The sequence below is a fragment of the Altererythrobacter sp. Root672 genome, assembly GCF_001427865.1.
Taxonomy (GTDB): Bacteria; Pseudomonadota; Alphaproteobacteria; order Sphingomonadales; family Sphingomonadaceae; genus Croceibacterium_A.
This window is the reverse complement of record NZ_LMHH01000002.1, coordinates 322,943-377,080: the sequence shown is the minus strand read 5'-3', so window position 1 is coordinate 377,080 and position 54,138 is coordinate 322,943. Positions and strand designations below refer to the sequence as shown.

The window sequence follows — 54,138 nt, the reverse complement described above, 5'->3', positions numbered from 1 at the left end:
CGGTTTCCCGTCCCTCCTGCGCCATGACCTCTCGGCCAAGTATGTTGACGCAGGAGCCCGCCCGAAAGCGGTCGGCTACTCCCCAGATGACCCGGGCCGCATAGAGGGCTGCCGCGGCGAAGGCAATAAGGTGATGTCGGGCGTTGCGAACGGACGCGACTTGCCTACAATCGCCGCGTGGGAGCGCATTTCTCGTTGGATCGCCGGGCTTTGCTGGGCGGGTTGGCCGCAACCGGCGGGCTAGGCCTTGCCGGATGCACGACGGCTGGCGCAAATAGCGCGGCGCTCACTAGTCGGCCGACAGGGCCCACCATCAGGCTTGCGCCCCTGCGCGCCGAGATGGGACGGGTGTTCGACATTTCAGTCTGTCTCCGCCCGTTCCGTCCTGCCGGTCCGCGCCTCGATACCGAGCAGGTCGGCGATACGCTGGTGGTCCATAATTACGGTCACGGCGGCAGTGGCTGGTCGCTGTCCTGGGGGTCGAGCGCGATCGCGGCACGCAAGGCGCTGGCGGGTTCACCGTCGTCGGTTGCGGTCTTGGGTTGCGGTCCGCTCGGGATGACCTCGGCGATTTTAGCCCAGTCAGCGGGGGCGAAGGTCACGATCTATGCAAGGGAGACCATGCCTGACGTGCCCTCGATCCGGGCCACGGGCTCCTTCACCCCGGATTCGCGCATTGCGCTTGCCGATCACGTCGACGCCGGCTTCCCCGACCTGTGGGAGCAGATGGCCCGCACTTCGCTCAAGCGGTTCGGCTCGCTGCTAGGTCTCGCAGGCGACCCGGTACGCTGGACCGACCGCTATCTTGTGTCCGACGGACCGCCTGCAGGTCCGCGTCAGCGAGGGCCGGAAGAACTGCAATTCGCGTCCTATTTCTCCAGGTTGCGCGATGTCTTCCCGCGCGCCGAGACCCTTCCGCCGGGCGCAACGCCATTCGGTGATGCGGTGGTGCGCCGCGAATCCAACATCATGTTCAACCTGGCGAGCTACACCCACACCCTTCTCACCGGTTTCCGGGGCGCAGGCGGCCGTATCGAGCAACGCGAATTCCACACGCCCGCAGACCTCGCCGCACTCCCCGAAAAGGTCGTGATCAACTGTACCGGGCTCGGATCGAAAGCTCTGTTCGGCGATCAGACCATGGTCCCGGTGCGCGGTCAGATCGCCTGGCTGATCCCTCAGCGAGAGTTCGACTACGGCCTGTACTATCGCGGCGTGAACGTGAATCCTCGGACGGACGGCATCTGCGTCCAGGCGATCTCTGGCGGGGACATGCGCGGCTATGGCGACGACAGCCTGGCGCCCAACCGACAGGAGGCGGAGGAATCGATCGCCTCGCTGGCGGCGCTCTACGCGAAATTCGGGCAGGTCTGACGAAAAAGGGGCCCGCCAACGCGGACCCCTTCCTCGGCATGCTGGATGCGAGGTTAGCTCCTGATTGTTTCAGAGCTGTTATTGCGGTCCCAGGCGCTCGCCTCTTCAACGCGCAGGTTGTTCTGCACGTGGCGCACGCCTGAAAGGTCTTCCACGCAATCTTCCGCGCGGCGCTTCTGCGCACGGGTCGGCACTGTGCCGTCCAGCGTGACCTCTCCGGCGTTGACGGTGACCTGGACCTTGCTGGCCTCGACGCGCCAGTCTTCGGTCAGTTCATCGTTGACGTCCTCAAGGATGCGCTCGTCGGAGCGAGTGTATCCCGCAGGGCCACGGCCCCGGTGATCGTAGAGTTCGCGACGATGGTGCGCTGCCTCGTCGCCAAACCAACTGGCGACCTCGTCGCTCGCCCGGTCGAACCAGCCCCGCTCGTTTTGTTCATTCCAGTCCGGTCGCTCGCGCCACTCTCCACGGCCGGCTGCCAGTTGGCTCCCGGCGCCGTAGCGGCTCTGGCCAAAGTGCGACCCGCCCAAGCCGCGGCTACCAAAGTCATCCGCGGGGAAAGTGTCGAAGCTGTCGACGGTGTCGCGATACCCGCCCCGGCCGTACCGGGGGGATTCGCCGCCGCGGCGATTGTCCTGCCGGCTCCAGTCGCGGCCAAAGCGCTGGTCAGGTTGCCCGGACCTGCCATAGTCCTCGTCGTGCGAGGAATCGCCGAACTGGCTGTAATTGCGCTCTTCATTGAGCCACGAGCGGTCAGTGCTATCAAACTGTTCGGCCTGGCGGTTGTAGTTGCGGTCGCGGTCGTGTCGGTCTCGTGAGCCGCGTCGGTAGGACTGGTCTGCCATGGGAATGCATCCTCTAGAACTGCCGAAGGTACTGGGTGGCGCGCGGCTCGGCAGGACTCCGCGTCACGCCGCTTCGCCAATAGGGAAGGGGCGGGGGCTCAACGGGCGAGGTGGGCCGGACGTTTCGCTGCTCGGCGCATGCGCACGGCGCTCTGGCGCAAGGTCTATCGCCGAAGCGAGGCGCTCTTCAGGCAAGCCGGGGAACCGGCCAAACGAGGGGTCGGGAATCTCCGAATGAGCGCCTCGCAAGTCCCTCCAGAACTCACTCAGTGGTTTACAGGCCGCGGTTGGCGAGTACGCCGGCACCAGGCGGAAATGCTCGCGGCGAGCGATGCGGGGAGCCATGCGCTGCTCGTCGCCGATACAGGCGCCGGCAAGACCCTGGCCGGTTTTCTGCCGACCCTGGCCGCGTTTTGCCCCAGCCGGGGGGCCATTCCGCCTGATGGCTTGCACACGCTCTACGTCTCGCCGCTGAAGGCGCTGGCGCATGACGTGCAGCGGAACCTCCTCGCCCCGGTCGAGGAGATCGGCTTGCCGATCCGGATCGAGACTCGCAGTGGCGACACCCCCTCTGACCGCAAGAAGCGTCAGCGCAGCCGGCCACCGCACGTCCTCCTGACGACACCAGAATCGCTGTCGCTCTTGCTCAGTTATCCGGACAGCTTCGAACTCTTCGCTGGCCTCAAGCGCGTGGTCATCGACGAGGTCCATGCTTTCGCCACAGGCAAGCGCGGCGACTTGCTCGCCCTCGCGCTAAGCCGGCTGCAGGCGATCGCGCCCGACCTGCGCCGCACCGCGCTGTCGGCGACGGTTGCAGACCCCGAAGGTTTCCGCGCCTGGCTGGCGCCGTGGGGCGAGATCGATTCGGTCGAGTTGGTCGAGGGAGAGCGAGGCGCGCCGCCCGAGGTCGAAATTCTCCTGCCGGAAGGAGCGAGCGTTCCCTGGGGTGGGCATGCGGCGATTTGGGCGATTCCGCAGCTCTACGACGCGATCCGGCGCAACCGCACCACGCTGGTCTTCACCAACACCCGCTTCCTGGCGGAGTACATCTTCCAGGAGCTGTGGAACGCGAACGAGGACAACTTGCCAATCGCGATCCACCATGGCTCGCTGTCGAAGGAGGCCCGGCGCAAAGTCGAAGGGGCGATGGCGCGGGGAGAACTGCGCGCGCTGGTGGCGACCGCCAGCCTCGACCTGGGGGTCGACTGGGGCGATATCGACTGTGTGGTGCAGATGGGGGCGCCCAAGGGGTCCTCGCGCCTGTTGCAGCGGATTGGGCGGGCCAACCACCGGCTCGATCAACCGAGCCGTGCGCTGCTGGTGCCTGGCAACCGTTTCGAGTTTCTCGAGGCCCAGGCCGCCAAGGACGCCGTTGACCAGGGCCAGCGCGATGGTGAGGATTTTCGGCCTGGCGGGCTCGACGTGCTCGCGCAGCATGTCATGGCCTGCGCCTGCGCGGCACCGTTCGAGGAGCGCGCGCTGCGCGCCGAAGTGCGTTCAAGCCTGGCCTACGCGTGGATCGACGAAATGGTGTGGGAGCGGGTGCTGACGTTCGTCTCCACCGGGGGATACGCGCTTAGAGCTTACGACAAGTTCAAGCGCATCACCCGCGACGAAGACGGAACCTGGCGGCTAACCCATCACGAACATGCCCAGAGGCATCGGATGAACGCGGGGATCATCGTCGATTCGGAGATGATCGAGATCCGTTTCCGCAACGGGCGCGCGCTCGGCAAGGTCGAGGAGGCGTTTGCCGCCTCGCTTCGGTCCGGCGACACATTTCGCTTCGCCGGATTGGACTTGGAGGTCGAAAGCCTGCGCGATCTCGACCTGATCGTGCGCGCCGCCCGGAAGTCGGCGACGATCCCGAGCTACATGGGGCTCCGCCTGCCGCTGACTACGCACCTGGCCGATCGGGTCCGCGCGATTCTGATCGACCGGGCGGGTTGGGCGCGTTTCCCGGACGATGTGCGCGAGTGGCTGGAAGTGCAGGACTGGCGTTCGCAACTGCCGGGTCCCGAAACGCTGCTGGTCGAGAGCTTCCCGCACGCCCGCCGGCACTACACGGTCTACTACACATTCACCGGTTGGAACGCGAACCAGTCACTCGGGATGCTGATCACCAAGCGGATGGAGGAGATGGGGCTGCTGCCTGGCGGGTTCGTGGCGAATGACTATTCGCTGGCGGTCTGGGGGCTGAAGCCGGTTGCCGATCCGGCGCGGCTCTTGTCGCCCGATATCCTGACCCATGAATTCATGGACTGGGTGCAGAATTCGCACCTCCTGCGCCGGGCCTTTCGTGAGGTGGCGGTCATCTCGGGCCTAGTAGAGCGGCAGCATCCTGGAAAGCGCAAGAGCGGCAAACAGGTCACCTTCTCGACCGACCTGATCTACGACGTGCTGCGCAAGTACGAACCCGACCATCTGCTGATCGAGGCTGCTTGGGCCGATGCTCGAGCGCGGATGACCGATATCGGGCGGCTCGGCGATCTTCTCGACACTGCTGCGGAGCGGCTGGTGCACGTCGAACTCGAACGGGTCAGCCCGCTCGCTGTCCCGGTCATGGTGATGATTGGCTGGGAGAGCGTGCCGCAGGGGGCGGTCGACGAGGAACTGTTGCTCGAGGCCGAGTCGCTTGCCGGCATGGCTATGGGAGCCGGCCGGCAAGCGGATGAGATGGACGAGGCTTGATGAGTCAGTTGCCGCGGGAGAAGGTGCCGTACTTTTCGTTGCCGACAAACCCGAACTTGGTGACCCCAGAGGCTTTCACGATTTGGAGGACACGGGCCGAGGCACGGTAGCTGGCGTTGGCGTCGGGTCGGAACTGAACTTCAGGCTCAGGCTTCATCGCCCGCACTTGGCCCAACAACGTGACGAGGCCGGGCTCGTCGGTTGGGCGGCCATTCCAGACCAGGGTTCCTTCTGGTGTGATCTCCAGAACGTTTGTGATCGGATTGGGCTGGGCGCCCGTCACCTCCCCACTGGGTAGGTTGTACTCCAGCGAATGGGTTGCGACCGGAATGGTCAGCACGATCATCACCAGCAGCACGAGCAAGACGTCAATGAGTGGCGTCGTGTTGATCTCGCGGAGCGGTTCCCCGGCGCTTGAGGTTGCGAAAGACATGCCATGCTCCCCTTCTGTTGTGCGTGACAGTATAACATCACGAAAGGGCAGGGTTTGCAAGATTATCTCTTGGGCTGGGCGCCTTGAGTCGCCCGCCGAGGAAGTCAGTGGTGTCGTTGGGAAGGAGTAGGATTGTGGGAATGTCGCGGTAAGCTTGGCGGAGCTGGCGCTCTCACACCGTCAAAGGTTCGCGCGACTTAGGATTGCACTCAGACCAGGGCAGACGAGAGGGCCAGAAACGAAAAAGGGGCGGATCGCTCCGCCCCTTCTCCCGTCCAGTGTGGCTGGTTGCGTCTGGTGACGCTACTTGCCGAACACTCGATATTTGTCGTTCCCGACGAAGCCGAACTTGGTCACGCCCGAAGCCTTGATGATGTTCAGCACTTTGGCCGACAGATCGTAGCTCGCGAGGGCTTCCGGTTCAAACTGCAGTTCCGGCTCGACCGCGAAGGTCCGCGAGGTCTGCAGATTGGCCACCAACGTACCCTGGTCGATCGGCGCACCGTTCCACAGGATCTCGTTGGCCGGCGTCAGAACGATCTTGTTCTTAACCGGATCCACCATGTCTGGCGGAGGGTTCGGGTTGGGCACCGGAAGGTCGATATCGACCGAGTGGGTGGCCACAGGGATAGACATGATGAAACAGATGAGGAGCACGAGCAGGACGTCGATCAACGGCGTCATGTTCATTTCCATCATCGGGGCGCCGTCGTCTTTGCCGCCGGACATCGCCATGGGGACTTACTCCTTGAATTCCACTCACCCGTCGGTCCGGCGCCTTAGGCGTTCGGATCGACCGGGTTGGAGATGAAGCCGACGGTCGGGTAACCGGCCGCCTGGATGTTGTAGATCGCACCCGCGACGCAGCGCCACGGGGTGTTCACGTCGGCGCGAATGTGAACCTGCGGAATCGTCTCGGGATTGGCGACGAGCGCCTCGATCCCGCCCGCACGCTGCACAATTGCATCGAGACGCTTGAAAGCCTCGTCGTACAGCTCGGTCGAATCCACCGGGGTGGTGTTGTTGAAGAACACCCGGCATTCACCGCCGCGATAGGCGCCGGTGTAATCCGTGCGGATCGTGCCTGGAGTCCGGCCTGATTCGTCGGTCGTCGTAACCGTGAGGAGAAGGTTCTCGACCTTGTCCTTCGATTCCTGCGACGCGATGATCGGGATTTCAAGCTTCTCGACCGTCTGCATGGCGACCGGAACCGCAATAAGGAAGATGATCAGCATAACCAGCATCACGTCCACGAGGGGCGTGGTGTTGATGTCTGACATCGGCGTTTCTTGACCGCCGCCTACCGCCATTGCCATCGTTGTTGTCCTATCTCAGTATCGGTTAGAAGGGCGGGCGGCCCGCATGCCAGGTCCCGCCCCTCCAATTACTTACGTCAGGCTCAGGCCTTGGTGGTCGCAGCCGGAGCGGCCGGACGGGCAGCAGCCGGAGCGGCAGCCTTCGCCGGAGCGGCAGCGGCCAGGGCCGGCTTCACCACACCACGCGAGGTGATGTTGGCGAGCAAGTCGGTCGAGAAGCCCGCGAGGAGCTCGGCGATCCGCTTGTTGCGGCTCTGCAGCCAGTTGTAGGCGAGCACCGCCGGCACCGCGACGAGCAGGCCGATGGCGGTCATGATCAGCGCTTCGCCGACCGGACCCGCGACCTTGTCGATCGAGGCCGAACCGGCGATGCCGATGTTGATGAGCGCGCGGTAGATGCCGATAACGGTACCGAGCAGACCAACGAACGGTGCAGTCGCACCGACGGTGGCGAGGAACGGCAGGCCGCTGGCGAGACGCGCGTTGATCGAGTTCTCCGAGCGATCGAGCGAGCCGTGCAGCCAGTCGTGCGCTTCGAGCGAGTCGGTCATCTTGGAGTGCTGGCTTTCGGCGGCGAGGCCGTCGTCAACGAGCTGGCGCCATGCGCTGTTCTTGTCGAGCTTCGACGCGCCCTCGGCGAGGGTGTTCGCGCGCCAGAAGCCGCCGCGGATATGCTTGTACTGGCTCAGGATGCGGTTCTGCTCCAGCAGCTTGGTGATCAGGATGTAGAACGATCCAACCGACATGATCACGAGGACCGTCAGAATGGACCAGGCGATCGCGCCGCCCTGTTCCATGGCTTCCATGAAGCCGAACTTGGTCTGCGGAGCCGCTTCGCCGGCGGCCGCGGCCAGGATGTCAATAAGCATGCGGGTATTCCTCTCTTAAAAAGATCTGAAAAGCCGAATTTATCTGCTCAGCTGATAGACGATGGTCGTGCTGGCCGAACCCGTGGTCGGGTTGCCGTCATTATCCAAAGCAGGGTTGTAGCGGGCGAAGCGGGTCATGCCTTCGCAGGCCGCATCGTCGAGCACGCTCGACCCGCTGGAGTTGGTGACGCTGCAGCCGGTCACACGGCCGTTCGCGCCGATTGTGACCCTGACGCCGACACGTCCTTCTGTTTCGTCGCGGATGGCGCGGGCAGGATAGTTTTCCTGAATACGCGCTGCCCAACGACCCTGACCGTCCGGCGTCGCCCCACGAGCCTGTGAAGGCGCGGGCGGCGGTGGCGGCGGTGCCGGCGGAGCCGCACGAGGGACCACGGGCGCCGGAGGCGGCGGCGTGGTTACCGTTTGGATCGGCGGCGGCGAAACCGAAATGTTGATTGGCGGCGGCGGCGCAACCGGGGGCGGCGGCCGTACCTCATCTGGCGGCGGCGGCGGCGGTTCTTCCTCCGGCGGCGGCGGTTCCTCGATATCCACGGTGGTCACACGTTCGACCAGCTTCTTAGCCGCAGAGTATGCAAGGCCCGTAATGAGCACATAGCCAAGAGCAACGTGGATAAGGGCAACGACGATGATTGCGATAATCTTGCTACCGCTCATCTGTTGGTCAGCGTAAGCCATCCAGTCCCTTCACTCCGTTCATTATTACACCGGACCGAGATCCGGCACCGACGAGGACCACCGGATAAGTAATCCGGGGGCTACCCCATAAATTTTCCACCGAAGGCCCCGTCGGCTGCGAAACCGATCCGGAAGGACATCCGGTAGAGCCAGCGAGACCTGTTGATTATCGTTCTCAGGTCCCGATTAGGCCGAGCCTTAACCGCGAAGACTGGCTTGGGCAAACGCTTTGTCGGTTCACCTACGATTCACGCGTTTACGGGTGGAACGCAGCTTGTGTCGAGAGCCATACGGGCCAATCATAGGCCGGGCGCGCTTGGGGAAGTTAGCGGCGCGATTGGAGAATAGACGATGTATTGTTTGAATCGAGGGGGCGGATACTTGCGGTCCAAAGCACTGGCGGCGACGCTGATATTTGGCGCAACCTGCGGGATTCCGGGCGTTACTCATGCCCAAAACGCCTCCCCAATCCCCCCCGTCGTCGAGGCCACCTACGCCGATGTTGCCGACCTCGTGCAGGCTTCCGGACTGGTTGCTCTGGTCAACGTGAAAGACCAGGCCGTTGTCGAGCCGACCCGCGCGCAAGGGCTCGCCCCAGGGCACGCGCGACTCTACCTCGAAGCCCAGACTGAGGCGTTACTTTCGGGCCGCGCCGCGGTTGGCGAATCGCTCGTTTACCTTGTCGATGTTCCGCTCCTGCCGAACGGCAAGGCGCCCAAGCTGAAGAAACAACGATTCATCGTATTCGCCCAACCCGTGCCCGGGCGCCCTGGCGAACTGCAGCTAACGGACTCGTCAGCGCAACTCCCCGCCAATCCCGCCACGGAGCAGAAGGTTCGCGCGGTAATCGCCGAGTTCGCCTCACCCGACACCCCGCCCAAGGTAACGGGGATTCGCGAAGCCATGTCGGTCGCAGGAAACCTCGCCGGCGAATCGGAGACTCAGCTGTTTCTCGATACCGCTACCGGCACCCCGGTTTCGCTAAGCGTGGTGCGACGACCGGGCATGCAACCGCAATGGGGCGTGTCCTGGAGCGAGATCGTCGACCAGTCCGCCCGCGCGCCCCAGGCCGACACGGTCGAATGGTATCGGCTGGCTTGTTTCCTGCCCTACCGCCTGCCTGCCAATGCGCTCGTGCAGAACGACGGCCCCTCGCGCAATCGGGCCGATGCCGACTATCGCTTCATCATGGACCAGCTCGGCGCCTGCCCACGCAACCGCGGTTGAGTTCGTTCCGCCACTAGCCAAGCGGGTCGCGGCGAATTAACGCCGCGCCCGCAACACTAGGGACCTGAGGGAACGAATGACCGCATCGCATGACACATCGCCGCTGAGGATCGCCCTGGCCGGTCTCGGGACGGTGGGCGGCGGCGTCATTCGCCTGCTGGAGACCAACGCCGACCTGATCGCGCGTCGCGGCGGTCGGCCGATCGAGATCGTCGCCGTCTGCGCTCGCGACCGCACCAAGGACCGCGGGGTCGACCTGTCGCTCTATCCCTGGGAAGACGACATGGCGCTGCTGGCAGAGCGCGAAGACGTAGACGTCGTAGTCGAGCTCGTGGGCGGATCCGACGGCCCGGCCCTGGCATTGGCCCGTCGCGCGCTGGCAGCGGGCAAGGGACTGGTCACGGCCAACAAGGCCATGATCGCCCACCACGGGATGGAGCTTGCAGCCGCCGCCGAGTCGGCCGGCGTTTCCCTCAAGTTCGAAGCCGCGGTTGCAGGCGGCATTCCGGTGATCAAGGGCCTGCGCGAAGGGGCCGCGGCCAACGCCGTGTCGCGGGTCTACGGAATCCTCAACGGCACCTGTAACTACATCCTCTCGACGATGGAAAAATCAGGCCGCGACTTTGGCGAGGTGCTCGGCGAAGCGCAGGCGCTCGGTTATGCCGAAGCCGACCCGAGCTTCGACATCGAAGGCGTCGATGCCGCGCACAAGCTGGCGATTCTCTCCGCGATTGCTTTCGGCAGCCGTGTCGATCTCGAAGCGATGGAGATCGACGGCATCACCCGCATCCGCAGCGCCGACATCGCCCAGGCGGCGGCGCTGGGCTACGTCATCCGCCTGATCGGGATCGCCGATCGCGATGGGGCGGGGGACGGCCTGTTCCAGCGCGTCCAGCCGTGCCTGGTGCCGCGCAGCCATCCGCTCGCTGCGGTTGATGGACCGACCAATGCGGTCGTGGTCGAAGGGAATTTCTCCGGGCGCCTGCTTTTCCAAGGTGCAGGCGCTGGCGATGGTCCGACGGCGAGCGCCGTGGTGGCCGACCTGATCGACATCGCCCGGGGCGTCGCGACGCCGCCGTTCTCGGTGCCGGTCGCTGCGCTGGAAACACTCGATCCAGCCGATCCCGGCCACCGCCTGAGCAGCACTTACTTGCGCTTCACCGTCACCGACCGCCCAGGCGTGCTGGCCGAGATTACCGCCGCCATGCGTGACGCCGGGGTCTCGATCGAAAGCCTGATCCAGCATGGCCGCCACGAGGAGGGCGGCGAGGTGCTGGTGGCGATGGTCACGCACGAAGGTCCGGAAAGCGGCGTTGCCCGTGCGCTGGCCCTGCTCGAAGGTTCGGCCAGCCTTACGGAACCGCCGCTGGTGATGCGCCTGTTGGGCTAAGGCGCCGCGAGACTTTGGGGTTCGGGCGGGGGCCCGTCCTCTGCCCGGAAAACCATCGCGGCCTCCTCTTCGGTCAGCGGCACCGGGATCGCGCTCAAGTCGATCAGGTGAACCTGGGGCGGCACCCAGCCGCCCTTGATGCAGACCGTTTGGCTCTTGCAGGGTGGAATACCGAAGACGTCGGGAGCGCGGGGCACGCGGTCGGCGACGGGCTCGCCGGTGCGGATCGCTTGGTCAGTGGAAGACTCCACCCTGTAGGCATCGGGGTCGGTAGCACAGACGACGATTTCGCCCGGCTCGCCGACCGGGCACCGGCGCATGAGGCCCGGCGGCCGATAGGCCTCACGGGCGGCCTCGATCATCTCTTCGGCAGTAGGCTCGCTGTCGGTTTCCTGGGCCGATGCCGGTTGGACGAAAATGCTGGCTGTCAGCGCTGCGGCGAAGGCACTTGCAGACTTCCGCATTCGAGCCCCCCTCGGCCGGGTGTGCCACAGACACGGCACTGCCGCTGAATCGCTCATGAACCGGCAACGGCCCGCTCGACAGCGGCCTTCTGTCGGCATAACTTCGCAAATATCGCCAAGAGACGCGGAGCCGCCATGCCCTCCAGCAAGACCGCCGCCACCGGCAGTGTCCTCGACAGGGTGCTAGTGCTTGAAATGGTCCGCGTGACTGAAGCTGCCGCGATCGCTGCGTCGGGCCTGATCGGCCGGGGTGACGAGAAAGCCGCCGATGCCGCCGCGGTGGAGGCGATGCGCCGGGCTTTCGACGATCTCTACATCGATGGCACCGTCGTCATCGGCGAGGGCGAGCGCGACGAGGCGCCGATGCTGTATATCGGCGAGCGCGTCGGCGGCGCCCCGGACAAGGGGCCGAAGATCGACATTGCGCTCGACCCTCTCGAAGGTACGACGATCACCGCCAAGGCCGGGGCCAATGCGTTGGCCGTGCTCGCCGCCGCTGAAAAGGGCTGCCTGCTCAACGCGCCTGACGTCTACATGGAAAAGCTTGCCGTCGGGCCGGGCTATCCCCCTGGGGTGATCGACCTGACCAAGCCTGCCCGCGAAAACATAGCGGCCGTGGCCCAGGCCAAGGGCGTCGCACCCAACGAACTGATCGCCTGCGTGCTCGATCGTCCCAGGCACGCCGCCCTCATTGCCGAGCTGCGCGAGATCGGTTGCGGCATTCAGTTGATTCCTGACGGCGACGTCGCGGGGGTCATCGCCACAACCGATCCCGACACGACGATCGATATCTACATGGGTTCAGGTGGTGCTCCAGAGGGGGTGCTGGCGGCTGCGGCCCTGCGTTGCGTTGGCGGCCAGTTCAACGGGCGCCTGCTATTTCGCAATGACGATGAAAGAGGCCGCGCCCGCAAACTGGGCATCGAGAACCTCGACCGGATCTACTTGCTGGAAGACCTGGCGAAGGGCGATTGCATCTTCGCCGCCACGGGCGTCACCGACGGTTCACTGCTCGAAGGCGTCAAGCGCCGCCGTGGCCTGATGACTACCGAAAGCGTGGTGATGAGGGCCAGCACCGGGACCGTGCGCTGGGTGAAGACCGAACACCGAACCGATTGAGGCTCAGGGTATGCGCGCCATCTGCGCGTAATCGCTTGCCGGAGGCACTGCCAGCTCGGCCCGGTTGAGTTGGCGCCAGTTGGGATCACGCCCCAGAGAGGCGTTGTAAGTCGGGGTGAAGCTGTAGGCGTCCTTTGTCGCCGACATCAGCGTCGGACCGTAGAATGCCAGGGTTTGCTCCGGGGCGTAGCCCATCAACGCCAGCAGCGTGGGGAACAAACGGAAGTGGCTCATGCCATCGAAGTTGGCTGAGGCAGAGGCGCACCAGTCCACTTTCGAACCCGAGCCTGCGATCACCACCATCGGCACGGCGCCTTCCTCCGGCCGCGGATCCGGAACGCAATGCGTCGAGCCGCCCGCCCCACCGCGCTCGTGCAGGTCCTGTCCGTGATCCGAAGTGTAGAGGATCACCGCCCCGGTCCCAGCCACCCGCGGCAGCAGCCGGTCGAAGAAGCCGCCAGTGCTCCAGGCGACGGTGTTGCGATAGGCATTTCGGTAGAGCCGCCAATCCTCCTCGCTCGCGGCGGTGACGCCAGGAAGCGAGGCGATATCGGTGATGCCTTCAGTGCGGCCGCGGACCGGTAGTGGGCGGAACGTCGCCGCGGCGTCGGGAAACTTGTCCGCCACAGGGAAGTGCGCGCCGACCTTGTTGACCAGGATCAGCTCGGCAATTCCATTGTGGAGCCGTTCGCCAAGGATCTGCGCCAGGCGATGGTCTCGTTCCGGCACCGGCGTGTCGCCGATCTGGACGAAGTCGTCGATCTCGGCTCGTTCGGCCGGGGTCATGAGGTTCTGCAGCTCTCCGCCTGAGCGCTGACCGTCGAGGTAGACGGTGCGGCGGCCGGAGCGGTGGGCATAGGCCCAGATCGAGGGCATTTCTGCGGCAGCCCGGCGGTAGTTAGCGCGCGTGCCACCAAAACGCAGCGTTCGGTTGCTGCCGGCGCTGCAGTTGGCGACCGACGCGGCCACCCCGAAGTTGGCGATCGATATCCCCGGCCGGCCTTCGGCGAGACCCGAATAGACGCCCGCGCGCTGGTTGATGTCGAGATAGTTGGCGGCCACGCTCTCGTCGATCACCAGCACCACGTCGCCTGCTGCGAGCGCCGGGCCCGGGGCCAGGCCTACGGCCTGGCGCGGGTGGTCTTCTTCGGTCAGCCGTAGCGTGGCCATGATCGCGCCTTGAGCCAGTGGCGAGAACGGCGCCGGAAGCGCCCGCGCTCCTTCGCCGCCGCGCAAATAGAGCATTCCCGCGAGCGCGATCACGGCTCCGGCGGGAACAATCCAGCCCAATCCATATCGAAGCGCAAAGCGGCCGGGCGGCAGGGCGACGGCTAGGAACAGGACCAAGGCTGCGCCGATCGCCTGCAACAGGACACTGCCATGCTGGCTTAGCGCATCACCGGCGTCGCCACGCGAGGCGACCATCATCTCGAAAGCCTCGTAGACCAGCGGCGAGCCGGTGGCCCATTCGTAGCTGTGCAGCATCACCGAGCCGACGGCGAGAACCGCAGCAGTGGCAATTCGTAGAGGCGTGGAGCGGATGAGCGCCGCCGCGCAGAGCGCGAGCACGAGCGCACAATAGAGCATCAGGAACGCGAACAACCCGGTCGAGAGTCCTAGCGAAGTCACCCTCTCCCCGACGACTGCGTGGTCGAAGCCGAGATAAAGCGCGAGCAGCAGCAGCTTCGCCCACAGGGTCGCGCTGATCGATGTTTGGCGGAATCGCGGTTCGCTCATCTGTACGGCGACCCCTTGCCCTCGTGCCTCACCCAGCGGTTAAGAGCCCGGCAAATAGGCGTATTGTCTTAACGTCCTGCAAAGCGATCTGCGCACAGATCGGGGAAAGACCGCGACTCAGGTTGCAATCATGTGACGCTTGGCTAGAGCCGGCGCATCCGAATCCAGCGCGTAAACGCCAGAACGTAAACGGGGACCCATCCGCGATGAAACTCATGGCCGGCAATTCGAACCTGCCGCTCGCCCGCGCTATCGCGGCCTATCTCGAGGCCGAGCTGACCGATGCCAGCGTGCGGCGCTTCGCCGACGAAGAAATCTTCGTCGAGATTCACGAGAACGTGCGCGGCGAAGACGTCTTCATCATCCAGTCGACCAGCTACCCGGCCAACGACAACCTGATGGAGCTGCTGATCGCGATCGACGCCTGCCGTCGCGCCTCGGCCAAGCGAATCACCGCGGTGCTTCCGTACTTCGGCTATGCCCGGCAGGACCGGAAGCCTGGCCCGCGTACCCCGATCTCGGCCAAGCTGGTCGCCAACCTGATCACCGAAGCGGGCGCCAATCGTGTGCTGTCGGTCGATCTGCACGCGGGACAGATCCAGGGCTTCTTCGATATCCCGACCGACAACCTCTATGCGGCGCCGACGATGGCGGCCGACATCAAGGAGCGATACGAAGGCAAGGACCTGATGGTCGTTTCGCCGGACGTGGGTGGCGTGGTTCGGGCCCGCGCGCTCGCCAAGCGGCTCGATAACGCCCCGCTGGCCATCGTCGACAAGCGCCGTGAACGCCCGGGCGAATCGGAAGTCATGAACATCATCGGCGACGTGCGCGGCCGCTGCTGCATCCTGGCGGACGACATCGTCGATTCGGGCGGGACCCTGTGCAACGCGGCGCAGGCGCTGATGGATGCCGGCGCCAAGAGCGTGGCCGCCTACATCACTCACGGAGTGCTCTCGGGCAGCGCCGTGGCTCGCGTGGATAAATCGGCGCTGACCGAGCTGGTGATCACCGATTCGATCCTGCCGACAGACGCGACGACTGACTCCAGCCGCATCCGCGTGCTGTCGGTGGCTCCGTTGATCGGCGAGGCCGTGCGGCGAATTGCCGACGAAAGCAGCGTCAGCTCGCTGTTCGATTGAGCCCCCGAGCGGGGTTCTGGGGAGTATCGCCATGCGCCTCAGTTGGATCATCGCCGCCACGGTCTATGCCGCCTCGCTGCCCTTCGCCTATGCTCAGGCGCAGCAAGAATCGTCCGCGACCAGACCGCCTCGGGGCTCCAACGAGGTCCTGCGCTCGCCGATCTCCGGCATCCCAGGGGTGGAGGTGATCGTCTCCGACGTGGTGATCCCGCCCAACGCCCAAGTGGCGCGGCACTATCATCCCGGCGAGGAGTTCCTCTACCTGATCGAGGGAACCGCTACTCACGTTGAGGAAGGCAAGCCTGACTTGCCACTCAAGGTCGGCGACACTTACGTGATCCCGCCCCGCGCAATCCACGCCCCCAAGGGCGGACCGGAAGGAGCGCGAGCGATCGTGTTTCGTGTCCACACCGCCGGTCAGCCCGAACGAATAGAAGCTCCGGGACCCCAATGAACCTGACTGCCGAAATCGCTCTCGCTCACCGTCTCGCCGATGCCGCCCGCGAGGCGATCAGGCCGCACTTCCGCACGCCCATCGATGCCGAGCGCAAGGGCGACGCGACACCGGTGACCATCGCCGACCGGTCTGCCGAAGAAGCGATGCGGCGCATTCTCACCGCCGAGGTCCCGCAGGATGGGATTCACGGCGAGGAGTTCGGGGTGAGCGAAGGGCGTTCGGGACGCCAGTGGGTGCTCGACCCTGTCGACGGGACTTGCGCCTTCCTGGCCGGACGAGCGACCTTCGGAACGTTGATCGCCCTGCTGATCGACGGCTTTCCGGTGCTGGGCGTGATTGACCAGCCGATCCTCAGCGAGCGCTGGCTGGGCGTCGCAGGGCAGCCCACCACGCTCAATGGCCAGCCGGTCTTGGCGCGAGCCTGCCGCCAGCTCTCCGACGCCACCATCGCTACGACTGGGCCACAGTACTTCACCCACGAAGAGGGCGACCGGTTCATGGCGCTCGCCCAGAAGACCGACCACAAGCGCATGGTCATGGGTGGCGACTGCTACAACTACGCCCTGCTGGCGACGGGCTTCGTCGACGTGGTCTGCGAGAGCGGCCTCAAGCTCCACGATTTTGCCGCGCTGGTGCCGGTGGTCGAAGGAGCGGGCGGCCTGATGTGCGACTGGAACGGCGAACCCCTGCACGCGGGCTCCGACGGCCATGTCCTGGCGATCGGCGATCCCGCGCGGCTGGAAGACGTGCTGGAGGCGTTGGGGGGCTAGCCCCTAGCACTATCCCTTCTTCGGCCCCCCGATCGACCAGGTGAAGCCGAACGGGTCCTCGACCTGGCCATAGCGGTCGCCCCAGAACTGGTCTTCGAGCGGGAACACGACTTTGGCTCCGGCGGCCAGCGCCCTGTCCCACGCCGCGTCGGCATCGGGAACCTGCAGGTGCAGCGTCACCCCGCCCGGAGCCTGGGACTGCACGCCGTCACGATATTCCGGGAAGTCGTCATTGAGCATCAGCGAGCCGCCGTTGAGCGACAGGTGCGAATGCATCAGCCGCTTTCCGTCGTCGGCCAGGTGATGCATCTGTTCCTTCGCGCCGAAAGCCTGCTCGTAGAACTTCACCGCTTCGACCCCGCGGCCATCGCGAATCGTGAGGTGTGCGGCTACACCGCTAGCCGGGCCCTGGTTCTCATTTTCCATCTTCGCTCTCCCCGAGTCGGACAGACCTGTCATTTAGCATCCCTCGGCGGCGAGCGGGGAAACGCTTCGAGGGGGTAGCTCGGCCTTGCCATCGCCACCGCTTGCGCCTAAGGGCCCCCGCTTCACAGACACGTAATCATCGGCCGGCCTGGCTCACATGGGCTGCCAGGGCTGGTTTGGACGTGTCCCTGAACAAGGAGACGAAAATGCCCAAGCTGAAGACCAAAAGCGGTGTGAAGAAGCGCTTCAAGATCACCGCAACCGGCAAGGTCAAGCATGGTGTCGCTGGTAAGCGCCACCGCCTGATCAGCCACAACGCGAAGTACATCCGCCAGAACCGTGGCACCACCGTGATCGCCGACGCTGATGCGAGGACGATCAAGAAGTGGGCCCCCTACGGCCTCGATTGAGCCGGGTTAGAGACAGGAGTATTTCGAAATGTCCCGTATCAAGCGTGGCGTAACCACTCGCCAGAAGCACAAGCGGATTCTCGACCAGGCCAAGGGCTATCGCGGTCGCCGCAAGAACACCATTCGCGTCGCCCGTCAGGCGGTCGAGAAGGCCGGGCAGTATGCCTACCGCGACCGCAAGGTGAAGAAGCGGACTTTCCGCGCTCTGTGGATCCAGCGCATCAACGCTGCGGTTCGCGCGGAAGGCCTTACCTACTCGCAGTTCATCCACGGCACCAAGCTCGCCGGGATCGAACTGGACCGTAAGGTCATGGCCGACCTGGCGATGAACGAAGGCGGCGCGTTCGCCTCGATCATCCAGCAGGCGAAGGCCGCTCTGCCGGCCTAACGGTCGACTGAACGCTAAAGAAGCAAGGGCGTGGACGGGATGCCGTCCGCGCCCTTCTTTTTTGCGTGCCGTGGGAAACCCGGATGGTTCGTCTAGGGGTTATTACTGAGTTGCGCGGGGGGAATATCGAGGCTTGTCAGTAGCGAGCTTATGTTCCCATAAGCATGAACGAATTCTCTCGTTCGTCCGGCTAAAAGGCCGTGCAATTCTTGGGGTCCGGGTCGCAAGGGGCAATGAAGGCCGATTTCCCTATTGCCGTGCAGTTCTATCGCCTGTCCAAGGCGATCGAACCCTATTTCACGGCGCTCTACGCCACGACTGTCGAATGTTCGTCAGGCGATTTGATCGAAGATTGCCTCCACCCCGAATGGGCCGCGCTGCGGTTCACCGAAGGCCCGGCGCCGATCGCTTGTATCGGTGAAGGGGAGTTGCTTCCGCAGTGGCCATTCGTCGCCAATGGCCCGACCAGCAAGGCGATCAACTTTGGCGTGACGCGGTCCCGCGTCTGGGGGCTAGGGCTGCAGCCCGCTGGCTGGGCGAAATTCATTGATGAACCCGCGAACCATCTGAGTGACCGCACGGTCGACGGCATGAGCCACCCCGCGTTTTTCCTGTTCCGGCCAATCCATGACATCGTTCAGGGAGCGGGGGGTGACGCAGAGCTGATCGCGAGCAGCATGAACGACTATCTCATGCGGCTCGCGAGCCGCCCGGTGCCGCAGGAAAAGCAGATTATTGCCTGCCAGGCCGCGCTACGCGATCCAGACATGGCCAACGTGGTGGAACTCGGCGAGCGGCTCGGCATGAACCCTCGTTCGCTCGAGCGGTTTTGCAGCCGCTACTTTGGTTTCCCGCCGAAGGTGCTGCTCCGGCGGCAGCGCTTTCTGCGCAGTCTCGCGCAGTACATGCTGGACCCCACTCACAACTGGAGCAGCGCGCTCGACGGCCAATATTTCGACCAGGCCCAGTTCGTGCGCGACTTCCGCTCGTTCATGGGCATGACCCCAACAGAGTACGCCGAGACGCCGCACCCGATCCTCGAGAAGATCATGGCTCAGCGCATGGCAGACCAGGGCGCGGCACCGGAAACGGATCTTCCGACAGTGCTGCGCTATACTTCTGAGCCGGGCGCGATTGGCGAATAGGGGTTGGGGCCGCGCGCTCCGCCCGCTACAGGCGCGCGCGATGACTGATTATACCGCTCTCGAAAATGACGCCCGGACGCGGATCGACAACGCGGCAGACCTGACCGCGTTGGAGGCCTTGCGCGTCGAATTTCTCGGCAAGCAGGGCAGCGTCTCTGCACTGCTCAAGACGCTAGGGGCCATGAGCCCGGACGAGCGGCAGGAGAAGGGCCCGCAAATCCAGGGCCTGCGCCAGTCGGTCACCGACGCTCTGACCGCGCGCAAGGATGCGATGGAGGCGGCCGAGCTCGAAACCCGGCTGGCCGCTGAGACGCTCGACCTCTCGCTCCCGGCGCCGGAAGGGCCGCGAGGATCGGTTCACCCGGTGAGCCAGGTGATGGACGAACTGGCGGAGATTTTCGCCGATCTCGGCTTCAGTGTCGCGACCGGTCCGGAAATCGAGAACGACTGGTACAACTTCACCGCGCTCAACATGCCCGAAAGCCACCCTGCGCGGGCAATGCACGACACGTTCTATTTCCCCGATGCCGCCGAGAACGGCGGACGGATGCTGCTGCGGACGCACACGTCGCCGGTCCAGGTGCGGACGATGATGGCCGAGGGCGCGCCGGTGCGGATCATCGCTCCGGGCCGGGTCTATCGTTCCGATTCCGACGCCACGCACACGCCGATGTTCCACCAGGTCGAAGGTCTGGTGATCGATCGCGACATTCACCTCGGGCACCTCAAGTGGACGCTCGAGACCTTCCTCAAGGCCTTCTTCGAGCGCGACGACATCGTTCTGCGCCTGCGGCCGAGTTATTTTCCGTTCACCGAACCTTCGGTGGAAGTGGACGTTGGTTTTGCGATCGAGAACGGACGGCGCGTCCTGGGCGGCAGCGGCGACGAGCCGGGCCATCGCTGGATGGAATTGCTCGGTTCGGGCATGGTCAACCGCCGGGTCATCGAGATGTGCGGGCTCGACCCCAACGAATGGCAGGGTTTCGCATTCGGCGTGGGCGTCGATCGCCTCGCCATGCTCAAGTACGGGATGGATGACTTGCGGGCGTTCTTCGACGGCGATGTGCGGTGGCTGTCGCACTACGGCTTCTCATTCCTCGACCAGCCGACGCTTTCGGGCGGCGTAGGAGCGCGGGCATGAAGTTCTCGCTCGCTTGGCTCAAGCAGTACCTCGAAACCGATGCTACCGCCGCCGAGATATCGGCCAGCCTCAATTCGCTCGGCATCGAGGTAGAGGGATTGGAAGATCCAGCTGAGAGGCTGGCGGGTTTCCGCATTGCCAAGGTGCTGACCGCTGCGCCGCATCCGGACGCCGACAAGCTCCAGGTCCTGACGGTCGACACGGGCGACGGCAATCCGCTGCAGGTCGTCTGCGGTGCGCCCAATGCCCATGCTGGAATGAAGGGTGTGCTCGGACTGCCCGGCGCCGTGGTGCCGGCAAACGGCATGCAGCTGCGGAAGAGCGCGATCCGCGGTGTCGAGAGCAACGGGATGATGTGCTCGACGCGCGAGCTCGAGCTGGGCGACGATCACGATGGGATCATCGAACTGCCGGAAGACGCGCCGGTCGGCACCTCCTTCGCCGAGTATCACGGCACCAGCCCGGTGTTCGACGTGGCGATCACGCCGAACCGGCCCGACTGCATGGGGGTCTACGGCGTTGCGCGCGACCTCGCCGCAGCCGGCCTAGGCACTCTCAAGCCGCTGCAGATCGAGGCTGTGCCAGGCACGTTTCCGTGCCCCGTGGAGATCCGCACTGACGATCCGGAAGGCTGCCCGGCGTTTTACGGCCGAGTGGTCCGCGGAGTGAAGAATGGTGTTTCGCCGGAGTGGATGCAGTCGGCCCTGCGCGATGCGGGTCAGCGGCCGATCTCGGCGCTGGTCGACATTACCAACTACCTGATGCTCGGTGTCGGGCGCCCTGCGCATGCCTATGACCTCGCCAAGCTGAACGGTGCTGTCGTCGCCCGCCGCGCCAAGGATGGCGAACAAGTTCTCGCTCTCAACGAGAAGACCTACGAGCTCGATAGCTCGATGACCGTGATTGCCGATGACAGCGGCGTGCACGACATTGCCGGGATCATGGGCGGCGAGCATTCGGGCGTATCGGAGGATACCACCGACGTACTGCTCGAAATCGCCTACTTCGACCCCGAGCGGATCGGCACGAGCGGGCGCACGCTTGGCCTCGCCAGCGATGCCCGCACCCGGTTCGAGCGCGGCGTCGACCCGGCGTTCCTCGATGACGGCCTGGAGCTGCTGACTGCGCTCATCGTCGAGATCTGCGGCGGCGAGGCGTCGGAAGTGGTTCGCGCTGGCTCGCCACCGATGGACGTGGCGGTTGTGGCATACGATCCGGCGCTGGCCGAACGGCTCGGCGGTGTTGCGATCCCTGAAGCGGATCAGCGCGCGATCCTTGAGCGGCTGGGTTTCAAGGTCACCGCGGACTGGACCGTTACTGCGCCGACCTGGCGCCCCGATGTCGATGGCGCACCAGACATCGTCGAGGAAGTCGTTCGAGTTCACGGCCTCGATCACGTCGCGAGTGTGGCCTTGCCTCGCACCGATGGTGTGGCGCGGCCCACGGCGACCCCGCAACAGCAGCTTGAACGGCGTCTGCGCCGCGCGGCGGCTGGGCGTGGTTTGAACGAAGCGGTGACCTGGTCCTTCCTGCCCCAGGCAGAGGCCGAACATTTCGCCGAGGGCAACGGCGACCTCTGGGTGCTCGAGAACCCGATCAGCGAGGACATGAAGGCGATGCGCCCGTCGCTGCTGCCGGGCCTGCTCTCGGCGGCCAAGCGCAACATCGATCGCGGTGCGTCCGGCGTGCGGCTGTTCGAGATCGGCCGCCGCTATCTGCGCGGCGACGCCGGGACGAGCGACGAACGCGCCAGCATTGCGGTTCTGCTCGCCGGTGAAAAGCAATCGCGCGGCTGGGCAGCCGGCAAGGCAGTGGTGTTTGACGCGTTCGATGCAAAGGCCGAGGCGCTTGCCCTGCTGACCGAAGCCGGTGCGCCCATCGAGAAGCTCCAGGTGATGGGCGAGGCGGGGCCGCAGTTCCATCCGGGCCAGTCGGCAACGCTTCGACTGGGGCCCAAGACGGTCCTCGCTCGCTTTGGCACGCTCCATCCAAGCACGCTCGCTGCCTTCGACATCGAAGGTCCGGTTGTTGCCGCGGAGGTGTTCCTCGAAGCCATCCCGGCAAAGAAGAACGGCGGCGCCTTCGCTCGCACGCCCTATGCTCCACCGGCTCTCCAGGCGGTGACGCGTGACTTCGCGTTCCTCGTTCCTGTCGGACTGGCCGCGGGCGACCTGCTGCGCACGATTAAGGGTGCTGACAAGGCGAACATCGTCGATGCCCGACTGTTCGACGACTTCCGTGGGACTGGCGTTCCGGAAGGGCAGAAGTCGCTGGCGATCGAGGTCACACTGCAGCCAGGCGAGAAGAGCTATACCGACGCGGATCTGAAGGCGATTGCCGACAGCGTGGTGGCGGCGGCCGGGAAGCTCGGAGCCAGTTTACGGGGATGAGCGGGTTCGTTGCGATAGCCTCGGAAGAGCTGTCCGCACGGATCAACCCTCATGGTGCCGAGCTCTGGTCGCTGACCGACGGGCAGGGGCGCGAGTACATGACCGACGCTGATCCAGCGTTCTGGTCCGGACACGCACCCTTGCTGTTCCCGATTGTCGGCGCGCTCAACGGCGGGCGTTACAGGCTGGATGGCGTGGAGCATCCCATGCCCAAGCACGGCTTCGCTCGCGTAAGCCCATTTGACCTGGTGGAGCACACCGAAACTCGCGCCCTGTTCAGGCTCTCTGACAACGAGGTGACACGCGCGGCCTTTCCGTTCGCGTTCGTGCTGGAGATGGAGTTCGCGCTTAGCGGGTGGGCGCTGTCCATGACCGCTACCGTTCGTAATCCCGGGTCCGGCCCGCTGCCGTTCAGTTTCGGCTTCCATCCCGCTTTCGCCTGGCCCTTGCCGGGCGGTGGGGAGAAGGAAAGTCACGAGATCGTGTTCGCCGACTACGAACCGCAGGATATCTGCCGGATCGACGCCGACGGGCTCGTGGCGCGGCGGGAAGCGACGCCGGTGGATGGCAGGCGCCTGGCCCTGAGGCCGGAGCTGTTCGAGGACGACGCGCTGATCTGGGATGAGCTTGCCAGTCGGACCCTGACCTATGGCGCCCCGGGTGGAGCGGCGCTCGACATTGCTTTTCCGGATACGCCGATGCTCGGGATCTGGCAGAAGCCCGGGGCGCGCTACATCTGCATCGAGCCATGGGCGGGGATCGCCGATCCTGCCGATTTCGAGGGCGACTTCTGCCAAAAGCCCGGCGTGGTGGAGCTGGAGCCGGGCGCCGATCGAAGCTTGCGCATGGACGTAACCGTGCGTCCCCGGTAGGGGCGCCCCCCATGACTTCCAACCGCCGTACCTTCGCGATCATCTCTCACCCTGACGCGGGTAAGACCACGCTGACCGAGAAGCTGCTGCTGCAGGGCGGCGCCATCCATCTCGCCGGCGAAGTAAAAGCGCGGGGCGCCGCTCGCCGTGCGCGTTCGGACTGGATGAAGATTGAACAGCAGCGCGGGATTTCCGTCACCAGCTCGGTGATGACGTTTGAGCGCGACGGTATCACCTTCAACCTGCTCGACACTCCGGGCCACGAAGACTTCTCGGAAGACACTTACCGCACGCTGACGGCGGTCGATTCCGCAATCATGGTGATCGACGCCGCCAAGGGCATCGAGCCCCAGACGCGCAAGCTGTTCGAAGTGTGCCGCCTGCGCTCGGTCCCGATCATCACCTTCGTCAACAAGGTCGACCGCGAAGGCAAGCCGGTGTTCGACCTGCTCGACGAAGTGGCCGACACCCTGGCGCTCGACGTCAGCCCGCAATCCTGGCCGATCGGGATGGGCGGCGTGTTCGAAGGCGTGATGGACTTCGGCACGGGAACGGTCAGCCGCCCGGAAGGGCCGAGCAAGGAATTCCTCGGCAAGCGTGACTCCAACGTCGAATTGACCGGCCATATGGCCGAGGAACTCGAGCTGGCGCAGCACGGCTATCCGGAATTCAATCTCGAGGCCTATCGCCATGGCGATCTGACTCCGGTCTACTTCGGTTCGGCCTTGAAGAACTTCGGCGTGACCGAGTTGATCGACGCCATCGCCCGCCTTGCCCCGCCGCCGCGGCCGCAGCCTTCCGATGCCGGCCCGATCGAACCGAGCTTCGATGAAGTCACCGGCTTCGTGTTCAAGGTCCAGGCCAACATGGACCCGCAGCACCGTGACCGTATCGCGTTCATGCGCATGGTCTCCGGCACCTTCAAGCGCGGGATGAAGCTGATCCCGTCAGGGCTAGGCAAGCCGATCGCAGTCCATTCGCCGATCCTGTTCTTTGCCCAGGACCGCGAACTGGCCGACACTGCCGAGGCGGGTGACATTATCGGCATTCCCAATCACGGCACGCTTCGCGTGGGCGACACCTTGTCGGAAAAGAACCAGGTCCGCTTCACGGGCCTGCCTAACTTCGCCCCGGAAATCCTGCGCCGCGTCCAGCTCAAGGATCCGACCAAGACCAAGCAACTGCGCAAGGCGCTCGATGATCTCAGTGAAGAGGGCGTGATCCAGGTCTTCTATCCTGAATTCGGCAGCCAGTGGATTGTCGGTGTGGTCGGCCAGCTGCAGCTCGACGTGCTCATCTCGCGCCTGTCGGCCGAATACAAGGTTGAGGCTTCGCTGGAGGCGTCGCCCTTCGCTACCGCGCGCTGGCTCAAGGGCTCGCCCGAAGCGCTCAAGAACTTCGAGAACTTCAACCGCGCCAACCTCGCGCGCGACCGTGATGGCGATCCGGTGTTCCTGGCCAAGTCGCCGTGGGACGTCGGCTACCAGCAGGAAAAGAATCCCGACCTCAACTTTGGCGCGACCAAGGAGCGCTAACTTGCGCTCCCGCGCCGGGTGACTTAGCCCGGCGCCATGGCTGAGTTCTTCGAAGCGCTGAACGAAAAGCACGCGGCGATGATTACCGCGCAGCCGGTGTTCTTCGTCGCCACGGCTGCCGAAGATGCTCGCATCAACCTGAGCCCCAAGGGCTACGACTGCTTCCGCATCCTCTCGCCGACGCGCGTGGCTTATCTCGACCTCGGCGGCTCGGGAAACGAGACCAACGCCCACCTGCTGGCTGATGGGCGCATCACGCTCATGTTCTGCAATTTCCAGCAGCCGGCGCTGATCCTGCGGATTTATGGGCGAGGCGAGCCGGTCGTGCCATGGGATCGCGGTTGGGATGAGTTAGCGGCTCACTTCACCATGCTGCCCGGCACGCGGCAGATCTTCGATATCCAGGTCGAGAGCGTGCAAACCAGCTGCGGTTACGGCGTGCCCATCATGGAGCTTCAGCGCGAACGCCCAACGCTGCTCAAGCATCACGCCCAGGCCGATCCGCGCGAGTGGGCCGGGAAATACCGCACCAGGCGCGAGAGCATCGACGGATTGCCCGCCCGCGCCACCGATCGTTATATTGCCGGCGATCCGGGCACCATTCCCGACTAGCGAGCGTTGAACCGCGCAGTGCAGCTCACCTTCGCCAGCTATAACATCCACAAGGGCGTGGGGGTCGATGGCCGCCGCGATCCCGACAGGATCATTTCGGTCCTGCGTGAACTGCACGCCGATGTGATCGCGCTGCAGGAGGCCGACCGGCGATTTGGCGAACGGGAGAGCATCCTGCCCAAGGCGCTGCTCGACGAAACGCCCTGGCGGGCAGCTCCAGTCAACAAACGAGCCCGTAGCCTTGGCTGGCACGGCAATGCCCTGCTGGTGCGCAGGGACATCGAGGTCGTCGATGCCGAGGCGTTGCACCTTCCGACGCTCGAGCCGCGCGGAGCGGTGCGGGCCGATCTGCTGTTTGAAGGCCAACGCATCCGCGTACTCGGCGCGCATCTCGACTTGTCGGGACTGCTCAGGCGCGATCAGATCAAGGCAATGCTGCATCACTGCGGCCACTGCGAAACCTCGTGCCCGACCGTGCTGATGGGCGACTTCAACCAGTGGGGCCGCACCAAGGGTGTCATGCGCGAGTTCGGCTCTGGCTGGCAGACCCCCATGATCGGCAACAGCTTCCCCAGCCGCCGGCCGATCGCTCCGCTGGATCGGATCGTGCATTCTTCGGAGTGGGCGTGCGACAACACCCACGTCCATCACAGCGCGCTGGCGGCCGTCGCATCCGATCACCTGCCGGTTCGCGCAACGCTCAGGCTCTCTGCCTAAAAAATAGGCAAATGCACATTATTAGGGCGCCGGGAAGTTCCCGGCGTCAGGCAGATCGCGGCGAGCTTGCGCGAAACGCGCCAATCTGACGGTTTGGCACACAGCTTGCATTGCTGACCTACGGCCGGGGATCGTCCGGTAAACAAGAGGGGTCAGTGATGAAATTCATCATCGCCATCATCAAACCATTCAAGCTCGACGAGGTGCGCGAAGCCCTCAGTGCGATCGGCGTGGCTGGTATGACGGTCTCCGAGGTCAAGGGCTTCGGCAGGCAAAAGGGTCAAACCGAAATCTATCGTGGGGCCGAATACTCCACGAACATGCTGCCCAAGGTGAAGCTCGAGATCGCTGCCAGCGACGCATTGGCGGCGCAAGTGGTCGAGACCATCCAGCAAACTGCCAGCACGGACAGCATCGGCGACGGGAAGATCTTCGTGCTCGACCTCGCGTCGACCACGCGCATCCGCACCGGCGAAACCGGCGACAACGCGCTGTGAGCCGCACCTTGGACATGAGGGGTAACACTATGATCCGAAAACTTCTTTGGGGCGCGGGCGCGATTGCTACGTCGATGGTCGCTGCCACTGCCGCCTGGGCCGCGGAAACGGCTGAGGCCGTAACCGACGCGGCTGTCACTGCCGTCACCGCCGTTCCGGCCGAAGTCGCCGCGCCTGTGGCCGAAGCGGCTGCGGCCGTTCCCAACCCCGGCAACAACGCCTGGATGATGACCTCCACGATCCTCGTGCTGTTGATGATCCTCCCGGGCCTGGCGCTGTTCTACGGCGGCCTGACCCGTTCGAAGAACATGCTTTCGACCATGACCCAGATCGGCGCCACTGCCGCTCTCGCCATGCTCGTCTGGGTGATGTGGGGCTACGGTCTCGCGTTCGGCCCTGAAGGCAACCAGTTCATCAGCTGGGGCAAGTTCTTCCTCGCCGGCGTCACGCCTGACTCGACTGCCGCGACCTTCACCGACGAAGTCATCTCGGAATACATCTTCATCTGCTTCCAGATGACCTTCGCGGCAATCACCGCGGCGCTCGTCCTGGGCTCGGTTGTCGAGCGCATGAAGTTCTCGGCGGTAATGGTGTTCGTCGCCATCTGGCTGACGATCGTCTACTTCCCGATCGCGCACATGGTCTGGGAAGCCCGTGGCGTGTTCTTCGTGATGGGCGCTCTCGACTTCGCCGGCGGCACCGTGGTGCACATCAACGCCGGTGTCTCGGCGCTGGTTGCCGCGCTGATCCTCGGCAAGCGTCGTGGCTACCCGACCGAACCGATGCCGCCGCACAGCCTGACGCTGACCATGGTCGGCACCGGCCTGCTGTGGGTGGGCTGGTTCGGCTTCAACGCCGGTTCGGCGCTCGAAGCCAATGGCTCGGCCGCGCTCGCCATGATCAACACGTTCGTTGCTACCGCTTCGGCTGGCCTCTTCTGGATGCTGACCGAGCGCGTCATGGGCCACAAGGGTTCGGCGCTGGGCTTCTGCTCGGGTATCGTCGCCGGTCTGGTCGCGGTCACCCCGGCAGCCGGTAACTCGGGCCCGTTCGGTGCGATCGTGCTCGGCGCGGTGGCTTCGGTGGTCTGCTACTTCGCAGTCGCCAAGCTCAAGCCGGCTCTCGGTTATGACGACTCGCTCGACGCCTTCGGCATCCACGGCATCGGCGGCATCATCGGCGCCATCGGCACCGGCATCGTGTTCTCGCCGGCTCTCGGCGGACCGGGTGGCGACGACTTCGTGATCGGTGCGCAGCTGGTCACCCAGGTGAAGACCGTCCTCGCGACGATCGTCATCTCCTCGGTTGGCACGGCCATCGCGATCTACATTGCCAAGGCAGTCACCGGCCTGCGGGTGTCGGAACAGACCGAAATCGAAGGTCTCGACATCGGCGAGCACGGAGAGCGCGCCTACAACTAACGAGCTTGGCGGGCCGGGTACTCCTTCCCCGGTCCGCCTACCGACGTTCCTCCTGCGAACGTAGCCTATGAGGGCCGGAGCCAAGCTCCGGCCCCCTTTTTTTGTGCAGCATCGCCACAGGGCGAGGCCGTGGCCTTACCAGTAGAACGTGGAGCCGGGCTCAGCCCTGACGGCGAGCGATGAGCGTGTCGATGAGTGGTCGAATGGGACCAACGTCGTAGCCCGCCCCGGCCGCGGCAGCCGTGATATCCTCCGGAGCCATACCGCGCGCAGCTTGCGCGAGCGACCACAGTAAGGTCGAGCGGGTACCGGAGCGGCAGTAGGCGAGCACCGGTCCGCGGGCGCCATCGATGGCCGTGACCATGGCATCGACCTGGCTTTCGCTGAAGCCGCCGGGGGTCACGGGAATGGCGCAATAGTCCATCCCGGCCGCATGAGTGGCCTCCGCAATCTCTCGCCCAGAGGTCTGGTCATCGACTTCGCCTTCGGGGCGATTGTTGATGATCAGGGTGAACCCGAGCATGCGGGCCTCGGCGACATCGGAAAGGCCGATCTGCGGGCTGGCCCAGAACGAATCGGTGACTTTCCTGAAATCGCTCATGCCGCGTTTCCTTCGCTGGCCTTGGCCTTCCGGAGGCGCCGGTTGCGCTTGACCATGTTAAGGCACTCGACCCCGACGGAGAAGCCCATCGCTGCGTAGATGTAGCCCTTGGGCACGTGGACGCCGAAGGCATCGGCGATCAGCACCAGGCCAATCATGACCAGGAAGGCCAGGGCCAACATGACGAGCGTCGGGTTCTTGTCGATGAAGCGCGCGAGCGGATCGGCAGCGAATAGCATGATGGTGACGGTGATCATCACGGCGGCGATCATGATCGGAACCTCGTCCGTCATGCCGACGGCGGTAAGGATCGAATCGACCGAGAAGACCATGTCGAGCAGGATGATCTGCACGATCGCGCTGCCGAAGGTGAGCGCCACTGGGCCCTTGGTCTTGTCGAGCAATTCGCCCGAATCCTCTTCGGGCACCATGTTGTGATGGATTTCCTTGGTCGCCTTCCACAACAGGAACAGGCCGCCTGCCAAGAGAATCAGGTCACGACCAGACATTGCCGTTTCGAATGTCGGCTCGCCGTGAGGCCCCGTGCTCCCTGAAATACCCAAGTCGAACAGCGGCGCCTTCAAGGTAACCAGCCAGCCAATTACCAAAAGCAGGCCAATTCTCATCCCTAATGCAAGTAGAAGGCCGATCCGCCTTGCTTTTTGCTGTTGGTGTGGTGGAAGTTTATTTGAAAGGATCGCGATAAAGATCAGGTTGTCGATGCCGAGAATTACCTCGAGCACGACAAGGGTGAACAGTGCGAGCCATGCGGCCGGATCGGACAATAGTGCCAGGGAAATCATCGAAGGCCTTGATACTCATGCTCTGCGGCCTGGCAAGGCCTCCTGAATCGATACTTTGTCAGGCATCTTAAAATGTTCGCACAATGGCTTTCAGTAAGCTATAGGGTGTCCTCTCCAGAGGCGAGCCAAGGCCCCGCCGGATGATGTATGGTCCGGCACGGTGTTGGTCGTTCTCCGGGGGGGACATGGAAGCGAGTGAAGGTTAATACAGTTCATGGGTTATGATAAAGGCCGTCGCGGCCGGGGGCGCGACAAGCGGGACGGTTTCGGCGAAGAGGGTTTCGATCCATTCTCGGATGGTGGAGCTCCCCGTTTCGGTGGTGACGACTGGCGTTCCGGTGGTGACCGATTCGGTGGTGGCGGCGATCGCTTTGGCGGAAATCGCGAAGGTGGATTTGGCGGCGGCGGACCGCGTGGCGGCTTCGGCGGCGACCGTGGCGGCGGCGGTGGTGCACCGCGCGGCGGCGGCATGCCGGCGCAGGTGGTTGGCACCGGCCAGGGCAAGGTCAAATTCTTCAACAGCCAAAAGGGCTTCGGCTTCATCCAGCGTGATGAAGGCGGTGAGGACGTGTTCGTCCACATCAGCCAGGTCGAACGCGCTGGTCTCGAAGGCCTGGCCGAAGGTCAGGAACTGCAGTTCAACCTCGTCGATCGTGGTGGCAAGGTCTCTGCGGCCGACCTCCAGGTTGTCGGCGATGTGATCAAGACCGAGCCGAAGACCACCAGCCCTCAGCGCGAGCTGACCGGCGAAAAGGCCACCGGCACGGTGAAGTTCTTCAATTCGATGAAGGGCTTCGGATTCATCACGCGCGACGACGGCAAGGAAGATGCCTTCGTCCACATCAGCGCGGTGGAGCGTTCCGGTCTGCCTGGCATCAACGAAGGCGATCGCTTTCAGTTCGACCTCGAGGTCGACCGACGAGGTAAGTTCTCGGCGGTCAACCTTGCGCCCGTTCAAGAGTGACACGCTGGGGGAGCTTGCTCCCCCGCATCGTCCGGTTGTTTGACCGGACCCTGCCAAGACCATAAACGGACAAAACCGGCGGCTGCCCCGATACTCTCGGGGAGCCGCCATTCGTCGTTTGCGCCATTGCGCGTCGGTAGGAATTCAGTTGCCATGTCGATCACGCCGCTCATGCCCGTTTACCCCCGGTGCGACGTACGGCCCGTACGCGGTGAGCACTGCCACCTCATCTCGGAAGACGGCACTCGTTATCTCGACTTTGCTGCCGGCATCGCGGTCAACCTGCTGGGCCATTCCCACCAGGGCTTGATCGGAGCGATCCAGCATCAAGCTGCCACGCTGATGCACGTGTCGAACCTCTACGGCAGTCCTCAAGGCGAACGCCTGGCGCAGCGCCTGGTCGACCTGACTTTCGCCGATACCGTGTTCTTCACCAATTCGGGCGCCGAAGCGGTCGAGGCCGCGATCAAGACGGCGCGCGCCTACCACCAGTACCAAGGTAGCGAAGAGCGGTTCGAGCTCATCACCTTCAACAACGCCTTCCATGGCCGGACGATGGCGACCATCAGCGCCTCGAGCCAGGAGAAGATGCACAAGGGCTTCGCCCCGCTCCTGCCCGGCTTCCGCTACGTCGAGTTCGACGACCTGGAAGGCGCCAAGGCTGCCATCGGTCCGCACACCGCGGGCTTCCTGGTCGAGCCGATCCAGGGCGAAGGCGGCATTCGCGTTGCCTCGCAGGAATTCATGAGCGGCCTGCGCGAGCTGGCCGACCAGCACGACCTGATGTTGGTTCTCGACGAAGTGCAGACCGGCGTCGCGCGTACCGGGACGTTCTACGCTTACGAGCAGTACGGCATAACTCCGGACATCCTGGCCACGGCAAAGGGCATCGGCGGCGGCTTCCCGCTCGGCGCTTGCCTCGCGACCGAGAAGGCGGCCCGGGGGATGACCTTCGGCACCCACGGTTCGACTTACGGCGGCAATCCGCTCGCCATAGCTGCAGGCAACGCGGTGCTCGACGCCGTCGCCAACGACGAGTTCCTTGCCGAGGTCATCGCCAAGGGCGAACGGATCAGGACCCGGCTCGAGCAGTTCATCGGCAACTATCCGGAACTGTTCGAAGGCGTGCGGGGCAAGGGCCTGATGCTTGGCATCAAGCTCAAGGTCGAACCGCGCGCGCTGATGCAGCATCTGCGGGATCGCCATCAGTTGCTCACCGCCGCTGCGGGAGACGGTACGCTGCGGTTGTTGCCGCCGCTGGTCATCGGCGACGCCGAGATCGACGAGTTCTTCGACAAGCTGTCGGCCGGTGCGGCGGACTTCCCGGCGCAGGACGCCAGCTGATGCCCGTGCGGCACTTCCTCGACCTGTCCGATGCCGGGGGTCACGCGATTGCCGCGATGATCAACGATGCGCAGGACCGCAAGGCTGCCCGTAAGGACTGGCCGAAGGCGAGGGTGGATAGCGACCGTCCGCTGGAAGGCCGTGTCCTGGCGATGGTGTTCGAAAAGAGCTCGACCCGTACGCGCGTCAGCTTTGACATCGCCATCCGGCAACTCGGCGGAACGCCGCTGATTCTCGATGCGGGGACTACCCAGCTGGGCCGCGGGGAATCGATCGCGGATACCGCCCGCGTTCTCAGCCGCATGGCCGATGCGATCATGGTTCGGACCAACGACCACGCCAAGATCGAGGAAATGGCGCGCTACGCTTCGGTGCCGGTGATCAACGGCCTGACAGATCAGTCGCACCCGTGCCAGATCGTGGCCGACCTGCTGACCGTGGTCGAGCAGGGCAAGGCTCTGCCCGGCCTCGAAGTCGCCTGGCTCGGCGACGGCAACAACGTGCTGCATTCGATCATCGAGGCGGCTGGACTGATGAAGTTCAACGTCCGCGTCGGAACGCCGCAAGGCTACGATCCCGACGGTAGCTACATCGACCAGGCCCGAGCTGGCGGCGCGAAAGTGACGCTGGGGCGCGATCCGGTCGAGGCGGTTTCGGGGGCCGATATCGTGGTGACCGACACCTGGATCTCGATGGGCCAGGAGCATGCGGAAGCCAAGCTTGCCGCCATGGCTCCCTATCAGGTCAACGAAGCCTTGATGGCCCGCGCCAAGCCTGATGCCCGCTTCCTGCACTGCCTGCCCGCGCACGTCGGAGAGGAAGTGAGCGACGGCGTGTTCGAAGGGCCGCAATCGGTCGTCTTCGATGAAGCGGAGAACCGCATTCACGCCCAGAAGTCGATCCTGCTCTGGTGCTTTGGCCTGCTGGGATAGGTCGGGGTTAACTTCCCGGCTCGCGATCCCAATATTCGCGCGATGACGAATCTGACCGACAACATGCAAACTCCCGGACTCGACCGACTGCTGGCGTTCACGCTCAAGGACCGCAACGCGCACGGCCGCATGGTGCGGATCGGACCGGTGCTCGACAAGATCCTGTCGGCGCACGACTACGAACCCGCGATCAGGACCCTGCTTGCCGAGGCCCTGACGCTGACCGCGCTGATGGGCGGGCTGCTCAAGAGCGAAGGCAGTCAGCTGACGATGCAGGCGCAGACCGAGGACGGCATCGTCGAACTGCTCGTGTGCGATTATCGCGACGGCGAGCTGCGCGGCTATGTGAAGCATGACCGCGAGCAAGCGGTGGACATTGGTGCCAATCCATCTTTGCCACGTCTGTTCGGGAAGGGATCGCTGGCGATCACCTTCGAAGTGGCCTCGAGCGGGCTGCGCTACCAAGGGATCGTTCCTCTGGAGGGCCGCTCGCTTAGCGAGGCGGTCGAGGCCTACTTCGCCCAGAGCGAGCAGGTCCCAACGCTGATTCGCGCGGCCGTGCGGACCGGGCCCAACGGGTCGACCGCGGGCGGTCTGCTGCTGCAGCACCTGGCGCAAGGCGAGGAAGGCCGCGAACGGTTGCACGTCGTACCCTCGCACCACGAGTGGGAGCACGTCTCGATCCTGGGCCGGTCGATCCAGGACGACGAATTGCTCGATACCTCGCTGTCACCGGAAGGGCTGGTGTGGCGGCTGTTCCATGAAGAGCCCGAAGTCCGTGTTCAGCCCACTACACCGCTGACACGCGGCTGCCGCTGTTCGGTAGTGCATTTCGAGGAGGTACTTTCGCGTTTCCCGAAAGAGGACCGTCGGGATATGCGTGACGAGAACGGTATTATCCTGGTCGACTGTGCCTTCTGCTCCAGAGAATTCCCGATACAGGATTAGATCGGTTCAACGTATGCAAAGGGCATCTGGCCGCTGCTGCTGACCTGTGTTAGGGGCGCCCCGGACGGAGTTTTTCGATGCAGAACAATTACCTGATGGGACTGTCGCGCACAGGAATGGCCGCTTGCATGGCGGCGGCGATCGCGGCTTTGCCGTTGATGGCGGCGGCGGCCGATCTCGACATGCTCGGCTCTTTGACCAAGGGTGTCTGGAACATGCGGATCCGCGACGACGGCACGGAGCAGCGTATTTGCGTGCGCACCGGCCGCGAGTTCATCCAGCTCCGTCACCGGCAGCCGGGGTGCAGCCAGGTTGTGGTGCGGGACAATCCCAACGAGGTGGTCATCCAATATACGTGCCGCGGTAACGGCTACGGTCGGACGTCGATCCGGCGCGAAGGCAATGGCCTGGTGCAGATTGAAAGTCAGGGTATCGCCGACGGCACGCCTTTCTCGATCAGTGGAGAAGCCCGCCACACCGGGAAGTGCTGAACGCCAGGGGGTGTTGCTAAGGCACTCCCCCGTGCTAGCCGGTGAGCATGTCAGGTTCCAAACAGGAAGCCGTGGTCCTGCTTTCGGGCGGTCTCGATTCGATGGTTTCGGCGGCCATAGCGATAGAGCAGGGGTTCAGCCTCAACGCTCTCACGATCGACTATAACCAGCGCCACCACTGCGAAATCGATTCCGCCAAAGCCATCGCGAGCAAGCTAGGCGCCAAGCGTCACGTCATTCTACCGCTCGATCTCCGTCAGTTCGGCGGCTCGGCGCTGACCAGCGATATCGAGGTGCCCAAGGAGGGGCTGGGGGCGGACATACCGGTCACCTACGTACCGGCGCGCAACCTCGTGTTCCTGTCCCTGACGCTTGCCTGGGCCGAAGCAATCGGGGCGCATGACATCTTCATCGGCGTCAACGCGCTCGACTATTCGGGCTATCCTGACTGCCGTCCGGAATTCATCGCCAGCTTTACCGAGACCGCTCGGTTGGCGACCAAGGAAGGGGCCGAGGGTAGGCCGTTCCAGATCCACGCTCCCCTGCAACATTGGGGCAAGGCCAGGATCGCGCAGGAAACCGCGCGCCTCGGCCTCGATCCGGGAATGAGCTGGTCGTGTTACGACCCCACGGAGGACGGCAAGGCCTGCGGTTTGTGTGACAGCTGCCGCTTGCGCCGCGCCGGGTTTGCCGAGGCCGGGGTCATTGATCCAACGCCCTACGCGGCCACGCCGCCAGGGGATTGAGCTAATGGACGGGGAGGGTCCTATTCACAAACACGACAGGCCGGTGCCGGCCTACAGCTGGTATGCGCTTGGCGTGTTGTTCGTGGTCTACATGGTCAACTTCATCGACCGGCAGATCCTCTCGATCCTGGCCAATGACATCAAGGCCGATCTCAACCTGACCGACGCGCAGTTGGGCTTTCTCTACGGCACGGCGTTCGCGATCTTCTATGCGCTGTTCGGAATCCCTTTGGGCCGGCTGGCCGACGGGTGGAACCGCACGCGGCTGCTCGCGCTAGGCCTGACCTTGTGGTCGTTCATGACTGCGCTCTCGGGCCTCGCCCGCAACGGCGCAATGCTGGCGGCGGCGCGTGTAGGCGTAGGCGTGGGCGAAGCGACGGCGAGCCCCAGCGCCTACTCGCTGATCGCCGACTGGTTTCCGCAACGCCTTCGCGCGACGGCGATCGGGATCTATTCGGCAGGCCTGTTCGTGGGGAGCGGCCTGTCGTTGTTGATCGGGGGCACGATCGTCGAGGCCTGGAACCGCACATGGCCCGATGGCGGCCCCTGCGGGCTGGTGGGTTGGCAGGCGGCGTTCCTGGCTGTCGGATTGCCCGGCCTGCTGCTCGCCTTTTGGGTCTACTCGCTGCGCGAACCGGTGCGCGGGGCAAGCGAGGGAATGCCAAGCCGTGGCGATCCGCGCGCCTGGCCCAACTTCGTCGGCGAAGTGATGGAGATCGTGCCGCCGTTCACTTTCTACGGCGCTGCCCGGCGCGGACCTCGGGCGCGCACGGTCAACCTTGTAGCGGCGGCAGTCCTCGCGCTCGCGGCCACATTGCTTTCGGCCACTCTCGGCAATCCGGAGCAGATGTGGTTCGTCGCGATCGGCAGCTACGCCGTGTTCAGCTGGGCCTGTTCGCTGCGGGTCAAGGACGAGCCTACGTTCCAGCTCACCTGGCGGACGCCGGCTTTCGTGGGCGTGGTGCTCGCCTACGCGGTGGTTTCCTACACCGGCTACACCGTGTCCTACTGGGCCGCCCCCTATGCGGAGCGAACCTTCGGCCTGAGCAAGATCGAGCTCGGCTGGATGATCGGGGCGCCCGCGGCACTCGGCGGGTTCCTCGGCGTGATCGGCGGCGGTTGGCTGGCCGACCGTTGCCACCGCTTGCACGAGTCGGGACGCCTGTGGGTCGTGTTCGGCGGACTGCTCGGGCCGATTCCGCTGGTGTTGATCGGCTATCGGACGGCGGACGCGAACACTTTCTTCGCCTGCAGCTTCCTGCTCCAGTTCGCCACGTCCTCCGCCATGGGGGCTTCGGCGGCGGCGACCCAGGCGCTGGTACTGCCGCACATGCGCGGCACGGCTACGGCGATCTTCTTCCTCGGCGCGACCCTGATCGGGCTGGCCTTTGGTCCCTTCACCGCGGGCCTGGTCTCGGAAATGACCGGCAACCTCGGGAGCGGCGTGATCGCCAACCTTGCGGTGGTGCCTTTCGGCGTTGCCGCGTTGGTGGTGGCGATCCGCACTTATCCCGCGGCCGAAGCTTCACGCATCGACCGCGCCGCGGCGAGCGGCGGCGAGCTTAGCTTCGCGTAAGCACGCCGCAGGCGATGCGCCCGCCCGAGTTGCCCGAAGGATCGGTCTTGTAATCGTCGGCACTGGCGTGGACGACGATCGCGGTGCCATCGGCATCGAACAACTGGGCGAGCACCTGGTCGCGCGTGCCATTGAGCGTCACGCTGGCCGAACCGGTGCCGTCGCTGCCGATCGTGATGTTGGGCAGGTCGCCGAGGTGCGAGCCGGCGGGGTTCTCTGTCCCGTGCTGGCGATGGTCTGGATTGAGGTGCCCGCCGGCCGAGGTGAACTCGGGCGCGTCGCAAGAGCCGGTCGTGTGCAGGTGCATGCCGTGCACGCCGGGCGAAATGCCGATCAGAGCCACCGTGACATTGACCTGCGATCCGCTTGCCAGGACTTGCGCGGCGCCCGCGGGCTGGCCGTTGGCGAGGCGCAAGGTCGCCTGGGCCAGGCGGTCCGAAGGCTGCTCGTCGGGGACCGACTGGCACGCTGCCAGGACAGTTAGGAGCGGGAGGGCGGAGACGAGGGCGAACTTCATGGACAGCGACCTTCCTGTGAACACACGGGAGCATAACGGCAAAATGCGCCAAAGGCTCCAACTCAGCTTTCGGCGAGAATGCCGCCGGCGACAAGGGCGGTCACGAGTTGCGCGATGGCGGCTCTCGCCTCGCCGTCGATCGTCGCGCCGCCAATCGGCGTTGCCGGTTTGACTGGGCGCATCCATCCGCCGCGAAAGCGGATCTCCTGACCCGTGGCGCGGTCGAGCACCCGCAGGCCATCGCGCGGCTCGACGAACATCCAGGCGCCCGCCTGAAAACAGGCGAGGCTGCCGGAGTGCCCGGCCCATGTGCTGGAGGGCGACGCGCCGACCAGCCAGCATTCGCCTTCTCGTGGCTTGGCCGGGGGGCTGTCGGCCTGTCCTTCGATGGCCGGGTGGAGCAGGGCATCTGTTAGGGCGTGGGCCTCGTTCACGAAGAACTCCTTCTGGGCCTGCCCGGCCACGCGCTTGGTGGCGTAGAAGTGCACGAACGGCTTGTTGGTGAAGGGATCGCGCAGGATGTTCGTCGCGCTGCGTTCGGTGATCAGGTAGCCGGCCTTGAAGTTGCCGAACGCGATCGGGAACTCGCGCGCGGCGACGTCGGGCATGTCCTCGGCCTCGATCACCGGATAGCCGAGCAGCCGGTCCGGCTGGCCTTCGACCAGGCCCGGCTGCCACAGGAAGTTCCCTTCGGCGGTCTTGAGCTTGCGCACCAGGCTGAGCGTGGCCGAGTTCATCACCCAGCTCGCCCCCTGGCGATGCCCGGCCTTGAGCGAGTGGACGAGGTCGATCAGGCGGCTTTCGGGGTTGGTGCCAAAGCCGCCGTCGTCGCCCGAGCCGAGATACTGCAACGTGCCGAAAGCCCGGTTCGCATCACCCAGCGGCGAGAAAGACGCGGCAAGGAACCCGAGCGGCTGGTTGTCGCCGGTCCCGTTGACGAACGCCGCCCCTTCCGCCCGGCCGAACTCCATGGCGATCTCGCTCGCCAGCCAGGCTTCGAGGTCGAAGGCGGCGTCGTCGAGCATGGTCTGGCTCGCGGCCGGGTTGGCGTAGAGTTCGCCGGTGGGCGGGGCGATCTCGGCGAACTCGGGCGTGCCGGTTTCCGTACGACCCGCGGTCTCTGCCACCCAGCCGCTGGCCGTGCCGCCTCGCGAAACGAGCTTGCGATAGCCCGAGGTGCCGACTTGCACGACTTGGGCGATCTGCCGGATCGGGCTGATTTCGACCAGCTGGCTGGCGATCATCGCGTCGATCTCGCGCGGGACGGCATAGCCGCCGTCTTGCGGGGTGGCGCCACTGATCGACTTGATCTCGGTCACCCGGCCCTTGCGCAAGTAGCCGTCGACGAAGCTCTTCACTTCGGGGTCGGCTGGGGCGCCGTCGAGCACTGGGCGCGAGGCGGCGCGGCTGACGCGGTCGAGGCGGGCCTTCACCTCGTCCACGTCGCTGCGCAGGACTTCGACCGCTTGTTCGGTGGCGTCCTGACGGGCGACGAGGTCGAAGCTGGCGGCGAGGACTTCGGTTTCGGGTTCGATACTCATGGGGCAGTTGACCTTTCGTTGGGCAAGAAAAAAGCCGCCCTGGGGCGGCTTGGGGGTCCTCCCCCATCGGGGGAGGGGGACCATGCGAAGCATGGTGGAGGGGCAGGTGCAGGTTCCAGTGAGGAGCCGGGTGAGTCTCGATCTACTCCCTCTCCCCGTTCGTCCTGAGCTTGTCGAAGGACGGGAGCGCGGCGCTAGCGTGGTTCGACAGGCTCACCACGAACGGAAGAGGGGCAAAGGGCAAGTGTTGCCAATTCTCAGGCCACCAGATGCACGCGCGCGCCGAACTGCAGCGGGTGCGTGACCAGGCTAACCTCAAGCAGCTCGATGTCCTCCAGCAAACGCCCCTCGGGCAGTCGCCGGAATCCTCGCGCCCGGTAGCCGAAACTCAGGCCGCTCACCGCGCCCTGGCTGAGCAACACGGCGGCGCGGCTCTCGGGGCGGTCGATGCGGGCAATCACTCGCAAGCCGTGCTCATCCTCGGCTACCGTTTCGACCGAGCCAATGCGCTGGCCAGGCCGATGCTGCCATAGCAGCGGCAACGGCTCGGCCCTCTCCGCCAAGGTTCGCGCAAAGGCGCCCTTGCGGATCGTATCCCGCGCCCCATCCGGCACGCCGAACAGCGCCGCATAACCGGCAAGGCGGCTCATCGCAGCATCTCCGGCACGCCGATGCGCACCGCGATCCCGATCAACAGCAGCGCCAGCGCGCCGCGCACGATCCAGGCGATCGCCGCCTTCCACGCACTCGCCTTGGCCGCGCGCCAGGCGCCGAGCAGTTCGCGCAGTTCGTCGATGTCGTCCTGCGCGCGGTCGTCGTCGAGGCCGAGGCGGTCGAGCACCCGCGCGGCGCCGAGTTCGCTCGCTTCCTCCACGATCGCGCGCAGGGTGACGAGGTCGCTGCCCTCGCTATTGGCCTGCGCCATCAGGCGGGCGAGCATGTCTTTGCGTCTCATCGGGCCTCTCCCGCTTTGTCTATGCCGAGCAGGCTGCGCTTCTCGGCGGAGGTCAGGAAATCGGCGGCAGTGAGCTGCGCCCAGAGCCGTTCGCGGTCTTCGGAAAGGGCCGGGACGCGGTCGAGGTCGATCGCCAATTCCAGCTTGGGGAACCACGGCCGCAAGCCTTCCTCCAGGCCGGAGAGGATCTTCCCCGCCAGCGGCAACAAGGTCAGCCGCCACAGCGCGCGGTTGGCCTCGCGATAGTTGGCGTAAGTGTTGTCGCCGGGCAGGCCGAGCAGCATCGGCGGCACCCCGAACGCGAGCGCGATGTCGCGCGCGGCCGCGGCCTTGAGCTCGGCGAAGTCCATGTCCGCCGGGGTCAGCGACAGCGGCTGCCAGCGCAGCCCGCCTTCGAGCAGCATCGGCCGCCCTGCGTTGTTGGCGCCGGCATAAGCGGCGAGCAGCTCGGCCTGGAGGCGGTCGAATTGCTGGCCGGTCAGCGTGGCGCCTTCGCCCGCCTCCATCACCAGCGCCCCGCTCGGCCGGGCGGCGTTTTCGAGGAGGGCGCGGTTCCAGCCGCTGGCGGCGTTGTGGATCGCCACCGCTTGGCTCGCGGCGGCGAGACACCCGGCGCCATAGTGATCGTCCGAGGGGTGGAGGGCCTTGAGGTGGATGACCTGGGGCCAGCCGTCGTCGTCCTCGACCGGCAGGGTCAGCGTGGTCTCGCCGGCCTTGTAGCGATAGGCGGCGGGCCAGCCGTCGGCGCCAGGGACCACAGAGACGCGGTCGGGGCGCAGGGCGAACAGCTCGACCGGCTGGCCTGAGCCGTCGCGCGTGACCTGGACGTAGCCGTTGCCGTGGAGCAGCAAGTGCGCGGCGAGCGTTTCGAGCAGGGATTGTCCCGCGCTGGTTGCGGAGACCAATCGCCGCGCCGCCTCGTCTGCGGGGAGGAGAGGCGCGCTACCGACGCCCTCGGCCACGATGCGCACGGCTCTCTGCGCCACCGGGTTCTCGAGGAACGCCTGGCGCACGCCGCTGGTGTATTCGAACGGACGGCTGCCGCTGCCGGGCTCGATCGGCCAGGACCACGGCGAGGTGAAAGAGCGCGCCAACGGCACGCGCGCTCCGCCGCCCGCCTTGAAGGCGGTGCGGAGCGTGTCGATGAAGGACATGGGTTGGCCTTTCTGTTGGGAATTTGATTCGTCACGCAAAGGCGCAAAGGCGCGAAGAGGTGGCTCACCACCTCAAACCTTCGTCATTCCCGCGAACGCGGGAACCTAGGGCGGAGCAGCACAAAGGGCTGACTGGGTCCCCGCGTTCGCGGGGATGACGAAGGGTGGAGTTTAGGTTCTTCGCGCCTTTGCGTGAGATTTCTTCTTCTTCTTCTGAGCGGGCTCAGGCCATCCCCTGCAGCACCGCGATCCACGCGGCAGCAATCAGCAGACACGCCACGCCGACAATCACCCCGGCGCGGAAGAATTCCATGAACGAGATCTTCACGCCCTGCCGAGCCGCGCCTTCGACCACGATGATCCCGGCGAGACTGCCGAAGTTGACAATGTTGCTCGAAAACCCCGCCCCCAGCGCCAGCGCCGCGGTGGTCACGAGCGGCTGGCTGGTGTCGGCGTAAGGCGTCAGCAGCAGCACGGCGGAATTGTTGTCGGCGAGATCGGACAGCAGCGAGATCACCACCAGCATCACATGCGGATCGTGCAAGTCGAACCCGTGCCCGGCGAGCCAGTGCAGGACCATCTCCGGGTAGTCGGTCATCGAAAACGCCCCGTTGATCACGTAGAGCGAGAACACCAGCAGCAGCAGGCTGCCATCGACGCGACTGAGCAGGTCGCTCGAACTCACCCCGATGGCCCGCCGGTTGAGCAGCAGCACCCCCGCCGCGGTCAGCGCCACGACTGGGTAGGGCCACGGTGCGAACAGGAAGCTCGCCAGAACGGCTGCCAGCACTACCGACGCCTTGACGATCTCAAGGCGGTTGATGACGACCTCTTCCTCTTCCTCTTCCTCTTCCTCTTCGTCAGGCTCATCTTGCGATGCGACACCGGTGGTCCAGCGCCCGCGATAGAGCAGCACGATCGCGCCCCAGATCACCGGCATCGACAGCAGCGCGGGCACCAACCCCGCGACCAGGAACTGGGTGAAGCTCACCTTCATCTGACCGGCGATGATGATGTTCTGCGGACTGCCGATCATGCTCCCCGCCGACCCGGCGTTGGAGGCGAACGCGAAGGCCAGCAGGAACGGGATCGGATTGAGCCGCCGCCCGAGCGCGATCTCGATCAGCAGCGGCGTCATCGCCACCACCACGACATCGTTGGTCAGCAGCGAGGAGAGCGCGGTAGAAACCCCGATCATCGCCGCGAGCAGGATCTCGGGCCGCACATCCATCCGGCCGATCTTTACCGCCACCCAGTGGTAGAACCCGGCAACATAGAACGCGCCCGACACCACCATCAGCCCGAACAGCAACGCCAGGGTGCCGAAGTCGGCAGAGTCCCAGGCCTGGTCCGGGCTCATCCCGCCGATCACGATCATCGCGATTGCGCCGAGCAGCGCCGCGCCGGTGCGGTCGATACGGAAGCCCGGGAGGTAGCCGATGGCGATGACCGTGTAGGTCAGCAGGAAGATCACCAGCACCACGGTCATGGAGGCGCATCCTCCACATTAGCGCGGGGCTGTATCTCGGGATTTATCCTGATGTCTCGCCAAGATCCTCCCCGAGCTTGTCTCGGGGAGGTGGCAGACGCCGCAGGCGGCTGACGGAGGGGTAGGCGGCCAAGCGCTTTACCCCACCACCACCGACTTCGTCGGCGGTCCCCCTCCCCGAGCAAGCTCGGGGAGGCTTGGTTTTGGTCCGACACCTCGAAAATGGATCAGATAGCTCAGCCTTCAGATCCTCCCCGAGCTTGCTCGGGGAGGGGGACCATGCGAAGCATGGTGGAGGGGGGATTCACTGCATGTTCAAAGGCATAGCACCGAAACCGAAAGCTGGCGGCGTTCGCACAGCCCGGGGCCTGCGCAAGGCCATATCGCTGCCGGAAGTTCTCCTGTGGCAACGGCTTCGCCAGCGTCCCTACGGGCTCAAGTTCCGTTGCCAGCACCCAACCGGGCCTTTCGTGCTCGACTTCTTTTGCAGCGACGCCCGGCTTGCGATTGAGGTGGATGGGTATGCCCGCGACAATGCCGAGCGCGCGACGCTCGATCGCGGGCGTGACTTGTGGCTCGATCGGATGGGCGTTGAAACGGTCCGAATTCCAGCGCGCGATGTGTTGAGTGACAGCGATGCGGCGGTGGAGGCGCTCGTTGAGTTTGCGCGTGCTCGCCTGCCCCTCCACCACCCGGCTGCGCCGGGCGGTCCCCCTCCCCGCGCAAGCTCGGGGAGGATCTAAAGCAACCGCACCCTAGGTTCCGCCCGCCGCCGCAACATCAGCTCGCTCAAGGCCCATACCAGCGCATCCGCACGGTCCGGGCTCCGCCCCGGCCCCTGGTAAGTCCCGCCGGCCATCAGCCCGCAGAGTTCATCCTCCAGCAGCGGCATCTGCCCGACATGCCGCACCCGCCCGCTCTCGTAGAGCGCGGCCACCGGTTCGGCTCGCGCGCTCTTCCCCCGGCTAGCGTGGACCAGCCGCACCGGCAGCGCCAGGTCGGCCGCGTGGAGTACCGAGCGGACCATCTCGCCGCCGTTGTTGGCCTCGGCGACCACCCGGTCAGCCTGCCATTCACGCGAGGCCTCGGCCACGGCGCGGGCCCAGCGTTCGGGGGTCGGGCGGCGGACCGAGCGGTCGGCGAGCACGCGGGCTATGCCGTCCTCGCCCAGGGCGCAGGCGACGATGCCGCAGGCGTCGCCCTCGGCAGAAGCTGGAGGGTCGACGCCGATCACCACCCGCTGAGGTGGTGACGAGACCTCGTCCTCGCGGCAGTCCTCCAGCAGCGCGCGGCTCCACAAGGCGCCCTCGATCTCCTCGATCAGTTCGCCGTCAAGCTCCTGCCGGCCGAGCAGCGAACGGCCGAACTGCGCCCGCACCGATCGGACGAAGCCCGGCGGCAGGTTGTCGCGGTTGTCGGCGGTCGTGCCGCGAGTCACGATCAACTCAGGCTGGCGGAGCAGCCGTTTCAGTAGCGGCACCGCGCGCGGGGTGGTGGTTGCGACAGCGCGAGGTGCCTTGCCGAGCCGCAGGCCCAGCAGCAGGTTGTCCCACGTGCTTTCGGCTCGGCCGCCCGCCTGGTCCCACTTGGCGATCTCGTCGCACCACGCGTGGCTGTGTTGCGGGCCGCGCAGGCTTTCGGGCTCGGCCGCTGAATAGAGCGTGGCGGTCGCGCCGCCCGGCCACGTCAGTTGACGCTTGGAGGGTTCGAAGACTGGGCGTTTGCGCCAAGACGCGATCGCCAGCAATCCGCTCGGTCCTTCGACCATGACTCGCCGTGCCTCACCGAGCGTCGAGGCTACCAGCGCGATCCGGGCTGTGCGATCGGCTTCGGCGATGGCCCTGACCCATTCGGCGCCGGCGCGGGTTTTGCCGAAGCCGCGCCCGGCCATGATCAGCCAGGTATGCCACCTCTGAGCTGCCGGCAGCTGGCCAGCGTGAGCCCAGAGCCTCCAGTGCCTGGCCAGCGAGCGTCGCTGGCGGTGCGACAGGCGCTTGAGCTCTTGCTTCCGCTCGTCGGGCTCGAGCTTAAGCAAATCCTCGGCGAGATCAGTCCTCGACATCGTTCGCGTCCGCTTCGATCAGGATCGCCGTATTGGCCGCGCGGCGCTGGCGCATGTCCTCGATGAAGGCGTCGATCGAATCGAACACCGCCTGCTCGTCGTCGTCTTCGCTCAACCGGCGTTCGCGGGCGACCGTTTCGCGGTGCGCAGCCAGCAGGCGCAGAGCCGAGGCCACATCCATCTTTCTTCCGGGCTGGGGGTCACGCAGATAGGCCAGCAGTTCCATCTCCAGGCTGTCGTAACCTGCGTGCAGCGCGACCAACCACTTGGCGGCGAAGTCGGCATCTTCGCACCGCACCTTGTAGACAGTCCGCGTCGGGACATTCGCGTGCTTGGCCGACGCGGTTACGTTTGATGTTTCGAATAATGCCTCGAAGAAGCGATGGCGCCAACCGGAGGACCGCGTCTGGGGGCTGTCATTCGGATTGTCCGAACGGGGAGTATCGGGTGCTCGAGTTGCGAGTGCTGCCTCCCAAGCGTCCGCGAACAGCAAGTTCGTTCGGCGTTGGGCGTAAGCCGTTCCCGCCGCTATGCCCGCGATCTTGGCGGCCGGTCTCACCTTTCCAGTCTCGGCCAACCCGGTCAGGAACGTCCCGGTCCATTTGGGGCCGGGCATTGTCTCGTCAGTCATCTCGTTGCCTCCGCCTGGCGATGGGGCAATGAAAAAGGGCAGCCTTTGCAGGCCGCCCTTTTCGAATCACACCATCGCGATGTTCCTGTTGTCTAACCAAACAGCGTCGCGATGTCAATTGAAAAGTGCCATATGGGTTAAGTCGTGACGCTTGCGTGGTTTGCGGCGCTCGCCTACTCGAAGGGCTGGACGGAGGAATCCCGAATGCTGCGCAAGCTGTACGACTGGACGATGGCCAAGGCCGCGCATCCCAAAGCCGAGTGGTGGCTGGCCGCCTTCGCCTTTGTCGAGGCGAGCTTCTTCCCCGTTCCTCCGCATCCGCTGCTCGGGCTGATGTGCCTGGCCGAACCGCAGAAGGCGCTGCGCTATGCGATCATCGCCACGCTGGCTTCGGTCGCGGGCGGGGTGCTCGGTTATGCGATCGGCTGGGGGCTGTACGACACGGTCGGTACGCAGCTGCTCGAATGGCTCGGCCTGACCAAGAGCTTCCCGGTCGCGGTCTGCTATCTCAACGAATACGGCTTCTGGCTGTTCGTCGCCAAGGGCGCGACGCCGATCCCGTTCAAGCTGCTGACGATCACCGCCGGGTTCATGGGCATGAACGTGGGCCTGTTCCTGCTCGGCAGCCTGGTCTCGCGCTCGATCAGCTTCATGATCGTGGGCGTGCTGTTCCGCCTGTTCGGAGCGCCGATCAAGCGCTTCATCGACAAGTACCTCGGGCTGGTTACCGCCGGCTTCGTGGTGCTGGTGATTGCCGGATTCGCGGCGGTGACCTTGCTCGGGCATGGCGGCGAGGGCTCGGCGGACAAGTGTTCGGCGGCTGCGCTTAATTCCAGCTTCGCCTGATGGGGCAGCAAGCCTTCAGCTGAAAGTCGAAATACCCTGCCACACGATGGCGAGGCCAATGGCGATGACCATCATGGCAAACCCCGTGTTGAGGACGCCTTTCCGCCCGGCGAGGGCGCGTCCGGCCAGTCGGCCCGGCAGGGTTCCGGCCAGCCCGCCCAGCACTAGCAGCGCGACAAGTTTCCAATCGACAAGACCGGACACCGCGTAAGAGCCAGCGGTGCTGGCGCCGAGAGCTGTCACTACGACCAGCGAAGTTCCGATTGCCACTCCGGTCGGCATGGCCGTCGCGAACAGTAGCGCGGGCACGATCAGGAAGCCCCCGCCGATACCGAAGAAGCCCGCCAGAAGGCCCACCGCCAGTCCGGCCGGGATGAGCCGAGGCAACAAGTGCCGCGCAGTGGTGCGGTCGAGCCGAACGTCCGGATCTTCCACTCCGCCGCGCCGCCAGATCATGATCGCTCCGATGACGACCATAAGCCCGCCGAACAAGGCCAGCAGCTTTTCACCGTCGAGCGCCTTGCCGGCTTCGGCGCCGATCAGCGCCCCGACTACGCCGGCGCCGGCAAAGACAAGGGCACAAGGCCATTTCACGTTGCCCGCCCGAGCATGACCGGCAAGCCCGGCCGCCGCGTTGAGCGCGACGGCCACGGCCGCTGTGCCTATCGCCGCGTGTGGCGATTCGACGCCGACGACATAGACAAGCAGCGGGACGGCCAGGATCGAGCCGCCGCCGCCCACCAGGCCAAGGACGAACCCAATCGCTGCCCCCGCGGCCAGGGCCGCCAGGATCGTGAGCGGGTCCACCGGATCAGGCTGCCCGGCGGTTCCATGGCATGCCGCGCAGCAGCTGCGCCATGCCGCACCAGCCTGTGACACCGGCCATTACCAGCCCGGCGCCGACGAAGGCGGACAAGCCGAAGAGTAGCGGCGTCACGAGGAAGCCCAGCACCACACCGATAAGCACGAGTGATCCTGCGACGATCTGCACCTGGCGCATGATCTCGAGCGGCTGCGAGCGATCGTCCTCGGTTGCGAGGCCGGCAGCGCGCCATGCATCGAGGCCGCCATCGAGAATGTAGGCCTCGCCGCCGCAGGCCGCGCCAAGCTTCGCCGCGTTAGTGACGGTCCTCATGCCGGAGCGGCAAAGAAAGACCACGGGTCCACCGGCCTCCAGGGACTCGATTTCCTCGACGGGCACATTCTTGGCGCCCACCGCGCGCGACCGCGCGAACTCGTCGCGCCCGCGAATGTCGATCATCCTCGCGCCGTTCTGCACCATGGTGCGGGCCTCGGTGGGAGAGACTTTGGGTAAGGTCACTGGTCCGAATCCTTGCAATAAAGCTCGTAGAGCGTGGCGAGCAGCCTCCCACACCGGGGATCGGCGATACGGTACCAAAGCGTCTGGCTTTCGCGCCGAAACGTCACCAGACCTTCGGAGCGCATGCGGGCGAGGTGTTGAGACAGGGCGGATTGGCCCAGGCCCACTTCGTCGGCCAGCGTGCCGACCGTCACCTCGCCATGTTCGGCAAGTTTGCACATAACCATCAGCCGGCGCTGGTTACCCAGCGCCTTGAGCAGATCGGCCACGGTTCCTGCGTGCGCTTCGAAGGTAGCGAGATCCATCGGGGGATTGAGAGACTGTTCCATTAGGACTTGCTAAATAAGTATATCCTTATATATGTCAAGAGCAATCGAACCAGGAGTTCCGCCATGGCCCCCCAGCCGCAGATTCGCGCCTTCTTTGACGAGCCGACTTTCACCGTCAGCTATCTCGTATCGGACCCGGTGACGCGCCGCGCCGCCATCATTGATCCAGTGCTCGACTTCGACCTTGCCTCGGGCGAGGCCGATGTTCGTTCGGCCGAAGCGATTCTGGCAGCCGCCCGCGAGGAAGGCCTGACTGTGGAATGGGTGCTGGAAACCCATGCCCATGCCGATCACCTCTCCGCCGCGCCGTTCCTCAAGGCAGAAACCGGCGCAAAGATCGGCATCGGGGAGCACATCCGCGACGTGCAGAAGATCTTCCGGCCGATGTTCCTGGCCGACGATCTCAAAACCGATGGCTCCGACTTCGATCGCCTGTTCGCCGATGGAGAACGCTTCGCGATTGGCGAACTTGAGGTCGAGGTGATGCACGTCCCCGGCCACACGCCGGCGGACTTGGCCTATCGGATCGGTGATGCCGTGTTCGTTGGCGACACGCTGTTCATGCCGGACTACGGCACGGCGCGCGCCGACTTTCCAGGCGGCGACGCGCGCCAGCTCTATCGTTCGATCCGCCGCTTGCTTGCCTTGCCCGAGGAAACCCGGCTGTTCTTGTGCCACGACTACAAGGCGCCGGGCCGCGAGGACTATCGCTGGGAAACCACTGTCGGAGAAGAACGCCGCGCCAACGTTCATGTCCATGACGGCGTCAGCGAGGACGAGTTCGTCGCCATGCGCGAGGCACGCGACACCGGACTCGCCGTCCCGCGGCTGCTGCTGCCCTCGATCCAGGTCAACATCAGAGCAGGCCGCTTGCCACCGGCCGAAGCGAACGGCGTCAGCTACCTCCGGCTGCCAGTGAAACCGGTGCGAAGGCCCGTCGGGTCTAAATGATCCCCACGGCCTTTCCGGCGCGTTCGAACATGCCGAGAATAGTCTCGACCTCTTCGCTCGAGTGCTCGGCGCAGAGCGAACAGCGCAGCAGGGTCATGTTCGCCGGGGTCGCCGGCGGGCGGGCGAGGTTGACGTAGAGGCCTTCCTTGAGCAGCGCTTCCCACATCGCCGCGCCATGTTCGAGGTCGGGCATGATGACCGCGACGATCGCGCTCTGCGGCTCTGCGGTGCCGAGCTTGAAGCCGAGCTGGGTCAACCCACCGTGCAGGCGCTTGGAGTTCTCCCACAGATGCGCGCGCTTGTTGGAGCCGTGCATCAGCTTGCGGATCGAGGTGGCGGCGGTGGCGACCACGCTCGGCGGCAGGCTGGCGGTGAACACGTAGGGGCGGCAGACCAGCCGCATGATCTCGAACTTCGGGTGGTTCGAAACGCAGAAGCCGCCGACGGTGCCGACGCTCTTGGAGAAGGTGCCGATGACGAAGTCGACATCGTCGAGCACGCCCTGCGCCTCGGCCACGCCGCGGCCGTTTTCGCCGATGAAGCCCATCGAGTGCGCCTCGTCGACCAGGACCATGGCGCCGTGCTTCTTGGCGACCGCGATCATCTCCTTGAGCGGGGCGATGTCGCCGAGCATCGAGTAGACGCCTTCGAGGACGACCAGCTTGCCGGCGCCTTCGGGGATGCGGCCGAGCCGCTTGTCCATCGCCTCGATGTCGTTGTGCTTGAACGGCACCACCTCGGCATTGCCGAGCGCGCAGCCGTCCCAGATGCTCGCGTGCGAATCGATGTCGAGGACGATGTAGTCGCCCTTGCCGGCAATCGTGGAGATGATCCCGAGGTTGGCCTGGTAGCCAGTCGAGAACACCATGGCATGATCCATGGCATAGAACTCACGCAGCGCGTCCTCGACATCGCGGTGCCCGCGGTATGTGCCGTTGAGGACCCGGCTGCCGGTGGTTCCGGCGCCGAAGTTCTCGAGCGCGTTCTTGCCGGCCTCGATCACGTCGGGGTCGAAGGTCATGCCCATGTAGTTGTAGGTGCCGAGCAGGATCGTATCGCGCCCGTTGCAGACCGCGCGGGTCGGCGAGAGCACTTGCTCCATCACCAGGCTGAACGGATCCTCAACCCCGCTGGCGAGAAGCGTCTCGCGGGTGTGGATGATGTCGTCGAACTTGCTGAACAGGTCGCGTTCGTGACCTTCGAGCACTTCAGGCTTGTCCGCCTGGCTGATTCCTTCGCTCATGGTCGCCATCAGTCCTTCGCCAGCGAACACACCGCGTTGACGAGATCGCCGTAGCTTTCGATCTCGGCCTGCTGGTTCATGCTGATGATGATGTCGAATTCGTCCTCGATCGCGGCGACAAAGTCCATGACGGTCAGGCTGTCGAACTCGAGATCGCCGGCGAACGTCGTGGCATCGGCCAGTTCGACGTTCTTCTTGTTGAACGGTTCGATCAGCGTGCGGATGCGGCTGTCGACGTCTTCGCGAACCATGAGAGCTTCCTCAATTCCAGCGCCGCGGCGCAATCCAGGTTGTCGCATTGCGACTTGCGAAAAACCGGTTTCCACTTTTTCGCGCAATGCTCAATGGCGCGGAAGAGCGCCTTGCCACCCCGCTTGTCAAGCGCGGGGCCCGCTGGCAAGTCCTTGCGTCGAATAGTCGGCAGTCCAACCGCCTTCAGCGAACGCGGTTCTGGCATAGGGCGGAGAGCGCAATGGCCGAGACGGGGGCAGGTCCAGAGCCAGGCGGTGAAGGCCCTGCCTATTCGCCAAACGCCATCCACTTGCTGCGCACGGCGCAGCGCAACACGTTGGTCCTGGCCCAGATGGCGGACCAGAAAGCCTCGATCCTGATGGGCGCCTGTTTCCTGGTGTTCTCGATCGCGGTCAGCCGGACCCTGATCGGGCACTTGCCCTGGTCGCTGGCGATCCTCGCGCTGTTTGCGTTCCTGAGCGCGCTGTGTGGGGCGATCGCGGTCATGCCCTCGGTCGGAAAGCCTGCGACGACCGAACAGCGCAACTGGCTGTTCTTTGGTCACTACCATGACCGCAACGAGCAGGAGTGGGCCGACGACCTGCTAGGCGAGCTCAAGGACGACGAAGAGGTGTTCCGCCTGATGCTGCGCGACATCTACCAGAACGGGCAGGTGCTCCACCGGCGCAAGTATCGTTTTCTGGGATATGCCTACCGGCTGTTCATCGCCGGGCTGGTCATCACGCTCGCCGCCTTCGCGGTCGAGCTCTCGCAGGTTTACTGACCCACCAGGCCCTTCACCGCGGCCATGAACGGTCCGATCGAAACCGGCTTGGCGAGGTAACCTTCAGCGCCGACATCGCGGATCCGTTGTTCGTCGCCCTTGCCGGCATAGGCCGTCACGGCGAGCACGGGGACATCGGCGAGGATCGCGTCCTTTTTGAGGCTGGCGATGAGGTCGAGGCCGGAGACTTCCTGGAGCTGGATGTCCATCACGACCAGATTGGGGATAAAGATCCGCGCCCGCTCGATGGCGACATTTCCGTCAGCTACGGGTTCGACGGCGAAACCACTGGCAGTGAGAACGTCGCAAAAAAGCTTCCGGTTCAGATCGTTGTCCTCGACAACGAGTATGCGTTTCGTCATGCGGCCCCCATATGATCCACCGGCCCCAATCGGAAGATCGGTTATCTTCTAACCCCTTAATGGAAGGCTGACAATTATTAACGGTCGTGAAGATACGTTTAAGGAGCCGTCGGGGACGGCCCTTACGGCGCTAGCCTGGATTCTCAGCGACTCGGCGCGCGCCCACCGTTTCCTGGACCTCACCGGTCTGACGCCAGAAATCTTGCGCGAGACGGTTGGCGACGTGGCAACCCAGCGCGCGGTGCTGGATTTCCTCTGTGCGCATGAGCCGGACCTGCTCGCGGCCGCCGAGTCGCTCGGAGTCGAGCCGTCGCTCTTAGCCTCGATGCGCGACAGGATCGGCCAATGACCCGGCCTCTGGTGGTAACCGATTGCGACGAAGTCCTGCTGCACATGGTGCGGCACTTCCGCGACTGGCTGGGCGAAGATCACGGGATCGAGTTCCGGCTCGAAGGCGATCCGTTCGTCCAGTCGATGACGCGACAGGGCAGCGGCGATATCGTTGCCGAGGATGACGTCTGGCGCCTGCTGCAGGGCTTCTTCGACACTGAGTTCGACCGGCAGACCGAGATCGAAGGCGCCGCTGCGGCGATGGCCGAGCTCAAGCGCGAAGCCGATGTCGTGGTGCTGACCAACCTGCTCGACAGGTACCGCGACGGACGCGCGCAGCAGCTGCTCACACACGGGATCGAGCTGCCGGTGTTCACCAACCAGGGCCCGAAGGGAGAGGCCCTGCGGCGCATCGTCGAACAGTATGGCGCCAACCGCGTGGTCTTCATCGACGACATCGCGAAGCACCATGAGTCGGCGGCCGAAGTGCTGCCCAATGTCTCGCGGCTGCACTTCTGCGGAGAGCCTGCGGTGGCCCCGCATATCCCCTGCGCGCTCAAGGCCGGGCATGCCCATGCGCGGCTCGATACCTGGGCCGAAGCCTTGCCGTGGGTGCTCGAAACGTTGCATGGAACGCGGCCATGAGCATCGAGGCCCGCCTTGCCGAACTCGGCATCACCCTTCCGCCCGCCGCCGCGCCGGTGGCGTCCTATGTTCCGGTCGTCGTTTCAGGCGGCACGGCCTACGTTTCGGGGCAGTTGCCGTTCATCGACGGCCAGCTCGCTACCGGCCGCCTGGGCGCTGACGTGACGCTGGAGCAGGGCATCGCCGCCGCCCGCGCTTGCGGGGTGATGATCCTGAGCCAGCTGCAGACCGCGCTCGGCTCGCTCGACCGGGTCGAACGGATCGTCAAGCTAGAGGCCTTCGTCAATTCGACTGCCGACTTCACCGACCAGGCCAAAGTGGCCAACGGCGCTTCGGACCTGATGGCCGAAGTGTTCGGCGAGGCCGGGCGCCATGCCCGGGCCGCGGTCGGCGTGCCCGTCCTGCCGCTCGGCGCCGCGGTCGAGGTGGACGCGATCGTTGCTCTCAAGCCTTGACGGCTGGCTGGCTCCCGCGCCCGATCCGGCGCGGGTGGGCTGGCTGACGAAAGGCGCCTACGCGCATCGCGGGCTGCATGGTCCGGGCGCGGTCGAGAATTCTCCCACAGCCTTCGAGCGCGCCATCGAGGCGGGGCTCGGCATCGAATGTGATGTGCAACTGACCGCTGACGGGCGGGCGATGGTGTTCCATGACTTCGAGCTGGATCGGCTGACCGATGAAAGCGGTCCCGTTGCCAAGCGAACGGCAGCGGAGCTGGGACAGATCGGGCTAACCGGCTCCGGCGATAGGATTCCCAGTCTGCGCCGGTTGCTGGAGCAGATCGGTGGGCGCGTGCCGCTGCTGGTCGAGGTCAAGACACGGCGCGAGACTCCGATCGACAGGCTGTGTCGTGCAGTCCTGCAGGACCTCGGAGCGTACGCCGGCCCTCACGCAGTCATGAGCTTCGATCCGCGCGTCGGGCATTGGTTCGCCGGCCACTCGCCCGTCACGGTGCGGGGGCTGGTGGTTAGCGAAGCCGATTCTGGCGCTGCGGCCCGCCGGCTGTCCCTATGGCGCGCTCGGCCGGATTTCCTCGCCTACGACGTGCGCAACTTGCCGAGCCGATTCGCCGAGGGCCAACGCCAGCGTGGGCTGCCGCTGCTGACCTGGACCGTCCGCAGCGCTGCTCTGGCGGAAAGGGCGGCAGCCTGTGCCGCTACGCCGATCGCGGAAGGCGAGGGGGTCGCCTGGGCGCAGCGTCCTTCGACAAGCTCAGGACGAACGGAGTGAGTAAATTCTTCTCAATCACCAAAATCCGTTCGTGGTGAGCTTGTCGAACCACAGGCCGTCAAACACACAGGGTTCAATCGAAGCCCATTAATCCCTAGACTCCAGCCAATGGCAGACGCCGACCTCACAGTCCGCATGGCCCCTTCGGTGGGCTCGCTGCCCGCAGAGGGCTGGGACGCCCTCGCAGGCAGCCGCAATCCGTTCATGTCGCACGCCTTCCTCACCGCGCTGGAGGATTCCGAAAGCGTGGGGCCGGGGACGGGATGGACGCCCGCCCCGCTGGTGATCGAGGACGGGGCTGGGCACTTGCTGGCCGCGCTGCCGGCCTATGCCAAGGGCCACAGCCAGGGCGAATACGTGTTCGACCACGCCTGGGCCGACGCCTGGGAGCGCGCAGGGGGCGCCTACTACCCCAAGCTGCAGATCGCCGCGCCGTTCACTCCGGCGACGGGGCCGCGCCTGCTGTTGTCGGACCCCGCCTATGCCGCGCCCCTGTTGAAAGCGGCGCAGAGGGTGTGCCGCCAGCTCGAATTCTCCTCGGCACACGCGACTTTCGTCGAGCCGGAGCAAGTCGCGCTGTTCGAGCAGGCCGGCTGGCTGCCCCGCAGCGACATCCAGTTCCACTGGCACAACCGCGGCTACGCGACCTTCGAGGACTTCCTCGCCGAACTCGCCTCGCGCAAGCGCAAGGCCATCCGCAAGGAACGCCAGGCGGCGCAGGAGGGCGTCGAGATCCGGGCTCTGGCCGGGGCGGAGATCCGGCCCGAGCACTGGGACGCCTTCTGGCTGTTCTACCAGGACACCGGCTCGCGCAAATGGGGCAGCCCCTACCTGACCCGCTCGGCTTTCGACTTGTTCAGCGAGCGAATGGGCGAACAGGTCCTGCTGGTTATGGCGTTCGAAGAGGGCCGGCCGATTGCCGGGGCGCTCAACTTCATCGGCGAAGAGGCGATCTACGGACGCTACTGGGGCTGCGTGGTCGACAAGCCCTTCCTGCATTTCGAGCTGTGCTACTACCAGGCGATCGACGC

The 54,138-nt window shown here is 65.1% G+C and carries 60 protein-coding genes, 2 pseudogenes and 1 riboswitch (2 of these 63 only partly in view); of the genes and pseudogenes, 36 read left to right on the top strand and 26 right to left on the bottom strand.

Annotated elements, in window-relative coordinates; genetic code table 11:
• Window positions 1–97, bottom strand: a riboswitch (yybP-ykoY riboswitch); it reaches 79 nt to the left of the window's first position.
• A gap of 98 nt (window positions 98–195) precedes the next feature.
• Window positions 196–1,374 (top strand): FAD-dependent oxidoreductase, encoded by a 1,179-nt coding sequence (locus ASD76_RS13010; protein WP_055923619.1) that lies wholly within the window; start codon window positions 196–198, stop codon window positions 1,372–1,374.
• Window positions 1,375–1,427: 53 nt separating this feature from the next.
• Here the strand turns inward: ASD76_RS13010 and ASD76_RS13005 are convergent, their stop codons facing one another.
• Window positions 1,428–2,219: a BON domain-containing protein gene (locus ASD76_RS13005; RefSeq protein ID WP_055923616.1), complete on the bottom strand. Its 792-nt coding sequence runs from the start codon at window positions 2,217–2,219 to the stop codon at window positions 1,428–1,430.
• 234 nt (window positions 2,220–2,453) lie between these two features.
• On the opposite strand from ASD76_RS13005, the gene ASD76_RS13000 reads away from it, so the two are divergent.
• Complete coding sequence (locus ASD76_RS13000) at window positions 2,454–4,910, top strand: ligase-associated DNA damage response DEXH box helicase (protein ID WP_055924290.1); 2,457 nt, start codon at window positions 2,454–2,456, stop codon at window positions 4,908–4,910.
• A 4-nt stretch (window positions 4,911–4,914) separates the two neighbouring features.
• On the opposite strand, the gene ASD76_RS12995 is transcribed toward ASD76_RS13000, so the two are convergent.
• From ASD76_RS12995 to ASD76_RS12975, 5 genes are all read right to left on the bottom strand, one after another.
• Window positions 4,915–5,343: an ExbD/TolR family protein gene (locus ASD76_RS12995; protein WP_055923613.1), complete on the bottom strand. Its 429-nt coding sequence runs from the start codon at window positions 5,341–5,343 to the stop codon at window positions 4,915–4,917.
• Window positions 5,344–5,646: 303 nt separating this feature from the next.
• Window positions 5,647–6,078, bottom strand: a complete 432-nt coding sequence (locus ASD76_RS12990; protein ID WP_055923610.1) for an ExbD/TolR family protein — start codon at window positions 6,076–6,078, stop codon at window positions 5,647–5,649.
• A 44-nt stretch (window positions 6,079–6,122) separates the two neighbouring features.
• Window positions 6,123–6,623, bottom strand: a complete 501-nt coding sequence (locus ASD76_RS12985) for an ExbD/TolR family protein (RefSeq protein WP_055924287.1) — start codon at window positions 6,621–6,623, stop codon at window positions 6,123–6,125.
• A 119-nt stretch (window positions 6,624–6,742) separates the two neighbouring features.
• Window positions 6,743–7,528, bottom strand: coding sequence for a MotA/TolQ/ExbB proton channel family protein (locus tag ASD76_RS12980; protein WP_055923606.1), 786 nt, complete (start codon window positions 7,526–7,528; stop codon window positions 6,743–6,745).
• A gap of 39 nt (window positions 7,529–7,567) precedes the next feature.
• Complete coding sequence (locus ASD76_RS12975; protein ID WP_055923603.1) at window positions 7,568–8,224, bottom strand: energy transducer TonB; 657 nt, start codon at window positions 8,222–8,224, stop codon at window positions 7,568–7,570.
• Window positions 8,225–8,605: 381 nt separating this feature from the next.
• Between ASD76_RS12975 and ASD76_RS12970 the strand changes: the two genes are divergently transcribed.
• Complete coding sequence (locus ASD76_RS12970; RefSeq protein ID WP_082553832.1) at window positions 8,606–9,451, top strand: hypothetical protein; 846 nt, start codon at window positions 8,606–8,608, stop codon at window positions 9,449–9,451.
• 76 nt (window positions 9,452–9,527) lie between these two features.
• Window positions 9,528–10,841 carry a homoserine dehydrogenase gene (locus ASD76_RS12965; RefSeq protein ID WP_055923597.1) on the top strand — a complete coding sequence of 438 codons (1,314 nt, stop codon included), beginning with the start codon at window positions 9,528–9,530 and terminating at the stop codon, window positions 10,839–10,841.
• On the opposite strand, the gene ASD76_RS12960 is transcribed toward ASD76_RS12965, so the two are convergent.
• Window positions 10,838–11,305, bottom strand: coding sequence for a hypothetical protein (locus ASD76_RS12960; RefSeq protein WP_055923594.1), 468 nt, complete (start codon window positions 11,303–11,305; stop codon window positions 10,838–10,840). The two genes, ASD76_RS12965 and ASD76_RS12960, sit on opposite strands and share 4 nt — an antisense overlap.
• A 135-nt stretch (window positions 11,306–11,440) precedes the next feature.
• Between ASD76_RS12960 and glpX the strand changes: the two genes are divergently transcribed.
• Window positions 11,441–12,424, top strand: a complete 984-nt coding sequence (gene glpX / locus ASD76_RS12955; RefSeq protein WP_055923591.1) for a class II fructose-bisphosphatase — start codon at window positions 11,441–11,443, stop codon at window positions 12,422–12,424.
• Window positions 12,425–12,427: 3 nt separating this feature from the next.
• Here glpX and ASD76_RS12950 read toward each other — a convergent pair whose 3' ends face one another.
• Window positions 12,428–14,161, bottom strand: coding sequence for a sulfatase-like hydrolase/transferase (locus ASD76_RS12950; RefSeq protein WP_055923588.1), 1,734 nt, complete (start codon window positions 14,159–14,161; stop codon window positions 12,428–12,430).
• A gap of 206 nt (window positions 14,162–14,367) precedes the next feature.
• On the opposite strand from ASD76_RS12950, the gene ASD76_RS12945 reads away from it, so the two are divergent.
• The 3 genes from ASD76_RS12945 to ASD76_RS12935 are packed head-to-tail and all read left to right on the top strand — an operon-like array spanning window position 14,368 to window position 16,530.
• Window positions 14,368–15,303: a ribose-phosphate pyrophosphokinase gene (locus ASD76_RS12945; protein WP_055923585.1), complete on the top strand. Its 936-nt coding sequence runs from the start codon at window positions 14,368–14,370 to the stop codon at window positions 15,301–15,303.
• Between the two features lie 31 nt (window positions 15,304–15,334).
• Window positions 15,335–15,757, top strand: a complete 423-nt coding sequence (locus tag ASD76_RS12940; protein WP_055923582.1) for a cupin domain-containing protein — start codon at window positions 15,335–15,337, stop codon at window positions 15,755–15,757.
• Window positions 15,754–16,530, top strand: a complete 777-nt coding sequence (locus ASD76_RS12935; protein ID WP_055923579.1) for an inositol monophosphatase family protein — start codon at window positions 15,754–15,756, stop codon at window positions 16,528–16,530. Before ASD76_RS12940 ends, ASD76_RS12935 begins: the two co-directional genes overlap by 4 nt.
• 9 nt (window positions 16,531–16,539) lie before the next feature.
• Here ASD76_RS12935 and ASD76_RS12930 read toward each other — a convergent pair whose 3' ends face one another.
• Window positions 16,540–16,956, bottom strand: coding sequence for a VOC family protein (locus ASD76_RS12930; RefSeq protein ID WP_055923576.1), 417 nt, complete (start codon window positions 16,954–16,956; stop codon window positions 16,540–16,542).
• A gap of 206 nt (window positions 16,957–17,162) precedes the next feature.
• On the opposite strand from ASD76_RS12930, the gene rpmI reads away from it, so the two are divergent.
• The 12 genes and pseudogenes from rpmI to ASD76_RS18855 all read left to right on the top strand — a co-directional run.
• Window positions 17,163–17,366, top strand: a complete 204-nt coding sequence (gene rpmI / locus ASD76_RS12925) for a 50S ribosomal protein L35 (protein WP_055923571.1) — start codon at window positions 17,163–17,165, stop codon at window positions 17,364–17,366.
• Window positions 17,367–17,394: 28 nt separating this feature from the next.
• Window positions 17,395–17,754: a 50S ribosomal protein L20 gene (rplT, locus tag ASD76_RS12920; RefSeq protein WP_055923568.1), complete on the top strand. Its 360-nt coding sequence runs from the start codon at window positions 17,395–17,397 to the stop codon at window positions 17,752–17,754.
• A gap of 233 nt (window positions 17,755–17,987) precedes the next feature.
• Window positions 17,988–18,899 carry a helix-turn-helix domain-containing protein gene (locus ASD76_RS12915; protein WP_055923566.1) on the top strand — a complete coding sequence of 304 codons (912 nt, stop codon included), beginning with the start codon at window positions 17,988–17,990 and terminating at the stop codon, window positions 18,897–18,899.
• A 40-nt stretch (window positions 18,900–18,939) separates the two neighbouring features.
• Complete coding sequence (pheS, locus tag ASD76_RS12910) at window positions 18,940–20,040, top strand: phenylalanine--tRNA ligase subunit alpha (RefSeq protein ID WP_055923564.1); 1,101 nt, start codon at window positions 18,940–18,942, stop codon at window positions 20,038–20,040.
• A complete protein-coding gene (gene pheT, locus ASD76_RS12905; RefSeq protein WP_055923561.1) occupies window positions 20,037–22,430 on the top strand; it encodes a phenylalanine--tRNA ligase subunit beta in 2,394 nt (797 codons plus the stop codon). The genes pheS and pheT overlap by 4 nt, the downstream gene beginning before the upstream one ends.
• Window positions 22,427–23,302, top strand: coding sequence for an aldose 1-epimerase family protein (locus tag ASD76_RS12900; protein WP_055923558.1), 876 nt, complete (start codon window positions 22,427–22,429; stop codon window positions 23,300–23,302). Before pheT ends, ASD76_RS12900 begins: the two co-directional genes overlap by 4 nt.
• A gap of 11 nt (window positions 23,303–23,313) precedes the next feature.
• Window positions 23,314–24,837 (top strand): peptide chain release factor 3, encoded by a 1,524-nt coding sequence (locus ASD76_RS12895; RefSeq protein WP_055923555.1) that lies wholly within the window; start codon window positions 23,314–23,316, stop codon window positions 24,835–24,837.
• A gap of 36 nt (window positions 24,838–24,873) precedes the next feature.
• A complete protein-coding gene (locus ASD76_RS12890; RefSeq protein ID WP_055923552.1) occupies window positions 24,874–25,449 on the top strand; it encodes a pyridoxamine 5'-phosphate oxidase family protein in 576 nt (191 codons plus the stop codon).
• An 18-nt stretch (window positions 25,450–25,467) separates the two neighbouring features.
• On the top strand, window positions 25,468–26,166 hold the full coding sequence (locus ASD76_RS12885; protein WP_055924284.1) for an endonuclease/exonuclease/phosphatase family protein: 699 nt from the start codon (window positions 25,468–25,470) through the stop codon (window positions 26,164–26,166).
• A gap of 158 nt (window positions 26,167–26,324) precedes the next feature.
• On the top strand, window positions 26,325–26,663 hold the full coding sequence (locus ASD76_RS12880; protein WP_055923549.1) for a P-II family nitrogen regulator: 339 nt from the start codon (window positions 26,325–26,327) through the stop codon (window positions 26,661–26,663).
• A gap of 29 nt (window positions 26,664–26,692) precedes the next feature.
• Window positions 26,693–28,084 carry an ammonium transporter gene (locus tag ASD76_RS12875; protein WP_082553831.1) on the top strand — a complete coding sequence of 464 codons (1,392 nt, stop codon included), beginning with the start codon at window positions 26,693–26,695 and terminating at the stop codon, window positions 28,082–28,084.
• Window positions 28,048–28,155 (top strand): annotated as a pseudogene (locus tag ASD76_RS18855) (hypothetical protein); the annotation flags it as partial. The gene ASD76_RS12875 and the pseudogene ASD76_RS18855, both read left to right, overlap by 37 nt.
• 89 nt (window positions 28,156–28,244) lie before the next feature.
• Here the strand turns inward: ASD76_RS18855 and ASD76_RS12870 are convergent.
• The gene (locus ASD76_RS12870) at window positions 28,245–28,685 is read right to left on the bottom strand and encodes a TIGR01244 family sulfur transferase (RefSeq protein WP_055923544.1); all 441 of its coding nucleotides are present in this window, start codon (window positions 28,683–28,685) and stop codon (window positions 28,245–28,247) included.
• Window positions 28,682–29,488, bottom strand: coding sequence for a TerC family protein (locus tag ASD76_RS12865; protein WP_055923542.1), 807 nt, complete (start codon window positions 29,486–29,488; stop codon window positions 28,682–28,684). Before ASD76_RS12865 ends, ASD76_RS12870 begins: the two co-directional genes overlap by 4 nt.
• Before the next feature lie 214 nt (window positions 29,489–29,702).
• On the opposite strand from ASD76_RS12865, the gene ASD76_RS18800 reads away from it, so the two are divergent.
• From ASD76_RS18800 to ASD76_RS12830, 7 genes are all read left to right on the top strand, one after another.
• Entirely contained in the window at window positions 29,703–30,452 is a 750-nt protein-coding gene (locus ASD76_RS18800) for a cold-shock protein (protein ID WP_055923540.1), read from the top strand.
• A 153-nt stretch (window positions 30,453–30,605) separates the two neighbouring features.
• A complete protein-coding gene (locus ASD76_RS12855) occupies window positions 30,606–31,796 on the top strand; it encodes an aspartate aminotransferase family protein (RefSeq protein WP_055923537.1) in 1,191 nt (396 codons plus the stop codon).
• Window positions 31,796–32,728, top strand: a complete 933-nt coding sequence (gene argF, locus ASD76_RS12850; RefSeq protein ID WP_055923534.1) for an ornithine carbamoyltransferase — start codon at window positions 31,796–31,798, stop codon at window positions 32,726–32,728. The genes ASD76_RS12855 and argF overlap by 1 nt, the downstream gene beginning before the upstream one ends.
• A gap of 42 nt (window positions 32,729–32,770) precedes the next feature.
• Complete coding sequence (locus tag ASD76_RS12845; protein ID WP_200943102.1) at window positions 32,771–33,676, top strand: Hsp33 family molecular chaperone HslO; 906 nt, start codon at window positions 32,771–32,773, stop codon at window positions 33,674–33,676.
• 77 nt (window positions 33,677–33,753) lie between these two features.
• On the top strand, window positions 33,754–34,167 hold the full coding sequence (locus tag ASD76_RS12840) for a hypothetical protein (RefSeq protein ID WP_235506723.1): 414 nt from the start codon (window positions 33,754–33,756) through the stop codon (window positions 34,165–34,167).
• A 47-nt stretch (window positions 34,168–34,214) separates the two neighbouring features.
• A complete protein-coding gene (gene queC, locus ASD76_RS12835; RefSeq protein WP_055923530.1) occupies window positions 34,215–34,913 on the top strand; it encodes a 7-cyano-7-deazaguanine synthase QueC in 699 nt (232 codons plus the stop codon).
• Window positions 34,914–34,917: 4 nt separating this feature from the next.
• Complete coding sequence (locus tag ASD76_RS12830) at window positions 34,918–36,489, top strand: spinster family MFS transporter (protein ID WP_055923527.1); 1,572 nt, start codon at window positions 34,918–34,920, stop codon at window positions 36,487–36,489.
• Here ASD76_RS12830 and ASD76_RS12825 read toward each other — a convergent pair.
• The 7 genes and pseudogenes from ASD76_RS12825 to ASD76_RS12800 form a co-directional block, all read right to left on the bottom strand.
• A complete protein-coding gene (locus ASD76_RS12825; RefSeq protein WP_055923524.1) occupies window positions 36,476–37,006 on the bottom strand; it encodes a superoxide dismutase family protein in 531 nt (176 codons plus the stop codon). The genes ASD76_RS12830 and ASD76_RS12825 overlap by 14 nt on opposite strands.
• Before the next feature lie 62 nt (window positions 37,007–37,068).
• The gene (locus ASD76_RS18645; protein WP_235506754.1) at window positions 37,069–37,440 is read right to left on the bottom strand and encodes a DUF2793 domain-containing protein; all 372 of its coding nucleotides are present in this window, start codon (window positions 37,438–37,440) and stop codon (window positions 37,069–37,071) included.
• 18 nt (window positions 37,441–37,458) lie between these two features.
• A pseudogene (locus tag ASD76_RS12820) lies at window positions 37,459–38,547 on the bottom strand (phage major capsid protein); the annotation flags it as partial.
• 257 nt (window positions 38,548–38,804) lie between these two features.
• Window positions 38,805–39,197, bottom strand: coding sequence for an HK97 family phage prohead protease (locus ASD76_RS12815; protein WP_055923522.1), 393 nt, complete (start codon window positions 39,195–39,197; stop codon window positions 38,805–38,807).
• Window positions 39,194–39,502 carry a DUF6127 family protein gene (locus tag ASD76_RS12810; RefSeq protein WP_055923519.1) on the bottom strand — a complete coding sequence of 103 codons (309 nt, stop codon included), beginning with the start codon at window positions 39,500–39,502 and terminating at the stop codon, window positions 39,194–39,196. The genes ASD76_RS12815 and ASD76_RS12810 overlap by 4 nt, the downstream gene beginning before the upstream one ends.
• Window positions 39,499–40,656, bottom strand: a complete 1,158-nt coding sequence (locus tag ASD76_RS12805) for a phage portal protein (protein WP_055923516.1) — start codon at window positions 40,654–40,656, stop codon at window positions 39,499–39,501. The genes ASD76_RS12810 and ASD76_RS12805 overlap by 4 nt, the downstream gene beginning before the upstream one ends.
• A gap of 223 nt (window positions 40,657–40,879) precedes the next feature.
• Window positions 40,880–42,145 (bottom strand): SLC13 family permease, encoded by a 1,266-nt coding sequence (locus tag ASD76_RS12800; protein ID WP_055923512.1) that lies wholly within the window; start codon window positions 42,143–42,145, stop codon window positions 40,880–40,882.
• Between the two features lie 311 nt (window positions 42,146–42,456).
• On the opposite strand from ASD76_RS12800, the gene ASD76_RS18015 reads away from it, so the two are divergent.
• Complete coding sequence (locus ASD76_RS18015; protein ID WP_082553830.1) at window positions 42,457–42,888, top strand: endonuclease domain-containing protein; 432 nt, start codon at window positions 42,457–42,459, stop codon at window positions 42,886–42,888.
• Here the strand turns inward: ASD76_RS18015 and ASD76_RS12790 are convergent.
• A complete protein-coding gene (locus ASD76_RS12790) occupies window positions 42,885–44,207 on the bottom strand; it encodes a DNA-packaging protein (protein WP_055923503.1) in 1,323 nt (440 codons plus the stop codon). The two genes, ASD76_RS18015 and ASD76_RS12790, sit on opposite strands and share 4 nt — an antisense overlap.
• Entirely contained in the window at window positions 44,194–44,838 is a 645-nt protein-coding gene (locus tag ASD76_RS12785) for a hypothetical protein (RefSeq protein WP_055923500.1), read from the bottom strand. Before ASD76_RS12785 ends, ASD76_RS12790 begins: the two co-directional genes overlap by 14 nt.
• Before the next feature lie 204 nt (window positions 44,839–45,042).
• On the opposite strand from ASD76_RS12785, the gene ASD76_RS12780 reads away from it, so the two are divergent.
• A complete protein-coding gene (locus tag ASD76_RS12780) occupies window positions 45,043–45,684 on the top strand; it encodes a YqaA family protein (protein ID WP_055924276.1) in 642 nt (213 codons plus the stop codon).
• Window positions 45,685–45,699: 15 nt separating this feature from the next.
• Here the strand turns inward: ASD76_RS12780 and ASD76_RS12775 are convergent, their stop codons facing one another.
• Genes ASD76_RS12775 through ASD76_RS12765 form a run of 3 tightly spaced genes read right to left on the bottom strand, consistent with a single transcriptional unit; the run spans window position 45,700 to window position 47,334 of the window.
• Window positions 45,700–46,491 (bottom strand): sulfite exporter TauE/SafE family protein, encoded by a 792-nt coding sequence (locus ASD76_RS12775; RefSeq protein ID WP_055923497.1) that lies wholly within the window; start codon window positions 46,489–46,491, stop codon window positions 45,700–45,702.
• Window positions 46,492–46,495: 4 nt separating this feature from the next.
• Complete coding sequence (locus tag ASD76_RS12770) at window positions 46,496–47,005, bottom strand: rhodanese family protein (RefSeq protein WP_055923494.1); 510 nt, start codon at window positions 47,003–47,005, stop codon at window positions 46,496–46,498.
• Window positions 47,002–47,334, bottom strand: a complete 333-nt coding sequence (locus ASD76_RS12765) for an ArsR/SmtB family transcription factor (RefSeq protein WP_055923491.1) — start codon at window positions 47,332–47,334, stop codon at window positions 47,002–47,004. Before ASD76_RS12765 ends, ASD76_RS12770 begins: the two co-directional genes overlap by 4 nt.
• A gap of 63 nt (window positions 47,335–47,397) precedes the next feature.
• Between ASD76_RS12765 and ASD76_RS12760 the strand changes: the two genes are divergently transcribed.
• Window positions 47,398–48,285, top strand: coding sequence for an MBL fold metallo-hydrolase (locus ASD76_RS12760; protein ID WP_055923488.1), 888 nt, complete (start codon window positions 47,398–47,400; stop codon window positions 48,283–48,285).
• Here ASD76_RS12760 and spt read toward each other — a convergent pair.
• Both spt and ASD76_RS12750 read right to left on the bottom strand, forming a co-directional pair.
• Window positions 48,278–49,528: a serine palmitoyltransferase gene (gene spt, locus ASD76_RS12755; protein ID WP_055924272.1), complete on the bottom strand. Its 1,251-nt coding sequence runs from the start codon at window positions 49,526–49,528 to the stop codon at window positions 48,278–48,280. The two genes, ASD76_RS12760 and spt, sit on opposite strands and share 8 nt — an antisense overlap.
• 8 nt (window positions 49,529–49,536) lie before the next feature.
• The gene (locus ASD76_RS12750) at window positions 49,537–49,779 is read right to left on the bottom strand and encodes an acyl carrier protein (RefSeq protein WP_055923485.1); all 243 of its coding nucleotides are present in this window, start codon (window positions 49,777–49,779) and stop codon (window positions 49,537–49,539) included.
• 221 nt (window positions 49,780–50,000) lie between these two features.
• Here ASD76_RS12750 and ASD76_RS12745 point away from each other — a divergent pair, with 221 nt between their 5' ends.
• Entirely contained in the window at window positions 50,001–50,543 is a 543-nt protein-coding gene (locus tag ASD76_RS12745; protein ID WP_055924269.1) for a Pycsar system effector family protein, read from the top strand.
• Here the strand turns inward: ASD76_RS12745 and ASD76_RS12740 are convergent.
• Entirely contained in the window at window positions 50,537–50,905 is a 369-nt protein-coding gene (locus ASD76_RS12740) for a response regulator (protein ID WP_055923482.1), read from the bottom strand. The two genes, ASD76_RS12745 and ASD76_RS12740, sit on opposite strands and share 7 nt — an antisense overlap.
• 67 nt (window positions 50,906–50,972) lie before the next feature.
• Between ASD76_RS12740 and ASD76_RS12735 the strand changes: the two genes are divergently transcribed.
• From ASD76_RS12735 to ASD76_RS12715, 5 genes are all read left to right on the top strand, one after another.
• Window positions 50,973–51,254, top strand: coding sequence for a DUF3572 family protein (locus tag ASD76_RS12735; RefSeq protein ID WP_082553828.1), 282 nt, complete (start codon window positions 50,973–50,975; stop codon window positions 51,252–51,254).
• Window positions 51,251–51,880, top strand: coding sequence for a hypothetical protein (locus tag ASD76_RS12730; RefSeq protein ID WP_055923477.1), 630 nt, complete (start codon window positions 51,251–51,253; stop codon window positions 51,878–51,880). The genes ASD76_RS12735 and ASD76_RS12730 overlap by 4 nt, the downstream gene beginning before the upstream one ends.
• On the top strand, window positions 51,877–52,335 hold the full coding sequence (locus tag ASD76_RS12725) for a RidA family protein (RefSeq protein ID WP_055923473.1): 459 nt from the start codon (window positions 51,877–51,879) through the stop codon (window positions 52,333–52,335). The genes ASD76_RS12730 and ASD76_RS12725 overlap by 4 nt, the downstream gene beginning before the upstream one ends.
• Entirely contained in the window at window positions 52,319–53,107 is a 789-nt protein-coding gene (locus ASD76_RS12720; RefSeq protein ID WP_055923470.1) for a glycerophosphodiester phosphodiesterase family protein, read from the top strand. The genes ASD76_RS12725 and ASD76_RS12720 overlap by 17 nt, the downstream gene beginning before the upstream one ends.
• 108 nt (window positions 53,108–53,215) lie before the next feature.
• Window positions 53,216–54,138, top strand: the 5' portion of a protein-coding gene (locus ASD76_RS12715) for a GNAT family N-acetyltransferase (RefSeq protein WP_055923467.1). Its footprint extends 214 nt past the window's final position; the window shows 923 of its 1,137 coding nt (coding positions 1–923); the start codon lies at window positions 53,216–53,218; the stop codon falls past the right edge of the window.

Coding starts and splice junctions, on each gene's coding strand:
- ASD76_RS12780 (WP_055924276.1), top strand. CDS start 45,043: ATGCTGCGCAAGCTGTACGACTGGACGATGGCCAAGGCCGCGCATCCC.
- ASD76_RS12930 (WP_055923576.1), bottom strand. CDS start 16,956: ATGGAAAATGAGAACCAGGGCCCGGCTAGCGGTGTAGCCGCACACCTC.
- ASD76_RS12975 (WP_055923603.1), bottom strand. CDS start 8,224: ATGGCTTACGCTGACCAACAGATGAGCGGTAGCAAGATTATCGCAATC.
- ASD76_RS12745 (WP_055924269.1), top strand. CDS start 50,001: ATGGCCGAGACGGGGGCAGGTCCAGAGCCAGGCGGTGAAGGCCCTGCC.
- ASD76_RS12995 (WP_055923613.1), bottom strand. CDS start 5,343: ATGTCTTTCGCAACCTCAAGCGCCGGGGAACCGCTCCGCGAGATCAAC.
- ASD76_RS12940 (WP_055923582.1), top strand. CDS start 15,335: ATGCGCCTCAGTTGGATCATCGCCGCCACGGTCTATGCCGCCTCGCTG.
- queC (WP_055923530.1), top strand. CDS start 34,215: ATGTCAGGTTCCAAACAGGAAGCCGTGGTCCTGCTTTCGGGCGGTCTC.
- ASD76_RS12730 (WP_055923477.1), top strand. CDS start 51,251: ATGACCCGGCCTCTGGTGGTAACCGATTGCGACGAAGTCCTGCTGCAC.
- ASD76_RS12890 (WP_055923552.1), top strand. CDS start 24,874: ATGGCTGAGTTCTTCGAAGCGCTGAACGAAAAGCACGCGGCGATGATT.
- ASD76_RS12965 (WP_055923597.1), top strand. CDS start 9,528: ATGACCGCATCGCATGACACATCGCCGCTGAGGATCGCCCTGGCCGGT.
- ASD76_RS12855 (WP_055923537.1), top strand. CDS start 30,606: ATGTCGATCACGCCGCTCATGCCCGTTTACCCCCGGTGCGACGTACGG.
- ASD76_RS12815 (WP_055923522.1), bottom strand. CDS start 39,197: ATGAGCCGCCTTGCCGGTTATGCGGCGCTGTTCGGCGTGCCGGATGGG.
- ASD76_RS13005 (WP_055923616.1), bottom strand. CDS start 2,219: ATGGCAGACCAGTCCTACCGACGCGGCTCACGAGACCGACACGACCGC.
- ASD76_RS12840 (WP_235506723.1), top strand. CDS start 33,754: ATGCAGAACAATTACCTGATGGGACTGTCGCGCACAGGAATGGCCGCT.
- pheS (WP_055923564.1), top strand. CDS start 18,940: ATGACTGATTATACCGCTCTCGAAAATGACGCCCGGACGCGGATCGAC.
- ASD76_RS12950 (WP_055923588.1), bottom strand. CDS start 14,161: ATGAGCGAACCGCGATTCCGCCAAACATCGATCAGCGCGACCCTGTGG.
- ASD76_RS12825 (WP_055923524.1), bottom strand. CDS start 37,006: ATGAAGTTCGCCCTCGTCTCCGCCCTCCCGCTCCTAACTGTCCTGGCA.
- ASD76_RS12765 (WP_055923491.1), bottom strand. CDS start 47,334: ATGGAACAGTCTCTCAATCCCCCGATGGATCTCGCTACCTTCGAAGCG.
- ASD76_RS18015 (WP_082553830.1), top strand. CDS start 42,457: ATGTTCAAAGGCATAGCACCGAAACCGAAAGCTGGCGGCGTTCGCACA.
- ASD76_RS12800 (WP_055923512.1), bottom strand. CDS start 42,145: ATGACCGTGGTGCTGGTGATCTTCCTGCTGACCTACACGGTCATCGCC.
- ASD76_RS12845 (WP_200943102.1), top strand. CDS start 32,771: ATGACGAATCTGACCGACAACATGCAAACTCCCGGACTCGACCGACTG.
- ASD76_RS12985 (WP_055924287.1), bottom strand. CDS start 6,623: ATGTCAGACATCAACACCACGCCCCTCGTGGACGTGATGCTGGTTATG.
- ASD76_RS12900 (WP_055923558.1), top strand. CDS start 22,427: ATGAGCGGGTTCGTTGCGATAGCCTCGGAAGAGCTGTCCGCACGGATC.
- glpX (WP_055923591.1), top strand. CDS start 11,441: ATGCCCTCCAGCAAGACCGCCGCCACCGGCAGTGTCCTCGACAGGGTG.
- ASD76_RS12960 (WP_055923594.1), bottom strand. CDS start 11,305: ATGCGGAAGTCTGCAAGTGCCTTCGCCGCAGCGCTGACAGCCAGCATT.
- ASD76_RS12725 (WP_055923473.1), top strand. CDS start 51,877: ATGAGCATCGAGGCCCGCCTTGCCGAACTCGGCATCACCCTTCCGCCC.
- ASD76_RS12875 (WP_082553831.1), top strand. CDS start 26,693: ATGATCCGAAAACTTCTTTGGGGCGCGGGCGCGATTGCTACGTCGATG.
- ASD76_RS12895 (WP_055923555.1), top strand. CDS start 23,314: ATGACTTCCAACCGCCGTACCTTCGCGATCATCTCTCACCCTGACGCG.
- ASD76_RS12865 (WP_055923542.1), bottom strand. CDS start 29,488: ATGATTTCCCTGGCACTATTGTCCGATCCGGCCGCATGGCTCGCACTG.
- spt (WP_055924272.1), bottom strand. CDS start 49,528: ATGAGCGAAGGAATCAGCCAGGCGGACAAGCCTGAAGTGCTCGAAGGT.
- ASD76_RS12805 (WP_055923516.1), bottom strand. CDS start 40,656: ATGTCCTTCATCGACACGCTCCGCACCGCCTTCAAGGCGGGCGGCGGA.
- ASD76_RS12945 (WP_055923585.1), top strand. CDS start 14,368: ATGAAACTCATGGCCGGCAATTCGAACCTGCCGCTCGCCCGCGCTATC.
- ASD76_RS12980 (WP_055923606.1), bottom strand. CDS start 7,528: ATGCTTATTGACATCCTGGCCGCGGCCGCCGGCGAAGCGGCTCCGCAG.
- ASD76_RS12785 (WP_055923500.1), bottom strand. CDS start 44,838: ATGACTGACGAGACAATGCCCGGCCCCAAATGGACCGGGACGTTCCTG.
- ASD76_RS12880 (WP_055923549.1), top strand. CDS start 26,325: ATGAAATTCATCATCGCCATCATCAAACCATTCAAGCTCGACGAGGTG.
- ASD76_RS12740 (WP_055923482.1), bottom strand. CDS start 50,905: ATGACGAAACGCATACTCGTTGTCGAGGACAACGATCTGAACCGGAAG.
- ASD76_RS12915 (WP_055923566.1), top strand. CDS start 17,988: ATGAAGGCCGATTTCCCTATTGCCGTGCAGTTCTATCGCCTGTCCAAG.
- ASD76_RS13000 (WP_055924290.1), top strand. CDS start 2,454: ATGAGCGCCTCGCAAGTCCCTCCAGAACTCACTCAGTGGTTTACAGGC.
- pheT (WP_055923561.1), top strand. CDS start 20,037: ATGAAGTTCTCGCTCGCTTGGCTCAAGCAGTACCTCGAAACCGATGCT.
- ASD76_RS12750 (WP_055923485.1), bottom strand. CDS start 49,779: ATGGTTCGCGAAGACGTCGACAGCCGCATCCGCACGCTGATCGAACCG.
- ASD76_RS18800 (WP_055923540.1), top strand. CDS start 29,703: ATGGGTTATGATAAAGGCCGTCGCGGCCGGGGGCGCGACAAGCGGGAC.
- argF (WP_055923534.1), top strand. CDS start 31,796: ATGCCCGTGCGGCACTTCCTCGACCTGTCCGATGCCGGGGGTCACGCG.
- ASD76_RS12760 (WP_055923488.1), top strand. CDS start 47,398: ATGGCCCCCCAGCCGCAGATTCGCGCCTTCTTTGACGAGCCGACTTTC.
- ASD76_RS12790 (WP_055923503.1), bottom strand. CDS start 44,207: ATGTCGAGGACTGATCTCGCCGAGGATTTGCTTAAGCTCGAGCCCGAC.
- ASD76_RS12870 (WP_055923544.1), bottom strand. CDS start 28,685: ATGAGCGATTTCAGGAAAGTCACCGATTCGTTCTGGGCCAGCCCGCAG.
- rplT (WP_055923568.1), top strand. CDS start 17,395: ATGTCCCGTATCAAGCGTGGCGTAACCACTCGCCAGAAGCACAAGCGG.
- ASD76_RS12830 (WP_055923527.1), top strand. CDS start 34,918: ATGGACGGGGAGGGTCCTATTCACAAACACGACAGGCCGGTGCCGGCC.
- ASD76_RS12935 (WP_055923579.1), top strand. CDS start 15,754: ATGAACCTGACTGCCGAAATCGCTCTCGCTCACCGTCTCGCCGATGCC.
- ASD76_RS12990 (WP_055923610.1), bottom strand. CDS start 6,078: ATGGCGATGTCCGGCGGCAAAGACGACGGCGCCCCGATGATGGAAATG.
- ASD76_RS12810 (WP_055923519.1), bottom strand. CDS start 39,502: ATGAGACGCAAAGACATGCTCGCCCGCCTGATGGCGCAGGCCAATAGC.
- rpmI (WP_055923571.1), top strand. CDS start 17,163: ATGCCCAAGCTGAAGACCAAAAGCGGTGTGAAGAAGCGCTTCAAGATC.